Origin of the sequence: Niabella pedocola (assembly GCF_021044425.1) — a bacterium.
GTDB lineage: Bacteria > Bacteroidota > Bacteroidia > Chitinophagales > Chitinophagaceae > Niabella > Niabella pedocola.
In genome coordinates, this window is the sequence record NZ_JAJNEC010000004.1 from 57,672 (window position 1) to 115,342 (window position 57,671).

The window sequence follows — 57,671 nt, forward strand, 5'->3', positions numbered from 1 at the left end:
AGCCAGATCGCCGGAAAAGAATTTGTGTTCAGCAAAGCCTTCATAAAAAAGAAATTTATTTTCCAGGAGTGCAAGCTCCTGGGCAACCGCGATAACCGCCTGGTGATGCAGGTAAAATTTACCGGCACCAACGATGGCGTTTTTTATGTGACCGGCAAACCCTTGTATTACGCCGGAACAAAAACATTGCAGGTAACCGATGTGGACTTTGATATCCAATCCCGGAACGCGCTGTTAAAAACGGCAGACTGGCTGTTTTCCAAAAAAATCACCGGCGAAATTGAAAAAATGGCCAAATATGACCTGAGCGAACTGCTGTCAACCGCCCGGACCAATATGAACCAGCAACTGAACCGGCAGTTTATAAAAGGGATCACCGGCAGCGGAAGTGTTAAAGATATCAGTGTGGCGGGTATTTTTCCGCAATCCGGATGGCTGGCCGTAAGGGCTTATTGCAATGGAGACCTTTTGTTGAAAGTGGCCGGACTGGATCTGTAAGCAGTACAGCTTTTGTTTCTGGTTTAAAATTTAAGGTTCAATGTCAGCTTAATCATTTCTTGCTTGATATACGATCTCATTTTCAAATTTTCAAATTCCCATCTTGCGGCTCATCTTCCAAATAAGTAGGTTCCGGTATCCGTTTAAAACTAAAATGCCGTTGTGCCAGATAACTAACCAGTACCACCACTACCGTAGTGCCCATCTGCGCAAAAATGGGATAGATATCACATACTTCCACGAGGAACTTCAGCAGTACCAGATTGATTGTAAGATTAAACACACATACCAGCAGGTAACGGAACAGCTGCACCCGGCCGCGGATCTTACTGTCGTCGAAAACCACGTACTTCATCAGGAAAAAGCCTACCAGGAAACTTACCACGAAGGACACCACCAGGGCGGCCACGTGCGATTTTAACGCATAAAACCCAAAATGAAAGTCCTGGCCGCGGAAAATAAACTTATAGGCAATATAATAAGACAGCAGGCCAAGAAAGGTATTGGATGCCCCGGAAACAGCATACCGGAAGGTTTGCAGCGGCATGATCCGTTTAAATGGCGGGTAAAAAAAGTCGATCAATGGGAGCACACGGTCCCTTACGCTATATAAATGCTGCCTCATCGGCCGCGAAGATATTCCTTATTCGCATGATTTCTGCGCCCGTGTTCCTTATTTTTGCATCAAAATTGTTAAGAATGAGCATTGTAGATACGTTGAGACCGATTGTTGCGGATGCACTGAAAGAATTGTATCAAAAAGAACTGAGCCCTTCATCGATTGCCATCAACAGTACCAAACCTGAATTTGAAGGCGATTATACCATTGTGTTGTTTTCCTTTATTAAGGAACTGAAGAAAAAGCCCGAAGAACTGGGCGCGGAAATGGGTCAGTACCTGGTAAACCAGCATCCCGGCCTGATCCGCTCGTTCAATGTGATCAAAGGATTCCTGAACCTGTCCATTGCAGAAAATTTCTGGACGGCATTCCTTAATAAAAATTACGCAGACCCTTCATTTGGCAAAGAAGAACAGCAGGCGTCCAAAGTGATGGTGGAATATTCTTCTCCCAATACCAACAAGCCCCTGCACCTGGGGCATCTGCGGAATAATTTTTTAGGCTGGTCAATTGCCGAGATCCTCAAAGCAACGGGCAGTGAAATCCAAAAATGCTGTATTTCCAACGACCGGGGGATTCATATTTCCAAATCGATGGTGGCCTGGCAGCTCTATGGCAACGGCGCCACACCCGAGTCTACCGGCATCAAAGGCGATCACCTTGTTGGCGATTATTATGTAATGTTTGGCGTAAAGCATAAAGAACAAATGGCAGAGCTCATTGAAAAAGGGATGAGCAAGGAAGAAGCAGAGAAGCATGCCCCCATTATGAAGGCCGCACAGCAAATGCTGGTGGACTGGGAAAAAGGCAACCCTGAGGTAATTGCACTCTGGGAGCAAATGAATAGCTGGGTGTATGCCGGGTTTGATCAAACCTACAAACGCATCGGCACCGATTTTGACAAGGTGTATTATGAAAGTGATACCTATATACTGGGCAAACAATTTGTAGAGGAAGGATTGAATGAAGGTGTATTCTTTAAAAAGGAAGATGGCAGTGTATGGATCGATCTTACGGCAGAAGGACTGGATGAAAAGCTGGTATTACGGAAAGATGGTACGGCCGTTTACATTACACAGGACCTGGGACTTGCCGATGAAAAATACAAAGACTTTCCTTACGACCAAAGCATTTATGTAATTGCCGATGAGCAGAATTATCATATGAAGGTACTGCAGCTGATCCTGCAAAAACTCCATAAGCCTTATGCCGGTGGCATTTACCACATGAGCTATGGCATGGTGGAACTGCCCAGCGGACGGATGAAGACTCGTGAGGGTACGGTAGTAGATGCCGACGACCTGCTGGATGAGCTGGTAAAAGTGGCTGCGGCAAAAACCGAAGAACTGGGCAAGGTAAAAGACTTTTCAGAAGGCGAGCTTAAAGAGCTCTATGATACCATCGCACTGGGTGCATTAAAATTCTTTCTGCTCCGAGTTGACCCCAAAAAGAGAATGGTTTTTAACCCCGAAGAAAGTATCGATTTCCAGGGCTTTACAGGTCCGTTTATCCAGTATACCCATGCGCGGATCCGGTCGATCCTGCGGAATGAGCCGTTGGCCGAAGGTGTTGCCGACCCGGAGCAACTGGAGCCGCTGGAGAAAGAACTGATCATTTTGCTGGAACAGTTTCATACACAGGTAAAGCAGGCCGCCGGCGAACACAACCCTTCCCTCCTGGCCATTTATGCCTTTAGCGTAGCGAAACTGTTCAACAGTTTCTATACCGCACATTCCGTACGCAATGCCGAAACCCCGGAGAAGAAAAACCTGCGGTTGAAGATCTGCACACTTACGGCGGGAACCATTGCAGCTTCCATGGCATTACTGGGTATCCGCGTGCCGGAACGGATGTAGTCTGTCATAAATATTCTGAGACACGAAGAGTCACTTAAATTTAGTAGCTCTTCGTGTTTTTTATTACAAGCAATGATGCAGCGAAGCAAGATGCGCTATTGTATTTCTTATAAAACACTGCCTTATTTTTCCATGTGCTGCCAATCACCCTGTTTGCGGGTAAAACGGGTCAGGCGTTCGTCATACAGGCACCAACGTTCAACCGGACTTTGTGCCGTAGTCTTTGCATAGTTAACTGTTAAAAACATTTAACGCAACGCTGCAGCAATATTCTTTAGTAAACGGAGTCTTACAGGAAAATACATTCCCGTATGTGCAAATTCCTGTTCCTGGCTGCAATACCCGTATTCTTTTTTTTAGGCTCCTGCTCCGGCAGCAAAGTACTTCCGGCAGCATCCCTTCATATGGACGCTGCCACTACCCGGGACTATCCTTCCCGCTTTTATGATGATCATACCCAGATCCGTTACGATTTCCGGAACGATGACCAGTACTTATACGTGATCCTGGAAACCGATAACCCGGCTGCCCGGATGCGCATGCTCCGGGAGGGTGTAAAAATATACTTTTCGCCTTCAAGCGCTAAGTCTGAAACAAGATTGGTAGAATACCCTTTTCATCCGGATCATGAAAAAGCCCCTGTTGACCGGCATCGTACAACCGGAGCCGGTTCAACCGGGCAACCGGAGGCGGGAATTCAACGCACCGACGAGCGCGATTATACTTCCTTTTATAAACAGGCCCGGCTTACCGATAAGGGAAAGGTGGCACTGGTAGACGCTGCTGATACAGCGCCGGGGGTGCTCCACTTTAAAGCGGCGAATGAAGCAGACGGTTTTTTCCGGTATACGGTGTCCATTCCCAAAAGCCAGCTCATGATCCATAAAGGTCAAACCATCATTGGCATCCGGATCCCCGAGATGAAACAGGCCCGGGATACTTACTCCGGTCGCGGTACGCCTGCTACCCATATGAGTGCCGGTGGCGGACGCGGAGGAATGCATGGCGGCGGCGGTGGCGGCATGCGGGGGAAAGGTGGTATGTATGGCCGGGGTACGCACAATAGCGATGGCGAAAGCAATACGCTTAACCACGGTAAGGAAGATGTAAGCGGTAAGGTAGACTGGTGGTACAAGATCGGGCTCGTGTCCTGACGGATCCTCTGCTCCCGGATGGCGAATAAACTTATCACCTAAGCCAGAACCATAGCTCCCTGAATTGTTTTCAGGGTCTATTTCTGTTTGAACATCCATGTGAATCTTGTATAGATAACGGATAAAAGTTGAAATGCCTTCAACTCGTTGTTCGGTATGAGCGGCTTACGGGAATAATATACAGCTGCTGAAACAAGCTGCCAATGACAGCTATGTTATTGTTCTGGGCATCAATCTTTCTTTAGTCATGCCGTCCCGATCAATCGGGACAGGATGACCCTAATCCTATTTGTCATTATTACATTGATTTGCAACCCCAATCGATCACTCAGATAACGGCAGAAAATGCTCCCATTTATATTTTCAATAATCGGATCAGTTCTTCCACACCTGCTGTAGCCGGCTTTTCAATCGTATACAGGTTGGGAAGCTGCTGCAATGCAGGAATGGATCTATCGATAATATATTTCGGAACCCTGTCTGCCACATAATCAATCAGGCCCGCTGCAGGGTACACCAGCAAAGAGGTTCCGATCACAACAAAAATATCTGCTTCCGCGGCCAGCCGGGAGGCGGGCGCGATCATGGGCACCGCTTCACCAAACCAAACAATATCCGGTCGCAGCTGACTTCCGTCCGGCGCCATATCACCCAAACGGATATCTCCCCTAATCTCATAGGAGGGTTTATGCAGGCGCTCGCTGCGCATTTTAAAAATTTCGCCGTGCAGATGCAGCACCCGGGTAGACCCACCCCGCTCATGCAGATCGTCAATATTTTGGGTAATGATATGCACTTCGTACGTTGTTTCCAATGCGGCCAATCCATAATGGGCCGCATTGGGTTGTACATCCGCCACGTTTTTACGACGCATATTGTAAAAATCCAGTACCAGGCCCGGATTTTTTGTCCAACCTTCCGGAGACGCTACCTCCATTACATCATATCCCTCCCACAATCCGTCACTGTCGCGAAAAGTTTTAATGCCACTTTCGGCACTGATACCCGCACCGGTTAATACGACCAATTTCTTTTTCATTCTGTTCAAACTTTACAACACACAAAATAACATCTCTTTTGCAAGAATAAAAAGGGGTTGTATCAAAAGCTGCTAGCCTGTCATACCAGGAACCAATCGGATGCATACAAAACAACGAGGTAATGACCATTGCGCTGAGGTCAGTCACACTGAGAATGTCACCCAGCGCCGATATTAGGATTGCTCCGGAATCCATGTTGCTTTTCTGGGTTCATGCAAATGCTATACAAATACGGCAACCATGCGGCCATGGATTGACAACTTCTGTACGACATCCGATTTTGTAACTTTTGATACAACCGATTCAATAAACAACGTCCTTAATCATTCATGGCCGTTCCATCGTCAGGCAGGGCGGCGCTTTTCTTCACCAATGTTAAAAACTCCTGCCGGTAACCATTTGCATCCTGTCCCAGTGCACCCTCAGCCAGGTTAAGCACCTGTTTGTAACTGGCATTTTGTTTAAATGCTGAATTCCGCAGCAAGAGTCCGAATGATGCCACAGCTGCCGCAAAACGGAAATTGTTGGAGGTTTCCCCGATCGTCAGGGCTTTATCTGCAACCGGAACCGTGATCAGCTTACTGCGATCAGCATCCACGTCCTTATAACGCAGTTTTAATGTAAGCAGCTCTGCAGATGCCGGTGCCGCGCCGCGCCCGGTAGCAGACTGGTATTTGAGATCATCCACCGGTTTTTCAAATGTATTTTTTACACCCGGAGGAATGACTTCATACAGCGCGGTAACCGTATGACCACTCCCTATTTCACCAGCATCTTTTTCGTCATCGTTAAAATCCTCCTTACTCAGCATCCGGTTTTCATACCCGATTAACCGGTAAGCCTGTACCCTTCCGGGATTGAACTCCACCTGTATCTTTACATCCTTGGCGATGGTAAATAAGGTTCCTCCGAATTCTGCAACAAGCACTTTTTGCGCTTCATTGATATTATCGATATAAGAATGGTTGCCGTTCCCTTTATCTGCCAGTTGCTGCATCTTGCTATCCTGGTAGTTACCGGTACCAAATCCAAGCACCGAGAGAAAGACTCCGCTCTTGCGCTTTTCCTCAATCAAACGAACCAACGCATCCTCACTGCTTTCCCCTACATTAAAATCACCATCGGTAGCCAGCAGGATCCGGTTATTTCCTTTTTCAATAAAATGTTCCCGGGCTACCTGGTAGGCCAGTTGAATGCCGGCTCCTCCTGCCGTAGAGCCCCCTGCTTCCAGCTCGGCGATTGCTTCCCGTATCCGCGATTTATTTTCGCCGCTGGTAGACGGTAATACCAGACCTGCATTTCCGGCGTATGTAACAATCGCCACCCGGTCGTCCGGGCTCAGGTTGTCGGTAAGCAACAGCATTGACTTCTTCAGTAAGGGCAATTTATCTTCATCCTGCATGGAACCCGAAACATCGATCAGGAACACCAGGTTGGAGGGTGGCAGGGCAACCTGGGGTATTTCCTTACCCTTGATGCCGATATGCACCAGGCGGTGCTCCGTATTCCAGGGACATGCCGAAACTTCTGTAATCACATTGAACGGATCCCCGTTTTGAGGCGCTGTGTAATCGTAGTCGAAATAATTGACCATTTCCTCTACCCGCACCGCTCCTGCCGGCGGCCGTATGCCATCGTTAATAAACCGGCGCACATTACTATAGGCCGCTTTATCCACATCAATGGAGAAGGTTGACAGCGGATATTCTTTGACTGTTTGGAAGGTGTTTTCCGCGATAGGTGCATACCCCTCGGTGTCAAAGACCGTTTCAGCCTGGTCCCGTGTTGCGGTTTTCAGGTTTTCTATTTCCATTGCGGCAGGCTGCTCCATCCGTTGATGACGACCATCGTTACAGGCAAACAAGAGCCAGGGCAATAGAACTATTGCAAAAAAAAGGCGTTTCATAAAAAGTATTTAAAAATTAATAAATGATTGCAGTGTTCATTTTCATCGGTTGATATGAATTTATTGGGCGCTGTTTGAAACCGGTCTCCGGATAAAGGTCCTACCCTGTATAAACCCATCCTCCTTTATAAATTCGCCGAGTGCTTCCTTACTGGGGCTTACCCGCAATGGCCGGGTGGTATCGTCCTTTGTACCTGTAATAGCCTCCATCATTTCCACCTCATTCCTGGTACTGATCCTGCGGATATGCAATACGCCGTTCCTGTACGTAAGTTTTTGTACAGCCCAGCTGCTGTCGTCCCAAGGCCGGTTCAGGAAATATTGTTGCTGATATGCTTTTAGCACATTTTTTCTTTCCAGGTCAAAGATCGTATCCGTCAATACATAACCGGTAAATAAAGAATCGCCGGCCTTCCTGACAGGATATTGCTCACGGGTCCGGCCATTGAAAAGGGTATCGCCCCGGATCGTTTCGTAGGGCTGCAATATTTTATAACTAAACGTATCCTTCAGGGTATCACGGGTTATCAAATAAGAGCGGGACACGGTCAATACCGTTCCGTTATCATGATCGAAGAATGTTCCGGTCAAACTGTCCGGCAGCTGGCTTAGCTGGGGTTCTCCGGAGGGCTGCGCTTCAGAGAAGGTTACCGTAGTAGCATCGCATGCTGAAAGGCAGGCAATAAAAAGCCCTATTGTTAGTTTATTAACAATTTTCATCGGTGTTGCTTTTAATAGTTGTTTTGAAAATGGCGTAGCCAGAAATCAGTTAACATGGGACTCCGGATATCCCAGGCGTTCGCTTTTTGGATTACACTTGTTTATGGTTTCGTTTGCTGCAAGGCCTGTCAAAGCCGGTTATTGCTGCTTACAGGTTTGCTGTTTCATCGTTTAAGAATGCTGCAGCATCCTTTTCATCTCTTAATACAGTGCAACAAAAAAAGTAACCTCAACCGTATTGTTAATAAATATAAAAAAGGCTCCTGACATGCCAGAAGCCTTTAAACGTTCCGTTCATCATTGAACAGGAACCCCGCACATCCGGCGGTCATCAAGAGTCTGTTTTTAAACGGCTACAATTTTGCCGGTAGCCGTTTTCCGTTTATTAAAATAATGCCTGTATTTTTCGCTTGTTTCTTTCGATTGCCGTTCACCATTGATGTAAAGCTCCCCGTCCCTGAACTGGATCCGGTTGGCCGGACTCTTTTCAATCAATCCGTCCCGTTCCATTTCCTGGTATGCATCTTTAAGCCGTTGCAGCTGCCGGCGGGTTTCCTGCAGCTCGTTATTCATACCCGGTTTCATTTGTCGCATTTCTATTTCCAGTTGCTGCTGCTGCATCTTCAAATCTCTGCGGGTGGCTTCCAGTTGTCCTTTTAACTGATCGAGCCGGATATTTTTTAGTGTGGTATTGATTTCGCTTTTCAATTGCGCTGCATCGATATTTTTAACGGATTTCATTGCGCGGGATATGTCCCGTTCCAATGTTGCTTTATCAATACCGGCCATAGCTGTTTCGATATCTTTATTCAACTGCTCAAAATTGATCTTTTTTACAGCCGCCCTTGCCTCCGCCTGAATTTTTGCAAGATCAACAGCGGATAGTACATTATGGGCCTCTTGCTGAATATGATCCCTTTTTATATCCCATTGGGCATCGTGGGTACGGATCTGCTCCTCTACATAATTCAATGCCGCATCCAACCGGCCGGTTTCAAATTCTGTTATCGCCGGCAGGGTATCGCTGGTAAAGGGATACTCCGGTTTAAAAGCGGAGGCGGGCCCCGGCGGTGTAAAGGATAACGACGCAGCACAGGCAACGGGCAGCAATGCCCATACGGCTGTTCGCAAATTAGATCTCTTTTTCATTAGTTGGGTTTTAAGACAAGAAATTAACGAAATTCTTCGTAGCTAATGTACGAACAGATACGTAAAAACCGATGTTAATGAAATGATAATTAATTTCAGGGGATGAAATCGGCAACTTTGTCGGCGGCCATCGTGTTTCCGCCAACAGCCTCAGATTTTTGCCAGCCGGCTGCTGCGGCTCATATTGCTGAGTGCGCTTGCTTATTCCGGATGGCCTTTGTAAGTGGGTAGCAGCTGATCAGCGTGGATCTGCGGTGCCCGATGCTACCGAAGAATCAGCTCCGCGCCAGCAACACCTGCCAGGCCTTCAGTACAGCCCCTTCCCGGATCAATTGTTGTGCATACCGATGAATGGCCTGTACCCGTTCTTCACTGTTTTCCTGCTGCAGCAATGTAGATAATGTGGTATCCATAAATCCGGTGTCAATGCCAGGTATTGCCGTAGCATTGGCCAGCACCCCAAGATCATTTCCTGTAAGTACCGGGCTGTTACGAATGTCATCCGGCAAGGCGTCGATTCCCAATCCCAGCTGCGTATTGGGTTTTTCTACTTCAAAAAGATTATCCGGCGTTACTTTACAATACCAATTCCCTCCCAGTCGCGCCACATGCTGCAGTTTTTGCTGGTCTACCCGGTTGCTTCCGTCTAAAATGGTTTCATCTATATGCAGTAGCAGTACTTCACAAATGACCAGGTTACCGGCGCCGCCAACATTGCCCAACGGTTTTATTTCTACCACGCGGCACTCCATTTTAGCCTTGCTTTCCTTAACCAGCGGAGGACGGATCTGCCGTGATTGCTCCATAGTAAAGCCGGCTTTTATAAATTCATTGGTATCCTTCGGAAACTCACAGCTGGCCAGCGAAACCTGTTGCACCATCTCATAATCGACGATATTGATTGCTACTTCCGGCACCTCCAGCAGGTTCTGAAGCGTATGCTTGGTGGTATTATCGCGCACCCTGCGGGAGGGACTAAAGACTACCACCGGCGGATTGGTAGAGAACAGGTTGAAGAAACTAAAAGGGCTCAGGTTGATGTTACCGGCTTTATCCACCGTACTGGCAAAACAGATGGGCCTGGGCGCAATGATGTGCTGCAGGTAGTGCTGGACGTCCAGTGTCGTTAATGCTTTTAAGTCAAATATCATATTCAAAATCACTTTTCAACCGCAGAGAACAGTGGCCGCAGTGTTTCGCAAAGATTAGAATTTGTTTACAATTCTTCTGAATCCATCTTTCAATAAAGAAACATTAAAGTTGATAAGATATCCTAATTTTTTATCCGCCAGTTTTAGATACGTAATCAATTGTGCCGTAAAAACAGGCTCCATTGAATTAACGGCCTTGATTTCAAGAATGATCTCATTTTCGATCAACATATCTATTACATAAACCTTTCCTAAAAACATTCTTTGTATACCAATTCCACCGGCACCTGTATGCCCACCAAAACATTTCTCAGTTCCAGTTCCCGATTTAATGCATTATCATACGCCGATTCCAATAATCCAGGACCTAATTCTTTGTGTACAGTTATACAGGCGTCTAAAATAACTCCCCCTAACCGATTTAGTTCATTGTTAGTCATAATGGTGGTATTTATCCAAGGTTAAAAAGTTCCGCTGAAGAATGATCCTGCCTCTGCGCTACGGCAGCGTTCTCCCCTTCTCCGCGGTTAATTTCTTCTCTAAGATACTAAATTCCGCTCCGTCCTTTTCGATTTTGTTCTCCAGCCGCCCGAGTTCGTCGATCTCCAGTATGACCACATCACCCGGTTGCAGCCATTGCTCCTGGTAGCTGGGGTTCTGCAGTTTGCCGGTGCCATTCAGTTCCAGGAAACATCCGGTTCCTACCGTGCCGCTCCCGATCAGGTCTCCGGGGTAAAGATCGGTTCCATAGGAAGCCCGCTCAATCAGCTCCGCAAAGGTCCAGTCCATATCTGCCAGGTTGCCGGTACTTACCTGGATGCCATTTACAAAACAATGCATTTGCAGGTTCCAGCTTTTACCGGTATGCCCTGCCTTGGGTGTTACCTCCCGGGCCTTTAAGGCATCCGTGGTTACCAACCAGGGCCCAATTGCTGTGGCAAAGTCCTTTCCCTTTGCTGGTCCCAGGTTTAATATCATTTCCTCCATCTGCAAGGTACGGGCGCTGAAATCGTTCATAATCATAAGCCCTCCGATATACGCATCTGCAGCTGCTGCTTTAATATTTCTTCCTTTTTTACAAATGACAATGGATGCCTCCAGTTCAAAATCCAGTTTCTGAAAGTGATCCGGCATACAGGTTACCGTTCCGGGCCCGATGATACTATTGTGATTGGTAAAATAAAAAACCGGGTACTGATCAAACTCCGGGATCATAGGTACTTTACGGTTTCTGCGCGCCGCTGCCACATGTTGCCGGAACGCATAGCCATCTCTGCAGGACGTTGGCCGGGGCACAGGTGCCAGCAATGCCACACCGGACAATGCGATTCCTGTATCCGGAAACCGCCCGGCTTCGAGCTTTTCATTTTCCGCGACCAGCAATTGAAAGTACGCGTCCCAGTTCTCAAGCAGCCAATTCATGGTAACAGGCTCTTCGGGCCTCAAAAAGGGAACTGCGTATATGCGGTCGTTTACCAGTAACCCCAATTGCTCATTTCCGTTATTTAAATAAGATACCAGTTTCATTGGAAAAATTTAATGCATTACATAACAAGTGTATTTTACTTCCTGCCTTCTTTTTCATCTCCGCGTTTTGTTTGCGGTTGCTGCACAGCAGTCCTGTGGCGGTTGCATATGCGCTTCCAGTGCCCGTTGCAAACCGCGCAGCATCGGTGCAATATCCTCCATCCTGCAGGTACCTACGCTTAGCCGGTACCAATCAGGCGTATGTGCCGCACCAAACACCCTGAAAGGCAGCAGGGCAACGCCCGCTTCTTCCAGGAGCACCGTTGTCATATCCTGCGGCAATTCTATTTTAACGGAAAGATAAATAGAGGCTTCCGGAGCAATGGCATCGATGGGCAGTCCTTTCATTTTCATTTGCAGGATGCCCTTATAAATTTTTGTCAGCCGCTGCAGCAGCGCTTCCTTAAACCCGTTTAAATAAGTTACCACTGCATTATCATTATTTAGCAATACAGTTACCGCCTTCTGTTCCGCCATCGGCGCCCAGGCTCCTACATGGTTCAGCATGGTTTTGATCTTGCTGATCACGGGCTCCGGGCCATAGCACCATCCTACCCGCACGCCGGTTGCGGCGAAGGCCTTGCTGATAGCATCTATATAAATGGTATACGGTTGTACCTGCGGGCAAACAGTTACCGGACTGATATGCGGTTGCCGGCCATACTGAAGCAGGTAATAGATCTGGTCGTACAGGATGTACAGTTTTTTTTCATCCTTGTGTCGCCTTGCATTTTCTTCCACCACCATTTCACAGATCGCCTTTAATTGTGCTGTCTTGAAACAGGTGCCCGTCGGGTTCTGGGGTGAGCAAAGCGCCAGCAATACGGCGTCCTTTATAAACGGGCGTATTTCATCCGCCACAGGCATAAAGTTATTTTCGGGTTTTGTTTCAATAACCCGCGGTATTGCACCGGTAAGCTGTACATAAAAGTGATTGTTCCAGGAAGGCACAGGATAGATCACGGTGTCTCCCGGATCTACGATCATATGATACGTAGCAAACAATAAAGGTCGGCCACCACTTCCGATCATGATCTCTGACGGATTATAGCAAAGTTCCTGATGCTTTTTTACAAACGCTGCAATCGCCACCCTCAAATCTTCGTTTCCATCTGTAGCCGGGTAATTGGTTTGCCGGTTGCGATAGGCCTTTATAATTTCATCTTCCAGCAACCGCGGAATGGGGAACAACTGCGGGTTAAAATCACCCACCGTATAATTCAGCAACTGTTCGTCAGCACCCGCTCTTTTCTTTACCGCATTGCTGATGGCCAGTATGCCCGAAGGCGGCGTATTCTCGGCCAACCGTGATAATTTCATTGTTGTATTGATTTGAGAATTGAGATACGAGATTACAGATACCAGATACCAGATTCGAGATTTGAGATACGAGAATTGAGACACGAGATGGCAGAAACAAGAGCGTGAGTGATTGATGCTCCCTTACAAATTCCCCCGTGCTTCCTGCTCCCGTTCCAGTGCTTCAAACAGGGCTTTAAAATTGCCTTTACCAAAGCTTTTCGCACCCTTGCGCTGAATGATCTCAAAGAACAACGTAGGCCGGTCTTCCACCGGTTTGGAAAAGATCTGCAATAAATACCCTTCTTCATCACGATCGATCAGGATGCCCAGTTCCTTCAAAGGAAGCAGGTCTTCATCAATGGCACCTACCCGGTCCAGCACCGTATCATAATACGAGGCTGGAATCTTCAAAAATTCCACCCCGCGGCTTTGCAGCGCGCTTACCGTTTCAATGATATTGTTGGTAGCCAGCGCTACATGCTGTACGCCCTCGCCGTTGTAAAAATCCAGGTACTCTTCCACCTGTGATTTTTTCTTGCCCTCTGCCGGCTCATTAATAGGAAATTTTACATACCCGTTACCATTGCTCATTACCTTACTCATGAGGGCAGAATACTCCGTGGATATATCCGTATCATCAAAAGACAGGATATTCCGGAAACCCATTACCTCCTCATAAAAATGTACCCATTTATTCATTTGGTTCCATCCTACATTTCCTACGCAATGGTCTACATAAAGCAACCCGGTTTCCGGTGGATTGTATGCTGGTTTCCATGGCTGATAGCCGGGTAAAAAAGCACCATTATAATCTTTACGCTCAATAAAAAGATGTACCGTATCCCCATAGGTATGAATGCCGCTCATTACCACGGTTCCGTGTTCGTCTTCCAGCGTCACGGGTTTCATATAACTTTTGCCACCCCGTTTGGTGGTCTGCTCCCAGGCGTCGGAGGCATCGTTTACCCGGAGCGCCAACATGCTTACCCCATCTCCATGCCGGGCAATATGCGCTTCCACCTCCGCACAATTCCGGATGGGTGTGGTAAACACAAAAGTGAGCTTGTGCTGGCGTACCACATAGCTGGCTTTTTCTTTAACGCCGGTTTCCGGCCCGGCATAGGCCAATGATTGAAAACCAAATGTCGTTTTATAAAAATGAGCTGCCTGTTTGGCATTGCCCACATAAAACTCAATATAATCGGTACCCTGCAGGGGAAGAAAATCAGCTGTAGCAGGAATGGCTGCAGCCGCCTTACTTGTGTCAGGCATGATCCATTTTTTTAACAGTAAATAAAAATGTAAAAAAGAAGGGAACGGATTAGATGCCACTTCGGTCAGTGGCCAGCGCTTCGATCAGTAACACGTAGTTCACGCGCTTGTCTGAAAAAATCTTGTATGGATAATCGGGTCTCAATTGCTAAATAATAACAAATGTACGTTATTTTATCAAAAGCGGTAATTTTGCTATAGAAATTATTCTATGCCTTACCACAGGAATTTTATCTACTGGAAAGACAAACGGCGCTGGAAGTATTACTTCCTGCTGGCCACACTTGCAATGGGCGCGGTTTAGGTTTAAGGTGCCATGTTTCAAACTTCAGGTTACCTAACCTGCATGCAGCCTGCGCTGCAAATTCCAATCACCAATCAACAATTAAAAAATGTCGCACTATTATACGCTGGGAACTATTCCCCACAAACGTCATACCCAATTCCGCAAACCCGACGGCGGACTTTACAGTGAACAGCTTTTTTCTACCGAAGGATTCAGCAATGATTATGCGCTCTTATACCACTGCCACCCGCCTACCCAAATTATCCGGACAGAACCGCAGCAGGATGTAAGCCCGCATATAGCAGAAGAAAAAATGCTGCAACACCGCAGCTTTGAAGGATTCCGAATAAAGCCGGTCGCCGATTACCTGGCCAGCCGCGTGCCCATACTGGTAAACAACGACTGCCACCTGGTACTGGCTGCACCACAGCAAAGTATGGAAGATTACTTTTATAAAAACACCGACGGGGACGAACTTATTTTTGTACATGAAGGATCGGGCGTGGTAACAACCCAATACGGGCTGCTTCCGTTTAGCACAGGCGATTATATCGTATTACCACGAGGCACTATTTACCAGATCCGCTTCAACGATGCACACAACCGGCTTTTTATTGTAGAATCGTTTACCCCGATCCGGTTTCCCAAACGTTATCTTAGCAAAAACGGGCAATTGATGGAACATGCGCCGTATTGTGAACGTGATATCCGGCCGCCGCAGGACCTGGAGACCATTGACCAAAAAGGCGATTTTTTAATCAAAGCCAAAAAAAAAGGCGTGCTGTACGGGCTGCATTATGGTACACATCCCTTTGATGTCATTGGCTGGGATGGCTGCTGCTATCCTTTTATTTTTTCCATACACGACTTTGAACCCATCACCGGGCGGGTGCATCAGCCGCCACCGGTACATCAGACTTTTGAAACCAATGCCTTTGTAGTTTGCTCTTTTGTGCCGCGCCTGTTCGATTACCACCCACAATCCATACCGGCACCGTATAACCATAGCAATATCGACAGTGACGAAGTGATTTACTATGTAGACGGCGATTTTATGAGCCGTAAACAGGTGACCCGGGGGATGATCACCCTGCACCCGGCAGGTATTCCGCATGGGCCCCACCCCGGCGCCGTTGAAAAAAGTATTGGTGCAAAGGAAACAAAGGAACTGGCGGTAATGGTAGATACATTTCATCCGCTGATGCTTACAAGGGAAGCGCTCGAAATTGAAAACCCGGATTATATTATGAGCTGGGCAGAGTAGAAAGTGTGGGATTAGGCAATGTGCTATAGTGAATAGTCAATAGGCAATAGTGAAGCATTGTATTTCGTAAAATCGATAATGGTATTGGGCACTTGAAGACAAAGAAACCGATCAGACCTATTCACCATTCACTGTTCCGTATTCAACGTCGTTTCTTAAAGCCGCTGATGCGCAGATTGGATACATGCTTTAGAGAAGGGCCGCAGGCATCATCTGTGTATCTGTGGCAATTATAAAAACCTGCTTAAGGATCCGGCATTGACGGTCTGTTTAGCATTTAACATCGCTTCAGTAAAGCCGCTGATGCGCAGATTAGATGCATGCTTTAGAGAAGGTGCTGCAGGCATTATCTGCGTATCTGTGGCAATCATAAAAACCCGCTTAAGGATCCGGCATCGATTGTCTGTTCAGCATTCAACGTCGTTTCTTAAAGCCGCTAATGCGCAGATTGGATGCATGCTTTAGCATATCCCAAGATACCGCAGAGAAGGTGCCGCAGGCATTATCTGCGTATCTGTGGCAATTATAAAAAACTGCTTAAGGATGCCGCATTGATGGCCTATGCAATATTCAACGTCGTTTCCTTAAAGCCGCTGATGTGCCGATTGAATGCATGCTTTAGAGAAGGGCCGCAGGCATCATCTGTGTATCTGTGGCAATTATAAAAACCTGCTTAAGGATCCGGCATTGACGGTCTGTTTAGCATTTAACATCGCTTCAGTAAAGCCGCTGATGCGCAGATTAGATGCATGCTTTAGCATCTCCTAAAACACCGCAGCGAAGGTGCCGCAGGCATTATCTGCGTATCTGTGGCAATCATAAAAACCCGCTTAAGGATCCGGCATCGATTGTCTGTTCAGCATTCAACGTCGTTTCCTTAAAGCCGCTGATGCGCAGATTGGATGCACGCTTTAGCGATTTGCTTCTACTGTACACGTTACTTACCCGGTACACCCTTCACTATTGACCATTCACCACTAAAATCCACGACTGTCTGCCGAAGGCCCGTAGATGGAAGGAACCGCAATATCATTCAATCGCATATAAACAGTAAGCTGTCCCCGGTGATGCACCAGGTGATTGATGGTCGATTCCAGGCTTTCTCGTTTTGAAGATTGAAAAACGACCTGCCCGTTGCTCTTCAGATAAAAGGGCGCCTCCAGATCTCCATCCTTCACCGTAGCCAGCGCAGCTTTTGCAGCTGCAACATTTTGATCAAAATGTGCCACCAGTTCTTCCGTATTGGCCGGACTGATATGCGCAAAGGTGACAAAGTCGATCTCATTATCCCTGACCATCGTAGCAATCCATAAGGGGATTTCTGCAACCAGTACCGACAAATAACCGAGGCCCATTGACTTTTCATGCGGCCGCCACTCGGATAATGTAGTGGGTATGCGTTCGAGGCAGCTGCGGGTAGCGCGTGTTTCCATTTCCAGTTCCTGGATGAATGCTTTTGCAAAAGTTGAATCGTTCATTACAAGTGGTATTTTATAATTAAAAAATAGGATCAGGGTTGCCCTTCTGCTCCCGGCAGGATGGCAATCTGTGCTAAGGTATGCCATCCGTCGTCAATCAGTTTTTTAAGTTCCGGCTTCCGGTGTTGCAGGCGGGTAAGCGTTTGCACGATATGCTCCTGCAGCAGCGGCGCTTCATCGCGGTCTTTTAATATTTCAAGGATCTCCAGCAGGCAAAGCCAGTCGTCCGGATACTGAACCTCCAGTAATCCGGCAATGTTCTCCAGCGGTCCGGTATCTGCCCGGTGTTCCCGGATCTCCCGCACCTGCCGGTATAATGCGTGCAATACCTGGGTAGCCTCGCTGTATACCGAACGTGGCAATTCCCGGGGGGCACTGGTTACCTGTTCATACGCTTCTTTATCGGCAGCACCGGAAAAAACGGCCAGGATCTCCGCTCCAACGGCCATATCATAGATCCCCCATTCGGGCTGAAACAATTGCCGGGCAGTAACGCTGTCAATTACTGTACATCCCGAAAAGCGGATCAGGATGATCTTATTATTTCTGGTGAGTATGCCTTCCACGATCCCATGCACCTGTATGCCGTTCCGGAACAGCAGAGCTGCCAACCGGCCGGTTTCAATACCGGCGCTCTTCAGGTCATCTATGGTAAAATCTTCCAATGGCAGATCGTAGTCCCGCAATTTTCCAACAGGCGATCCAAAGCCCTGCGGGTAGGTTTGTTTACCATAGCCTTCCAGCTCCCGGTCATCAAACGCCAGTGCCGAAGGCCCTGCAGTTATAATATACATATCCGCTCCGATACCCTTTTCCACAAAAATGCCGGACACCTGTAGCCCCGAACTATAAACCGCAGTACATAATAAACCGCAATCGATGGCTTTCTGCAAGCCATAGATACCGCCCCGCCGGTAGGCAAGCGTATCTGCAAACCCGTCCAGCACCTGAACCAGGTTTTGAAAATCGGGGGTCACAAACAACTGCGGCTGGGGCTTGGTAATATCATACGGGTAATGTACGGCATCAATGGTATACAGCAGTTTCTTTACACCCGGCCCCATACAGGTAACACTTTCGCCGATAGACGACAGCAGGCCGGCACCATAGATCTTATAATTTTCGAGGCTCCCGATAAGGCCATATTCCACCGTCCACCAATGCAGGCGGGCCAGCAGCGCCATCTCGGAAGGTGCGCCCATATTTTGCTGGATGTCCGTCAGCGCCGCCTCTGCTTTGCGGATCTCCGTTTCCGGTGTACCGGCCAGTTCCTTCAGTATCGCAAGCGCACGGATGGCCTCAAACAATTCCTGGTCTTTTTGGGAACGCATGGCTTTTGTACCCACTTCTCCCGTAAACTGCAGGTACCTGGCATATTCCGGTTCTCCGATGATGGGCGCATGTCCGGCAGATTCATGAATAATATCAGGAGCCGGGGTGTATTCGATATGCTGTATCTGGCGGATATCTGCCGCAATGATCAGCACCCGGTAAGCCTGAAACTCCATAAACGCCTGCGAAGGGATAAATCCGTTTACGGTAACTGCTGCCCAGCCGATCTGCTTCAGATGATCGTTCATGGTTTGCAGATCGGGGATCCGTTCGATGGTAAGCCCTGCCTTTTTTAACCCCGGTATATAGGGATAATACGCCACATCCTTCAGATAGCTGTAGTTCTGCCGCATTACATACCGCCATACCGCATGATCTACAGCGGTATAATGTTCGTAATGCTGCGCCACAATATATTGCTTCAAGTGGCGGGGAAGCCGGTCGATGAGCGGGTTGTTATAATTGTTCATACAACAAAAACATGCAATTTAAAACAAACAAACGTAAGTTAATAAACAGCCGACGTTTTCGCTCATTTTTTTTGATACCGGATAAAGGAGCAGTGGTGATTCTCAGGCCGTTTCGCCGCTCATTTTCAGGATCAGCTCCCACTCTTCCGGTTTTACGGTTTGTACGGACAGACGTCCCAGCCGTACCAGGTCCATATCTTTTAGCTGGGGCACTTCTTTGATCTCGGATAAGGGCACCGGTTTCTTTAATTTCTTATATGGAGCCACCTCTACCGCTACCCAACGTTCATCTGTTGTAGTAGGGTCCTGGAAGGCTTCTTTTACAATTTTTGCAATCGCCACAATTTCCACTCCCTCATTGCTGTGATAAAAAAAAGCCAGATCGCCTTTCTTCATAGCACGCAGGTTTAGCCGGGCGGCATAATTTCGTACGCCATCCCATACCGTCTTCTTGTCTTTCACCAATTGATCGTAGCTGTATTTAAAGGGTTCTGATTTTATAAGCCAATAAGCCATAAGAAGTATAAAATTTAAAATATTGAATTTAGAATGATGCGTGGTTCCTGTTTGTAATCAGTATTTTTATAAAATATAAAAATAAAAAACAATCAGGAATCCGCAACATCAAATAAGCATCTGGGAGCAGGAGGCTTTTTATGCGCCGCAGGACATCGTCATCATTGGTGCCGGTTTTACAGGCCTTTGGACGGCCATCTACCTGCGGCAAAAGTTTCCGTCGAAACAGATCACCGTGGTAGAACGGGATGTAACGCCTGCCGGTGCTTCAGCACGCAACGCCGGCTTTGCCTGTTTTGGAAGTCCTACAGAAATTTTATCCGATGTAGCAGCAATGGGAAAAGAAAAAGCGCTGCAGTTGTTAAACATGCGCTTTGAAGGACTGCGGGCCATCCAAAAGATCTTTGCAAACGGACTGATCGATTTTTCGGTTTGTAAGGGATACGAATTACTGGATGATCCCCGAAGCGTTGAACGCCTTCCGATACTGAATGAATGGCTTTATGAGATTACCGGTGCTCCTGTAACTTTTTGCCAGCAGGACGAACTGATCCCTGTGTTTGGATTTGCCAACACAGCACACCTGGTTGAAAACCGTTTTGAGGGATGCCTGCACCCGGGCAAACTTTTAAATGCCTTACATCAGCTCGCCGTAAAGATGAACATCCGCTTTTTGTTTGCAACCGAAGTACGAATGGTGGAGGAACATCCGCAGGGAATAAAGCTGTTTATGGCAAAGGGGCCAGGCCTCTTAGCAGAACGGATCGTGTATTGTACAAATGCCTTTAGCAGCCGGCTCCTGCCGCGGATGGACCTTGTACCGGCCAGAGGCCAGGTGTTGCTTACCGAGCCGGTTCCCGGTTTAAAATTTAACGGTACCTTCCATTACCAGGAGGGATATTATTACTTCCGGAACCTGGACAACCGTATTTTACTGGGAGGAGCCCGTAATACTTCTTTTCAGACGGAATATACGCTGGAGCCGTTTACCACGTTGCCCATACAGGAGGCGCTGGAGGCATTTTTATCAACCGTCATTTTACCCGGACAGCGGCCACAGATCACGCACCGGTGGGCTGGTATCATGGCAATGGGCAAAGAAAAAACACCTATTCTGGAGCAGCTTACCGACCGTTCTTTCTGTGCACTCCGGATGAGTGGCATGGGCGTGGCACTGGCTCCTGCCGCAGGAAAAAAAATTGCGGAACTGATGACCTAGTATCATCAACAAGTGTATGTATATACCATGCAAGCATTTATTAATAAAAAAATAACGTTCTCCCAAAAATGAAGTTTGGACAAGTAAGCAATCCCGGAGCTGTTGATTTCACCCTGCCAAAGGATCATCCCGAAACCGCAAGGGTGCTTGGCGCTACAAAAAAACAACAGCCGTTTGAGGTATATATCGGCTGTGCCAAATGGAACCGTACAGACCTGAAAGGTTTTTACCCGCGGGGCGTTAAAGATGAATTGAAGTATTATGCCACACAGTTCAATGCCATTGAGCTGAATGCTACTTTTTATAAAATGCCGGACTGGAAGCAGGTAGAAACCTGGAAGAACAAGACTCCGGAGGGTTTCAAATTCTTTCCCAAGCTAACCAACACCATCAGTCATTACAAGCGACTGATCGATGTAAAGCAGGAGATCGAAGTGTTTTGTGATGCGGTCAGCAATTTTGAAGACCGGATGGGTATGGCATTTCTTCAACTGCATGATAATTTCAAACCCGAGCATTTCGACCGGTTACAAACCGTACTGGAGCAATTTCCGAAAGGTATTCCCCTGGGCGTGGAAGTGCGCAACGGTGAGTGGTTTTCTGATAACCGGATACACGACCGTTATTGCCGGCTGCTGGAAAAGCTGAAGATGGCCCATATTATTGTGGACACCGCCGGCCGCCGGGATATGCTGCACATGCGGCTTACAGCACCTACGGCCTTTGTGCGGTACGTGGGTGCCAACCATCCCACAGATGTGGAGCGGCTGGACGAATGGATTGAGCGGATCAAAAAATGGAGGAAAGAAGGATTGCAAAAACTGTATTTTTTTGTGCACCAGAATGTAGAACTGGAGTCGCCCTTACTTGCGGCACATTTTATCCGGGCAATGAATCAATCCTTTGGGCTTTCGTTAAAAGTGCCGGACAAGGCGGGAGAACAGGGCGCATTGTTTTAAAGGATGTTGGTTTTTAACTGCAAAGAATGCGAAGGGTTGCAAGGTTTGCAAAGCGATGGATATTAGGATTTTCATCGTAGCTGTTTACAATTTCAGCCGCTGAAAGTATAAGAATGTGGCAATGAAACCTATCCGCTTTGTGTTCCTCATGTCCTCGCTCCTTTCTGGCATGATTTTACCGCAGGGGTTTCGCTATGCGCGCAAAGAAGCGCCAGGATTTATCCATTAGCCCCGTAACCCTTGTCCCTATACCATCGCGATTCACATTTTAAACCGCAGGAATAGCTAAGAATCGCCCCGCGCTTGCGGTAAGTCTTAACCACGCGCATAAACCACCAACATTCTTTGTATCCCTGTTTTGCTTCAAGCGTCAGCTCATTGCGTGCAAAACCGCTGCGATGCGCCTGTAAATACGCTTTCAGGGCATTCTTATCATTTAACCGTTCCGTGCCCTGTTGGTTTGTGATCGTTACAGAATCAATATCCCTGATCAGGGTATCCAGGTCTGCATCGCTCCAGCCGCCTCTTTCAAAATAGAGCCTCCTGCTGGTTATATCCCCCTGCGGAACGCGGATCAGGATCTTTCCCGTATCGGCCGCAGCGGCAGTGCCGGTTAGCGACTTATTTCCATACAGAACTACCGAGGTGTTTTTTTTCCCCGTAGCCTGTATGTTCATGACCTGTACAGGATCACAACCTGTTAGAATGCATATTCCTCCAAGCACAATAGCTGTCTTCATTACGGAACCTGTTAATGAACTTCCTGTTTTCATTTTTAGCAGATTGAATCGTTCACAATAATGCTTAATACCGGAACAGACCTGCAGGTAACCGTTGTTTGCCCAATAGAACAAAAAAAGCCGGCTTCTGAAGCCGGCTCTTTCATCCATTTTTAAATCATTATTGCGGCTGCAATACCTCAATATCTTTAAGCGCTACGGTGAGCTCTTCATCCGTAAACGAATGATTGACCAGCTTGCCGTCAAAATAATCCTGGTAAGCAGCCATATCCACAAAGCCATGGCCGCACAGGTTAAACAGGATGTTTTTTTGCACGCCCTCTTCACGTGCGCGGTTTACCTCGCGGATCACCTGGGCTATACCGTGGTTTGCTTCCGGAGCCGGCACAATCCCTTCTGCCTTTGCAAATAATACACCGGCCTCAAAACATTCCAGCTGCTGAATGGCATTCGCTTCAATCAGTCCGTCTTTCAGCAACTGGCTGCATAGTACGCTTGCACCATGATACCGTAAACCGCCCGCATGGATCGCTGCGGGTGTAAAGGTATGTCCCAATGTAAACATCGGCAGCAATGGTGTATAGCCCTGCGTATCTCCAAAATCATACATAAACTTTCCCTTGGTCAGTTTAGGACAGGACGCCGGTTCCACGGCCACACAGCGAACACTTTTTCCTTCGATCTTATCCTTTATAAAGGGGAACGACAGCCCCGCAAAATTAGAACCTCCGCCCAGGGGTGCAATGATCACATCCGGATAGTCGCCGGTATATTCCAGTTGCTTTTTTGCTTCCTGGCCAATGATCGTCTGGTGCAGCAGTACGTGGTTCAGTACAGACCCCAGGGAGTACTTGGTATCCTCATCGCCGGCGGCAATTTCTATGGCTTCCGATATGGCCAGGCCCAGGCTGCCCGGTGTATCCGGATTTGCCTCCAGGGCGCTCCTTCCCGCCTGCGTGTTTGTACTTGGAGAAGCGTATACTTTAGCCCCAAACGTGTTCATCAATATTTTCCGGTACGGCTTCTGGTTAAAGCTGATGCGCACCATATACACCTCACAGTCGATCCCAAAATGCGAGCAGGCAAAACTTAAGGCTGTCCCCCACTGTCCTGCACCGGTTTCAGTAATGATCCGTTTTACCCCCGCCTTTTTATTATAATACGCCTGCGGAATGGCCGTATTGGGTTTATGCGAACCGCTGGGGCTGGTACCTTCATACTTATAATAGATCTTACAATCCGTCTTCAATGCCTTTTCCAGTTCCGTTGCACGGATCAGCGGCGTGGGGCGCCAGATCCGGTAGGCCTCCTGTACTTCTTCGGGTATGTCAATATACCGTTCTGCAGACACTTCCTGCTGGATCAGGTCCATGGGGAATAAAGGCGCCAGGTCTTCGCCCCCGATAGGCTGTTTGGTGCCCGGATGCAGTGGTGGCAACGGTTTATTGGGCATATCTGCCACAATATTGTACCATTGCGTAGGCATGTCTTTTTCATTCAGAAGGATTTTCTTTTCCATTAAAATATATTTATTTTTTGGTTGAATTAAGAAAGTCTAATATAAGTCAGTTCTGGTATATAAACAATTTGTTTTAACGGGGTTCTGCTACCGCGTGCCGCAGTTTTGATGGGTACGTTCCCGGGAAAACACGTATGCGTCATTTATTCAGCCGCTGCAGCATGGAGATACCGCCGGTAGTTTCATATAGTACCGGATATGTTTTGGGGGCCGGGTAACCCGGCGGCCAGGGGAAACAATTGTATATTCATATGGGTGCTGTCTGCTGCCGTTGCCTGCTCCGTAAAACAGGGATCGCAGCAATGAACCGGTTCCGGGCATTTCAACTACCCAACCAGCTGCGGCATTGCATTACATTGCCGTGCTACCAGCCACTGGCCAGTACATCGGCCAGGTGCATGGTTTTAATAGCATACTTTTTGTTGTCGATATAACCCTGCAAATGCATCAGGCAGGAAAGATCCGTGCTGATCAGGTAGTCTGCACCGGTGGCAATGGCGTTCTCTACCTTCTGCTCGCCCATATTAATGGATATGGAAGGAAATTTTACGGCAAAAGTGCCTCCGAAACCACAGCAGGTTTCCACATCCTTCAGCTCGTTTACGATTAACCCCCGCACATTGGAAAGCAGTTCCCGGGGTTCCGATTTGATCTTACATTCTCTTAAAGCAGCGCAGCTGTCGTGATAGGTGGCGTTCCCCTTCAGGACAGCTCCCGTATCCGTTACCTTCAGCACTTGCACCAGGAACTCTGAAAATTCGTAGATCCTTGCACCCAGGGCTTTTACTTCATTATGCACGGAAGAGTTATCAAAAAGGGTAGGATAATAATTGCGTACAAATCCTACACAACTGGCACTGGGGGCTACAATATAATCGCTGCCTTTAAAATCATTCAGAAATTTGGTGCAAACCGCCTTTGATTCCTCCCGGAAACCAGCATTAAAAGCCGGCTGTCCGCAACAGGTCTGGTTGCCATTGTAACGAACGGTACACCCGAATTTCTCCAACACTTTTACCATGTTAAAGCCGGTTTCGGGATAAAGCTGATCTACAAAACAGGGTATGAAAATCTGTACATTCATTTTATTGCTGTTGCGCTTTTTGATACTCGGCAATCGTCAGCTGATCGCCGTTAACCGGTTCCATCACTTTTATATCGAAGTTCTGCGGATTCACGGTAAAAAGATAATAGGTCTCAAAGCGAAGCTCGCCGTTATATCCGGCTCTAAAGTTAACTTCTTTATCAGAAATGGTGTCGATCAAAAATGCGATACCTTGTTTGTGGTGACTGAACGAATCAATATACCGGTGGCTTTCTGCAACAAAGGGAATTTTACGTAGGCTATCCATTACCGCTGCTTCGGTTGCATCCCCGGCAACCGGTACCGCCGTTGCCGTATCCGGAACAGGAAGCGCCGTACCAACAAGAGTATCTTTGACGTCGTTGTTTTTTATACCCGGTTCATTGCAGGCTGTAGCCAGCAACAGCACCAGTAAACAAGCAAAACAGAAGCGCCGCTGAATCATTATGAATGAATCATTTTCAATGCCGTAACAGCAGCCTCCTCACCTTTATGTCCATGTGCGCCACCGATCCGCTCCCTTGCCTGCTCCTCCGTATTTACAGTTAATACACCAAAAATAGTAGGTACCGGAAGCATCAGGTTCAGTTGCAATACGCCCTGTGTTACGGAATCACATACATACTCAAAATGCGGCGTATCGCCCTTTATCACACAGCCCAGGGCGATAAAAGCGTCCGGAGCAGCGCCATCCTTTGTACGCTCCCAATGCCGTTTTATTGCAAAAGGCAGTTCCACAGCGCCGGGTACCACAAGTGTTTCGTAACGGATCTTATATTGATCAAAGATGTTTTTGCATCCTTCTTCCAATGCATCCACGATGGCTGCATTCCACTCTGTTTTCACTAAAATAACACAGGCATTCTCTTTCAGAATGCCTGTGTCAATATGATATAAAGAACTGTTTCCTTGTGTTGCCATTTTTTAATTTACATTATAAACACCTAACTGGGCCAGATACTTATCAGCATCAAATCCCTGCTGGGTACGCGGATATTTTTCTTTTAATTCTTTGTAAAGACCAATCGCTTCGTCTTTTTGGTTCAATACATGCTGCGCCAGGTAGGCTGCACTGAACAATGCATCGGCACAGGCCATTTGATCTGCTTCAAATTCCTTTGCGGCTTTTTTATAGTTGTCCAGCGCCTCTGCCCCTTTGCCCATATCACCGTAAGCATCTCCCAGCAATTTATACGCCCGCTGCTGGATCTGCTTGGAATCCGTTTTAAAATCCTTCAGGAATGAAACGGCTTTATCGTTCTGATTCAGCTTTACATAACACACACCGGCATAAAAATTAGCCAGGTTGCCGGTAGCTGTACCGCTGTATTTTTTTGAAAGGGCAATAAATCCGGGGTTTACACCGTCGCCATTAAGCGCCAGGTTAAACGAATCTTTCTTAAAGTATTCTTCCGCCTTAAAGCTTTTGTCCAGCGCCTCTTCGATCTTGGGCTTTTGTACAAAGGTTTTATAAAGCATATACCCGCCTCCCAACACTACGATCAGGCCCAGGACAGCCGCAATCTTTTTACTGTTTTTCAGCCAGAACACTCTTAAATTATCAACAGCGTTTGAATCCGCAACATGCTCGTTTACAGTTTCATTATTTCGCTTATCTGCCATTTTGATATATATTATTTAGTTAGTTTTAATCTACAATGAACGGGTAGTTCTGATCCATGTATACATCCTTCAGCACTTCATCATCTGACGGGAACGGGCTTTCTTCCGCAAAAATGACAGAGGCAGCCACCACTTCATCACAACGGGTGTCGATCTCCTTTATCTGGGGTTCGGTTGCCAGCTTGGTATCCAGGATATTTTTCCGCAACAGGTTGATCGGGTCTTTTGATTTGTATTCATCCACCTCATCCTTGGTACGGTATTTCTGCGGGTCACTGATGGAGTGCCCTTTGTAGCGGTAGGTTTTAATTTCCAGCAAAGTAGGGCCGCCTTTCTCCCGCGCCCGTTTTACCGCCTTGGCTACTGCATCATGTACGGTTTCGGGGTTCATTCCATCTACGACCTCGGAAGGCATTTCATAAGCTGCTCCCAGCTTATAAATATCGTGGATATTGGAAGTCCGCTCAACGGAGGTACCCATCGCGTAATTGTTATTCTCACAAATATAAATTACGGGTAATTTCCATAACATGGCCAGGTTAAAGGACTCGTGCAAAATTCCCTGGCGGGCGGCACCGTCTCCGAAAAAGCAGAGCACTACGTTATCCGTACCCTTGTAATTTTCGGCAAAAGCCAGCCCGGTACCCGTACCGATCTGTGCCCCTACGATCCCGTGGCCTCCATAAAAATGCTGCTCTTTACCAAAAAAGTGCATGCTGCCTCCCTTACCTTTCGCACAACCGGTAGCCTTTCCGTATAATTCCGCCATACAACTGTCTACCGAAACACCCTTGGCAATGGCCAATCCGTGATCGCGGTAAGCAGTGATAAAAATATCTTCCGGCTTTGTGGCGGTCATGCAACCCGCAGCAATGGCTTCCTGCCCTACATAGGCATGAAAAAAACCACGGATCTTCCCTTCCATCTTATATTTCTCCTCTGCTGTAAGCTCAAATGTGCGAATCAGCTGCATCAATTCATACCAATACAGGTAGGTTTCTTTTGAAAATTTTGTTGCCACGGCTAAAAATTTGAGTAGCAAAAGTAAGGGAAAATTTCTGATTTATACCCTCTTGTAATGCACCCGAAGCCTTTTTTTATACCGGGTGCTTTGTTTTTTATTTTCCCGGCTGCGGTACAGGTGGCATCCGGCTTGCGTCGCACACTGGAACTGCAGTGCAGCGCCCCGCAGACACACCCGTAGCGGCCTGGTTTCCATGAAAATTATACGGTCAATAGAATGACAATTAGTAATTTAGCCCGCAGAGACCAGTATCATGTCGTTTCAGCTCAACTCCATATCATTACTCCAGTTTAAAAACTACACCAACCGGAGTTTCCTTTTTCCCAAAAAGGTGGTAGCCATCTGTGGAAAAAACGGCGTGGGTAAAACCAATATCCTGGATGCGATCTATTATCTCTGTTTTACCAAAAGTTATTTCAGTAATACAGACATGGTGAATGTACAGCAGGGAGCCCGGGGCTTCCGCATAGACGGCGTATTTGAACAAAACGGACACACGGAAAGCGCAGCCTGTATTCTCCGTGAAACCGGCAAGAAGGAGTTTTCGGTCAACGGCGAACTTTATGATAAGTTTTCAAAACATATCGGCCGGTACCCCTGCGTGATCATTGCCCCGGACGATGCCGTGCTCATTACCGGCAGCAGTGAGGAGCGGCGGGGTTTTATGGATGCACTGCTTTCCCAGCTGGACCCGGAATACCTGCGGCAGCTGATCCTTTATAACAAGCTGTTGCAGCAACGCAATAGTTTTTTGAAAGCGGCGGCCGAAAGCGGGTCACTGGACGAATCGCTGCTGGCGGTGCTGGACGAGCAACTGGTGCCGGCAGGCAATTTTATCTTTAACAAACGACGGGATGCGATGGTGGCGTTCCTGCCCCGGGTAAAGCGGATGTATACCGAAATCGCGCAGCGGGAAGAACACCTTTCCCTCCTGTATGAAAGCCGCCTGCTGGAAGCCGGTTTCGACGAACTGCTGAAAGCGGCCCGTCAAAAAGACCTGGTACTGCAACGCACTACCCTGGGCATTCACCGGGACGATATTACCCTGCAGCTCGGAAATCAGCCCTTTAAAAATATTGCATCCCAGGGGCAACGGAAAAGCCTCCTTTTTGCCTTAAAGCTAACCGAACTGGAACTGCTCGCCGCGGAAAAGAAATTCACCCCGCTCCTGTTACTGGACGATGTTTTTGAAAAACTGGACGAAGACCGTATCAGTAGCCTGCTGGCCCAGGTATGCACCGGAATGGATGGCCAGGTATTTATTACGGATACCAATAAAGAACGCGTACTGCAACATATGCAGGCCATTGATGTGGAGGTGCACCTGGTAGAACTTTAATTGGTACACATTTCATTTCGCGTTAATTTTAAAGCATTATCAGTTTCCATCAACCCGTTTTTTTATGAATCAGTCTGCGCCCGCGCGTTTTCTTGCCCTTGATGTTTTCCGGGGGCTTACCATCTGTTTTATGATCATTGTAAATACCGGCGGTCCCAATCCCTTTCATGAATTGCGGCATGCGCAATGGAACGGGTTTACATTAACCGACCTGGTGTTTCCTTCCTTTCTGTTTGCAGTAGGCAATGCTATCAGCTTTTCAACCTCAAAATGGGAACAGCAGGCCCGGCAAACGGTCATCCTGAAAATACTCAAGCGCACCCTGCTGCTGTTTTTGATCGGTTACCTGATGTACTGGCTGCCTTTTGTAAAAATAGATCCGCAGAATCAGGTACATCCCTTTCCGATTGGCCAAACCCGTATCTTCGGTGTACTGCAACGCATTGCCCTCTGCTATGGGATCGGTGCACTGATCATTTATTTTTCTTCACGCAAAACGATCCTCTTCACGGCCGCTGGCCTGTTACTGGGGTACTGGCTGCTGTCTGCTTTTTTTGGAGACTATACCCTTGCTGGTGCGGCTACCACCAAACTGGATATTCTTACACTAACGCCGCCGCACCTGTACAAAAAGGGGCCGGAAAATGCGTTTGACCCCGAGGGGCTGCTCAGCACCCTGCCTGCTATTGTAAATGTACTGGTGGGCTATCTGGCAGGAGCCCACATAAAAAAGAATCCCCGGAGTTTTGAGATGCTGGCGTTACTGGCCATTGCGGGGTTCCTGCTTTTATCTGCAGGGTATTTGTGGAACCTTGTTTTTCCCATTAATAAAAAACTCTGGACGAGCAGTTTTGTATGTGTTACCACCGGGCTCGATTGCCTGATACTCGCCACCATACTGTATTTTATCGATTTTAAAGGCAAACGGACAGGCGTTCGTTTTTTCGAGGTCTTTGGTAAAAATGCGCTGTTCATCTATTTATTCAGCGAAGTGATCCCGATACTGCTTTCCAATTACTATACGGCAACCCAGCAATCCCTCTTTAAAGCGCTTTATACGGTTACCTGGGGGCAGTTTGGAACAGGGCCCGTTCCTTCTTTACTCTGGTCTGTAAGTTTTATGTTGTGCTGCTGGCTGATGGGGTATGTGCTTTACAAACGAAAAATATTTATCCGGCTTTAAAACCATCGGGGTTCCTGACGCATCTGCGGGAATAATTGAACCGCAGAGAGCGCAGAGTACACGCGCAGCTTGCGAGGGGTTTTGAAATCTCTATCTGCAAGCCTGCCCCGCGCCCCTTGCGGATCCATTGCGTGCATTGCGGTAATAATTGAACCACAGAGAACACGGAGTTCATGCAGGGGTTTCGAAATACTTATCTGCAGCCTACCTGGCGCCCCTCGCGGATCCTTTGCGTGCATTGCGGTAATAATTAACCACAGAGAACACGGAGTTCACGGAGGGGTTTCGAAATACTTATCTGCAGCCTACCTGGTTCCTTACGGTTGAAAATGAACTGCAAAGTATCCGGTAATAAATGGTGATTCGTTCGTTGTTTTTTAACGCAAAGTGCGCCAAGAATCCGCAAAGCCCGCAATGAAGGGATGGCGCTATTGAATGCTTTTGCGAAGCCTTCGCGGAACCTGGTCCCTTGCAGATCCTTTGCGTGCATTGCGGTAACAATTGAACCACAAAGAGTGCGAAGAATCCGTATTGAATCCTTCCTTTAAAAAGCTACCTTTGCAAAAACAGATGAACCGTGGCACAATACTCTTTAGGCGAGGCATTAAATGAATTTTTGAATAAAAGCCGGATCAAAGGTGATATACAGGCCCTGCGCATTGACGGGGTTTGGGAAGAGATCATGGGCAAAACAGTAGCACGGTATACCGACAAATTGCAGATCATCGGCGATAAGCTCATTATTTCCACAACAGTTGCTCCGCTCAAAAACGAACTGATCTACCAACGCGAAAAAATCATTCAACGCGTAAACGAAGCGCTCGGCCAAAAGATCATTAAAGAGGTTATTGTTAAATAGGTTTTTAAGTTCTACGCCTTAAATCCTAAAGCTCAAATTCTAAATCCCAGGAATCGAATCTCAAGTCTGAAATCTCAAGTCTCGAATCTGGAATCTGGAATCTCGAATCTCCAATCTCCAATCTCACCCTCTAAAGATCAGGCCTGGACGGTGTTTGCCAGCTTTGAAACGCCCCCACTTCGTATTCAATAACTCCTGTTTTGGCGTTGTACGATGATTTGGACAGCAGCGGAAGCGGCATCGGAATTTTTGATTGCTCCGGGTGGTGTGTACGGTTATGAAAGGTTTGCACCTTCAGCGGATGGATCTGTTTCCCGTTCATTTGGATATTGCTGATGCTGAGGCACACAACCGGCAGCTCCTTGTAGTTGGTGATCCTTCCACCCATCGCCGGTTTCTGCGCTGCAAAATTTATTACCGTTCCGTATTGCTCCAGGAAAATACCCTCCCAGCTTCCAAACCGCAGGTTCTTGCCCGGAAAGGCCAGGGAGCCTATAACAAATTTTTCATGCCGGTCTAAATCTTCCACTTCCATGGTAACCCAGCTATGTTCATACTCACCCCAGGAAAAAATGATCTCCTTCGACGAAAATGAATCCGGTACCGGCTTCCCGGGTACATAACCCGATTTATACAGGGAGAGCCGGTAGTGGCCTTTGTCCCATTTTACCTTATTCCGCACACTGATGAAATCGCCTTCGGCATCACTGCTGGCATAGTACCCGTCTGTTTTTAGTGCGTTTCGGTTCCGTTCCATCCACCGGGAAAAGATGCCGCCCCGCCCAATACCCTGGCTGTTGCCGCCGCTGACCGGCTTTCCGTCAGACGCCGTCTGTATGCCTCCGTAAAACTGCATCCGGTTCAGGGTGCCGTTAAATGGCGAAATGTAAAACCGGTAGTCATCTGGTATGGGGGTTTTGATATGCACGTCCATAGAAAAACGCTCAAACATTACGGCAGGCGTATCCATGGTAATAGTGGTATTGATAAAATGCAGCGGCGCCAATATAATGCTGTCCGGATAACTGCGGTCCGTAGCCATTTTTTTCTTCAACTCTTTATGAATATCTGAATTTTCATACTTCTTCCGGAGCGCCGTTTTGGAAGTATCTTCCTGGGCGGAAGCTTTTCCGCAAAAAAGGGCCGTTACAAGCAGTAGTAAAATGTATTGTTTCATTTCAATTTTTAAACTCCTATACAATTCATGCGCAGTCCTTAACTAGATCCGCACCCTTGGATCAAATACACCATACAGGATATCTGCAACAATGTTCATGATTACAAAGAAGGCGGCTGAAATCAGTACCGAGCCCATCACAACCGGGTAATCCAGTTTTTCCAATGCATCTACGGTTACTTTTCCAATTCCCTGCCAGCCAAAGATATATTCCACAAAAAACGCTCCGGCCAACAGTTCTGCAAACCATCCCGTAACTGCGGTAATCACAGGGTTCAGGGCATTTTTCAGGCCATGCTTCCATATCACCGTTCGCTTACGCAATCCTTTTGCATAGGCCGTACGGATATAATCCTGGTCCAGCACGTCCAGCATCGCGCTTCTTGTAAGCTGGGTGATAATGGCCAGCGGACGGATCCCCAGCGTGATGGCCGGCAGGATCAGGTTCTTTAGCGTAAGCACCCGCCTGCCGGTTACCGGGTCAATGTCGAACCAATTACCGGTAATGTGCAGGCCCGTATATTTTGTAAGGATAAAACCAAAGACATAGGCGATGATGATCCCCATAAAAAAGGAAGGCGCCGAAATACCTACAATACTTGAAAAAATAGCGCTGGTATCCAGCCACGAATTTTGCCGTACGGCTGCCACCACTCCTAAAGGGATCCCCACCACAACCGCCAGCGCCATTGCGGCCAGCGTAAGCATTAGCGTTCCGGGGAGTGCTTCCATCAGGATGCCGGTTACCGCTCTTTTGGTTTGGTACGACCGGCGCAGATAGGGCACTTTGATGGCCAGTTTTGTTTCTCCGCCAATGAAAAAACCTTTTAATTTCTTTGCCGCGATCTCTTCCCGGCTGTGTATGGCCAGCGGTGATACATCATTTACATACAGCAGGAACTGTTTCCATTTAGGCTGATCGAGGTATAATTCCCTGCGGATGTTTTCCTGGGTTTTCTGATCGCCGCTCTGCCCCATCACCAACCGCGACGGATCACCGAATCCCTGGAATAAAAAAAACACCAGCAGCACTACACCAGCCATTACCAGTATCCCATATATTGCTTTTCTGATGATATATCCTAACATAAAAGGAATCTGTATTCCACCGGTGATTTAAGTTTGATAACAGCAGTACTAGCGGGTAGTCTTTAAAGCCGTCAGTTCTTTTAATGCTTCATTAAAATTTTTATAACTCCATTTTCCAGCAACCGTTCCTTTTTTCAGGAGGTACAGCGTAGGATTGGTCCTTGCCGCCATGCGGATCATTACCCGGTCGCCTGCCAGTACATCCAGGTCTTTAAACGGCGTACCGGCTATGGCCTGCTTTACCGGTATCGCAGTACTGCTGATAATGTATACCGGTATTCCCTGCGCACGGGCATTTTGATAGACGGGCTCAAACCCTTTCTTCCAGTCGCTTACAGGGTGCGACATATCCTCGTTGAACAATAACAGGATATGACCCGCTTCCAGGAGCTGTTGTGTAATATTGTTACCGGCTGTATCTGTAAAATCAAAGCCCCGGATCTCGGGGATATTATTGGCCCCCGCTTTGATCAGTTTATCGTAACGATCAATAAATTTGTACGTGCTGTCATTAAAATCGGCCGGGAATTGTTCTGCATTAAACTCGATCTTTTTGCCGGCCTTTTCATATACGAATATGATCTCCGTGCTGTCCGGAACCGCATTCGCCGGTATTTTCAGTTTATCGGGAATAAAGCTTCCTTCTTTAAAGGGCAAGCAATCCAGTACCGGCAGGTACTTTAACGTATACCATTGCCCCAGGAAAGAAAACAGCGTAACCAGCACCATTAACACGGCTGTTGTTTTTTCCGAAAAGACCGGTTTGATATACCGGAGATTTATAAACAGGAACAGGATCAGCACCAGCAATATCAGATCTTTGATAAATGAGGTTTTGGAGCTGATGGGAATGCAATCACCAAAACAGCCGCAGTTGCTGAACTTGCCCGAAAGGTAGGCATAGCCGGTCAGGAAGGTAAAGAACACGATCAGCAGCAGCAATAACCAGGCGATCCATTTCTTTTTCCATCCCAGCAGTAGTGCAGCTCCTGCAATGATCTCAAAAGCGATCATAAGGATGGATAAGGTAAGGGTGATGCCGTTCAGCGAACTCAGCTTCCAGAGTTCAAAAAACTCCTGCATTTTATAGCTGAGCCCGATAGGATCGTTGGCTTTAATAAGCCCCGAAAAAATGAACAGAACTCCTACAATGACCCGGACGATTGCAACCAGTATCTTCATGCTGTTTCCTGTTTTTTGCCGCTCGCTTCGTTTTGTAAAATCAAGGCAAATACAGCATAGTTAATAATGTCGTTATAGTTGGCATCCACCCCTTCACTGATCAGTGTTTTATGATCGTTATCGAGGATCTGCCGTATGCGTTGCAATTTCATCAGGATCAGATCCACAAAGCTCTCCTGGCTCATCCCTCTCCAGGCCTCGCCATAATCGTGATTTTTATCCTGCATCAGTCTTTGGGCCGCACCGGTGTATTGATCATAATAGGTACGTACGGTTTCTTCCGGCAGGTCTGCCGGGGCATCCTTTGGCAGCTCCAGCTGTATCAGACCGATTACTCCATAATTAATAATCCCCTTGAACTCACCGGCAATATCATCGGCCACTTTTTGCTGTTTCAGATCCTGTATAGTACGGATACGCTGGGCTTTGATATAGATCTGGTCCACAATGGAAATGGTTCGCAGCACTCTCCAGGCCGTTCCATAGTCCTTGTTTTTCTTTAAAAACACATCCCTGCATTCGCTGATCACATTTTCGTATTGTGTATTTGTTTTATTCATAACGGTATTCTCTCAAACTTTAAATCGCACAATTGTTCCGGTATCAAACCAGCCAACATCTTATCTTTACGCTCAAAAATAACAAACAAATCGGGATGTTTACGCTTAATTGCCGGGGAAAGTTGCTTTCGCTTCAAAAGCCAGTTGTAATGGGCATTTTAAATATGACCCGGGATTCTTTTTATGCGCCGAGCCGGCATCAGGCAAGCGATGCTTTACTAAGTACCGCAGAAAGGATGCTGCAGGCCGGCGCCGCCATCCTCGATATCGGTGGTCAAAGCACCCGGCCGGGAAGCCATACCCTGTCTGCCGAGGAAGAGGCGGCGGCCGTGATCCCTGCAGTAGCAGCCCTGCACGAGGCGTTTCCCGATGCCATTCTTTCCATTGATACCTTCTATGGCAGCGTGGCCACCGCCGCTGTTGCCGCAGGCGCTTCATTGGTCAACGATATCAGCGCCGGAACCATCGACCCGCAGATGTTTCCAGCAGTTGCCGCACTCAATGTGCCCTATGTGCTGATGCATATGCAGGGCCGCCCGGATACCATGCAGCAGCACCCCTATTATGATAATGTTACCCAGGAAGTACTGGACTTTTTTATTGAGAAGCTTGCCTTGTTAAAAAAAGCAGGAGTAACGGATGTGGTACTCGACCCGGGGTTTGGCTTTGGGAAAACCCATGCACATAACTTTACGCTTTTAAAAGACCTGCGGCAATTTTCGATCCTGAACTGCCCGCTCTTATTGGGTGTGAGCCGCAAGGGCACTATTTACAGAACACTGGGAACAACAGCAGAAGGTGCGCTGAACGGCACAACGGTATTGAATACGATCGGGCTTATGAATGGGGCGCATATACTCCGGGTGCACGATGTAAAGGAAGCAATGGAAGCGATCCTGCTGCTGCAGCATTACCCGGAAACCATTCCTTCCTGTTTATAGCTCCAGGCGCCGGTACTGCATCCGCATACAAAATGAAGCCGGCATTTGCAAGCGGATGATTTAACTGCCATCTGTGGCAGGTATCCGGTTTTTTGCGGTTACATATTGGATTCAAGAACAGCGGTCAGCTGCCCTGCCGGCAATACACCGCTTTGCCGCCATACTACCTGCCCCTTTTTAAACAGGATCAAGGTAGGCACGCTCTGCACCTGATAAAAGGATGCTGCCTGCGGACTTTGGTCAATGTCTACCTTAATAATGGTTACATTTTCGCCTACTTTGGCCTTTACTTCTTCCAAAACCGGCTTCATCATTTTACAGGGGCCACACCAGGTTGCCGTAAAATCGACGAGTACCGGCTTTTCGCCATTGATCAATGTTTGAAATGTAGCTGCCATCTTTTTGTTTTTACAAAAGTATCAACAATCGCACCATTTCACATAGAAAACGGCCATCCTTTTGGGATGACCGTTCAAATATCAAAACGCTGACTGACTTATTTTTTATCGCCTGCCTTTGGAGACTCCGCCTTTGGTGCTTCCTGCGGAACAGGCATTACCGGTTGTTGTTGCTGCGGAGGTGCATCTCCCACATGGGTGATTTCCACTTCAAAATACAACGCATCGTATGCCTTAAATGGCGCGCCCTGAGGTGCTCCCTGTGTATAGGCCAGGAAACCCGGAATATAGATCACACCTTTTCCACCTTCTTTAAACTGTTTTAAACCATCTTCAAAACCGGGGATGGTTCCACCGGAACCTACCTGGGCCGTCATGGTATTGGCATCGAAAGGCTTGTCGCCCTCTACTGTTTTACCAGCATACTTCAGGGTTACGAATTTACCATCAGCTACCTGTGCGCCGGTACCGGGATTGTCTATTTTTACAAAAGTACCCAGTGCTGATTTCACAGCCGTAATGTTTTTCTTTTTCAGATACGCTTCCATGTCCTTGATCTGCTTGTCTTTTCCACCCGCTTTTTCAAACGCATCTACTACTGCTTTTTGCTTGGCTTCCTCTCTTTTCTGATAAGCTTCTCCTTCTTTCTGACGGTCGGCCATAGCCAGGCTATCCTTTTTAAATACTTCCAGTACTTTAAATGTAAAGGTGATTTTATCGCCTTTTTTCAGGAACGGAGGCATTTGAGCTTCCTGTATCTGTCCTTTCTTGATGAGGGAGTCTACAAAAAGAATCGCAATAAGGCTATCTCCTTTTTTCAATTTAGGCAGCACTTCCAGCGGGCTGTAGTTGGTTTGCTCCGGCATCAGCTGCTGAATGGGCATATACTCCGGCATGGTGTTGTAGGAATTATACATCACCGTGTCTTTTGCACCCGAAACGGTCTGGATCACATGAAATTTCAGTACGTCGCCGGTTTTTGTAGAGTCCTTGCTTCCGCCTTCGATGATTTTATATTTCAGGCCGGTTGCCGTCGTTTTAAAATCCGCGTTCTTACAGGCTGTAAAAGCTACTGCCGTAAACAGGCACAACCCGATTGTTTGTAATTGTTTCATTTTTGTTTTTGTGTTATTGTTTATTCAGATGTTACGTTGCTTGATTTGTGAAAACCGTTACATGTAAACTGGCTGCCTTATTGAACAAAGACAGCCAGTTCGCTTGTTTTTTCTTAATTATTTCTTTTTCCCTTTTCCTGCAGGAGCCTGAGGCTGCGTGATGATCTTCGTTTGAGGCATGGTATCACCCACTTCTGTAACTTCTACCTCAAAATACAAGGGTTCAAATTCTTTAAACGGAGCTCCCGGAGGCGGAGTTTTTCCGTAAGCCAGGAATCCGGGGATATAAATCACTCCTCTTCCGCCTTGTTTAAATTGACGCAGCCCGTCTTCAAACCCACGTATCGCCCCGTTTACACCAATCTGTGTAGTGAAGGAGTTCGGGCCTTCAAAGGTACTGTCGTTCAATACTTTTTTTCCGGTATATTTTACGGAAACAAATTTCTTGTCTGCCACAGGAGCACCGGTACCCGGATCGTCAACTTTTACAAAAGCACCCAGCGGTGTTTTTACCGTGCTGATATTTTTATTCTTCAGATAGTTTTCTACTTCTGCAATCTGTTTTGCTTTTTCACCGGATTTTTCCAGGGCCAGTTCCTCGTTCTTTTGCAGTTTTTCTATTTCTGCCTGGTAGTCTTTACGTGCCACGCTATCGGCGCTGAATACATCCAGTACTTTATAGGTATAAATGATCTGGTCGCCTTTTTTGAAATAAGGAGGCATTTGTGCTTCGGGTAACATACCTTTCTTGATCGCTGAATCGATGTAAACGATGGCTACAAGGCTATCGCCCTTTTTCAGGAACTTGAATACTTCAGCCGGATCATATATCGGCTGATCCGGAGGGTAAGGACGTGCACCTGTAAAAAAGGGAAGCTTTCCATAAGTATCTGCCAGTACGGTATCCTTATGCCCGCTAACCTTTACGGTCATGTTCATTTTCAAAACAGACCCTTCGCTTAAACTATCTTTACCTCCGCTTCCGAAGATCTTATATTTAAGTCCACTATGCGTGGTTTTAAACTCCGTATTATTCTTGCAAGCTGTAAAAGCAACTGCTGTAAACAGGAACAGCCCTACAGTTCTTAATCGTTTCATTTTTGTTTTGTATTAAATTATTGTAATAAATGCTCGTTCTCTTTCAATGCTTGTTTAAACCGGTTCACCGTTTCCTGCAGACTGTCTTTTGATCCGCCGCCAGAGGCATTAAAATGTCCGCCGCCGTTAAAATAGGTGCGGGCAAACGTGTTGCAATCAAAATGATCCTTGCTGCGGAAGCTCCATTTCCGCTCTTCCTCCCGGTCAATAACCAGGGCGGCCAGTTTGATGCCCTGTACAGACAACGGAAAGTTTACCAGCCCTTCTGTATCCCCGGTCTTTATTTCATACTTTAAGATGTCATATTTGGGGATTGCAATAAGCGCCGTATTGTATTCATAAAAGAATTCAAGGCGATGCGAAAACACATGTCCCATAAAACGCAGCCGGTTCTCCAGGAAATTATCAAACAGTAAACTGTGAATTTCTGTATGCCGGATTCCCTGCTCCATCAAACGGGCGGCCATATAATGTACCGCAGGTGTGGTGGCATCGAACCGGAATGAACCGGTATCTGCAATAAGCCCGGCATACAAACAGGCGCTGATCTCTTTATCCAGCATCTGTTCATCGCCTGCTGCCACAATCAGATCAAAGATCATTTCGCAGGTAGAACTTTTAGCCTGATTGCTGATACCATAATCAAAAGCATCCACATCCGGCTCCCGGTGATGATCGATCAGCACCTTCAAACATTGCGCCTTATACAGATCCTGCTCAAAATGCTTGGTGCGGTGAAAAATATTAAAATCCAGGCAAAACAGCCAGGTTGCCTCAGAAAGTGCCGCCTGTGCCTTCTCCCGTTCCTTGTCGTAGTTGAGTACATTACCGGCACCCGGCATCCAATTGAGCCAGGGCGCCCAGTTGGTAGGTGATACCACAGTAACCGTGTGGCCCAGCTTTCGAAGATAGTGCGCAAAACCCAGGGAAGAACCCATAGCATCCGCATCCGGCTTTTGGTGCATGGTAATCACCACTTTAGCCGGCTGTCTTAAAATAGGAAATATATCTGTTATTGGTTTCAATGAGGCGCAAAAATAGGTAAATCTATGATTTAGAGTGGAGGATTTTTCCTAAATTTGCCGGCCAAATTAAATTAAATCTTAAAATGAGTAATCGTACTTTTACTATGATCAAGCCGGATGCTATGAAAAACGGGCATGCAGGCGTTATTATTGATCGTTTTATTAAAGAAGGCTATAAAATCGTTGCATTAAAAGTAACCCAGTTATCAGCCGACAAAGCCGGTGAGTTTTATGCCGTGCATAAGGAACGTCCTTTTTACGGAGAACTGGTAGCATTTATGAGCAGCGGCCCCATTGTAGCCGCTATCCTTGAAAAAGAAAACGCAGTTGCTGCATTCCGTGAGCTGATCGGCGCCACCGATCCTGCAAAGGCCGCAGAAGGTACGATCCGTAAACTGTATGCTACCTCATTGGGTGAAAATGCCGTGCATGGCAGCGACAGCGACGAGAATGCTAAAATTGAAGGTGATTTCTTCTTTAGCGGACTGGAGCGCGTACATTAAAATTTAGCAGACTCTATAATTGAAAAAGCCGGCTCTTGTAAGAGGCCGGCTTTTTAATGCTCTTTGCCACATCCCTATCGCACTTCCGGTACGGAAATGATATTTGAGGATAAAACCACATTCTGCGACAATCCTCTTTGATGAACGGGATGGTACGTTGCCATTTTTTCTTCTTCCTGCATACGGTGATTGGCAATGAATAAAAGAGAGGGCACTGATGTAAGAAAAATCAGTAAAAGAATAGATAGTAAGCGTTTCATAAAACCGGTTTTTAATATAGTTAACTATGGAGTAAAAGGCTGGCGGCAAGGTAGTAAAAAAACCGCTGCCACGCCGTTTCTGCCATTATTATTTTATTAAGTCTTTCAGCCGCGACCTGGATTTGTTGAATACATTCCGGCCGAGATCGATCCCTTTTCGCATTTCCTTTTGTTGCTCCTCCGGCAGATGTATAAACTCCTGACAGGCGGTACTGCAACAGTTGTCGTATTTTGTTCTGCATTCCTCACATTGAATAAACAACAGGTGACAGGCGTCATTTACACAATTTACATGTGTATCTGAAGGTTTGCCGCACTGGTGGCAACGGGCAATGACTTCTTCGGTTACCCGCTCCCCTAACCGCTGATCAAAAACAAAATTCTTGCCATGAAATTTGTTGGCCAGTTTTTTTTCCTTGATCTGGTTCACATAATTGATAATTCCGCCTTCCAGATGGTACACATTCTTAAAACCCCTGTGCAGCATATAAGCGGAGGCCTTTTCACAACGGATACCTCCCGTGCAGTACATAATAATATTTTTATCCATATGTTCCTGCATCATATCCACTGCCATCGGTAGCTGGTCACGGAAGGTGTCGCTGGGGATCTCTATCGCATTTTCAAAATGCCCCACCTCAAACTCATAGTGATTCCTCATGTCGATCACGATTGTTTCAGGGTCATTTGTTAAATTATTAAATGCCCCGGCATCCACATACTTCCCTTTTTTGGCCATATCAAATTCCGGATCGGTGATGCCATCTGCAACGATCTTCTCACGTACTTTTATATCCAGCACATAAAACGATTTTCCGTCATCATCTACTGCAATATTCAAACGGAGTTCGTTTAATGCCGGCGTTTGGCTTAAGACGGACCGGAGCCGCTCCAGGTTGTCTGAGGGTACACTTATTTGTGCATTAATGCCCTCAGCAGCAATATAAATACGCCCCAACACGCCAATAGCGGAAAAAGACTTATAGAGTGTGTTGCGGTAAGCAACCGGGTCCTCTATTTTGAAATAACAATAAAAAGAGATGGTGGTACGCGGTGTGGTATCCTTTAAAATGCGCTCTTTTAGCTCCCTCCGTGATATGCGGTTGTGCAATGCCATAGTCTGTTGAAATTTGAACCGCGGGTATCGCGATAATTAAAATTTTAATTGGGCAGTTACAGGCTGCACCAAATTTCACCGCAAAAGTACTGGTTTTTGGCCAGCCAGACAAATTCAAAACGCCTGTTGCTCATAGGCTTTACGCAAAAACCCACTAAAGCGGAAAATAAAACTAAAAAAATAGTTGTTAAACTAATAATTTAGTTTTAACTTGCTGTAAATACGATTTCATGAAACAACTTACAAAAGCCGAAGAACAGATCATGCAGGCATTATGGCAGCAGGGTCCTATGTTTTTAAGAGAGATCCTGGAACTCCTCCCTCCTCCCAAACCGCACCAGAATACCGTTGCTACCATTCTCAAGATACTGGTGGAAAAAGAATTTGTAACGGTAAATGTGTTTGGGCGGCAGCACCAGTACGTACCGGCTGTAAGTAAAGAGGATTATTCAAAAAAAACCATGCGGCAGATTGTAAAAGGATATTTTGAGGGGTCCTTCAGCAACGTTGTATCTTTTATGGTGAAGGAAAACAATCTGAGCATCGAAGAGCTTGAACAGTTACTGGAGCAGATCAAACGTCAGCAATCAAAAAAATAAAAGCCATGTTCCCCTATCTGGTAAAGATGGTTGCCTGTTCAGCCATTTTGTTTGGATACTACTATTGCTTCCTGAGAAATGAGCGGTTTCACCAATACAACCGTTTTTTTCTCCTTGGCATCGTTTTACTCAGTTTTTGTTTGCCGCTGCTGAAGCTGCCACTGCTCACCCCAGGTAGCATGGATGCGGTATTGCAAACATGGCAGCGCCTTAGCCCGGCCCCTGTTACCCTTGACGAAGTAGTGGTTTCCAGCAACACCCGCACGGTTTTTCATCCACAAAACGGGCTTACCTGGTGCTACGCCGGTGTGTCCCTTTTACTCAGCATCAGACTCTTTATGGCCTGCCGGAATGTATTGAAATTAAAAAAAGGGCAACCCGGTAAACGCATTGGCCGGATACGGTTATTCTGGTCGGATCACCCGAAGACACCGTTTTCGTTTTTCAACTGGATGTTCTGGAATCCCAGGCTCTCCATGCATTCCCCGCAGGGAAAACAGATCTTCCGGCACGAATGGTATCACATACGGCAAAAGCATAGCTGGGACCTGTTCTTTATTGAACTGGTATGCGTTTGCTGCTGGTTGAACCCGTTTTTCTTTCTTATAAGGAAAGAGCTTCATACGCTGCATGAATTCCTGGCCGACCGGCATGTGACCCGGTCCACGGACCGGTTTGATTATGCGCAACTATTAGTACGTCATTCCCTGGGCGCGGCCCATCATCCGCTCATGACGCCCTTTTTCAATACCGATCTGAAGCGAAGAATTGCAATGCTTACCCAAAACCGGCAACCCGTTTTGCAGTACCTGAGGAAAGCAATGGCATTGCCTGTCATTGCCACGGCGCTGTTCCTGGTTTCCTTTGCACCTGTAAAAAAGGCGCTTTTGGCGGTCTCCTTTGCATTACCGGGTCCTGAAATACATGCGGAAGCATTCTCTGGCATGCCGGCCAACACCGGAGGCCTGCAAACAACATCAAGGGAAGAGCTCCGGCAGCTGGGCCCGGCACGGCAGCCGATCAGCATGGCTGTGCCCATATCAAATGGAGTTAGTGCAGCAACCATTCCATCGATCGAGCTGCCACCGGCCGAGCAACCGGTAGTGGTTTTTCCAACTGCCGATACCCTTCCCCGTTACCAGGAACGCGGACCGGAGATCTTTACCAAAGTGGAACGCGACGCTAGCTTTCCCGGCGGACCCGACGCATGGAAACAATTCCTGCAGGCAAACCTCCGGTTCCCCGAAAAAAATAATGCCCCTGCAGGAACCTACACCGCCATTGTACAATTTATCGTAGACCGGGAGGGTGCCATCAGCGATATAAAAGTTATTGCAGACCCCGGTTATAACTTTGGTGCCGAGGCAAAGCGCGTCATTCAGCTTTCCGGAAAATGGAATCCGGCCCTTCAAAACAAACGGGTTGTTAAAGCCTACCGGAAACAACCGATCACATTTAATGTATCCTAACTAAAACCTGATGCAGTATGAAAACAATTGCCATTTATTTTCTACAGCTTTTTTTATGCTCCGGCCTGCTTTACGCCTACTACCTGCTTTTTCTCAAGAACAGGAGGCTGCACCGGTTTAACCGTTTCTTTTTACTCGGCAGCTTTGTGCTCAGCATGGCGGTGCCGTTTATTAAAGTGCCATTCTATGTTTCCTTAACAAAGGATAGCAATATCAGTATTCAAACGCTGGTAAAATACAATGAACTCCTGTTGCCGGAAGTAATCGTATCGTCGCGGCAATCATCCGGGCCGGAAGGCGTCCAGCTCTGGTACCTGCTTTATATAAGCGTGGCGCTTTTCTTTTTTGTAAAAATCGCGGCCGGTATTCTTGCGCTTGTAAAAAAACGGGTGAACAGTAATGTACAGCGGTGGCATTCAATCCGCATTATCGAAACAAAGGATCCGTCTGCCCCCTATTCTTTTTTTAACTGGCTGTTCTGGACGCGCAGTGTGGATGAATATTCCGAAGCCGGTCAAAAAATACTCCGGCATGAATGCCATCATATCCGCCAATGGCATAGCGCAGACGTGCTATTTACAGAAATCCTTACTGCTATGGCGTGGATGAACCCGTTTTTCTGGCTGATGAAAAATGAGCTGAAAGCCGTTCATGAATTTTCGGCTGATGCATTTGCGGCCCGCGATGCAGATGAATTTGAATACGCGGCACTGCTGGTTACCGAGGCCCTTCACATCAAACAAAAACTGCTGGTACACCCATTTTATAATAACCAACTAAAAAGAAGAATTACAATGTTAACAAACGCAGCGCACCACCGCTATTATGCATTAAGGCAATGGATGGCATTACCCCTGTTCCTGATTGCAGCCACTCTGTTTATGGTCAGCTGTCAGTCGGCCGATCAGCAAACCAAACAAACGAAGGACTCCCAGGCACCTGTTCCGGCCGTTGTTGTCCATGACAGTACCGAAAAGGCATTATCACCGGCCGTTCCTGAAACTACGGCAACTGCTGCACCTGCCACCGATTCAGTTAAGGTATCCGTAAAAAAATTCACCCCACCCAAAATCGTGAAAGACGCCGGAACGAAAGAAGCAAAACGTTTGGATCCACCCGTTGTGATAAGGGATGAACCAGAAGTGTTTACTAAAGTAGATCAGGATGCCCGGTATTCGGGTGATTGGTCCAGGTACTTAACGCAAAACCTCCGGGGCGAGGTTCCCGTGGAAAACGGAGCAAACCCGGGTAATTACCAGACGATTATTCAGTTTGTTGTAGATGTTGAGGGCAATGTCAGTGATGTGAAAGTTATCAAGGATCCTGGTTATGGAATGGGTGCAGAAGCCGTACGGGCAATTAAACAATCCGGGAAATGGAAACCGGCAATGATGAATGGCAAAAATGTAAAAGCCTACCGGAAACAGCCAATCACATTCCAGGTTACAGAGGGATAAGGAATCTCTGTTCAATAAAAACCAACAGGGATGCCTCAAATCTGGGGCATCCTTTTTTAGTGGGAATCCCCGCAATTTTTAGCATCCCAGGAATAAAGAAACGGAGTATGTTTAACGGCTATGTTTGGAAAATCATTGCTTGCTGCGCGCGTGCAGATAGGATCCGCTGAGTGATGCCAGCCCGGTTACCAATCCGCCAATAATACCGGTGATAACAGCCAGCAGCATCGGTTTTTTTCCAATGCCCAGCAACAGCCCGATGCGACCCGCCAGAATGCCATCGTTAGCTGCATTGATGCGCCAGGCCAGGAAGAGCCAAAGCAGGAATACAGCGATAAACCCCGACCAAAAAGAAGGCGCCGGCTTTTGCCGCAGCAACACGGCTACCACAAACCCGGCCACCGCAATCCCCCACCAGGGGAAGTACATACCGGAGATATAAGACAGTACACCAATGGCAACGATGCTTACAAAAAACTTCATGTTCATATCTATTAAAACGGTAACCGGCGATGTATCCGGCGTTTATTATTGTTTTACAAAATTCATCCGCCATTTCACCCGGGCATCTCCCTGCTCATTGCTGCCCATCATCCATAACCGGTAATAGTTGCCGGTTACCCAGGTATCAATTGCATTATCATAAAAACGGCTTCCCGGATTTCCGCTCTGCCCTCCAGGATAAACACCGTAGGCTTCCGTGGGTGTTCCCAGCTGCACCACCATGCGCCAGCTGGGACCATGACTTTTTTTAACGGCGTTGATGATATTGCCCCACCCGCCTACATTGAGTCCCGTATGCGCAAAAGGCAGTAACGCATCCTTTAACAAATGATATACACTTACATCTTTAAACCTTGCCCATGCTGCACGGCCGTCTTTTTCAATACCGGCCATCATTTTCGCCGTTTTATTGAGGGCATCGGTAACCTGCAGTTGTATCGTTTCCTGTTCGGGTGTATTGATATTATCTACATACCCCATAACCGTAGGATCCTTCTTCAGTAATTCCATCAGTGTTTCTTCCGCCGGCAATTCCACCTTAAAACCAGCCCGGGCCATTTCGTCCTGCCAGATATTGATGGAAAGCGAATCCATCCATGTCTGATAGACGGTTTGTGCCACCGAAAGCGGGCCGGCAAACAGGTCCCAGTTCTTTACCTGGTCATAATATTTTTTTGCACCGGGGCTCAGTTGATCGGTATCCGTATAGGTTAATAGCAAGGGTACCATATCGCGAGCCATGATGTTGAAATAATTGTTCTGCAGCTTCATCATATCCTCCGCGGTAATATGACTCATGGAGCGCAGATACAGATCTATGGCGCTGGCCCGGGGTGTGATATAGGCCCCCGGAATATAATACGGATATGTACTGTCTGCCGGCCGCTGGTTGGCACTGAACAAATAGCCGCGCGCCGGGTTTACAGCATGCGGATTCTCCTCCTGCGGAATAGCTGTCTGCCAGTCATAACGCCTGTCCGTTCCGGGCATTACATATTGTCCCTGGTTATTCCATCGTGCCGGAAACCGCCCCTGCTGCCACAGCGCAATGGTACCGGACTTGGATGCAAAAACAAAATTCTGGCCGGGACATTCAAAGAATTTGATGGCATTTACATAATCATCGTAATTCTTTGCCCGGTTCAACAGGTAGAACGCATTTCCGTCGTCACCGGTATGATGCGCCATCCACTTAACCGCCAGCCCGTTCTGTTTTGTCAATGTATCCCTGAAACTTTCATCATACATTACCGGACCAAAAACGGTATAGGCTACCGTATCATAAACCGTAGCACCGCCTTTTACCTTAATAGCCTCGATCCGCTGCTGTGCCGGCTTCCACTGGTCTTCGAACCAGTAGGCATTCCGCCGGCTGTCTTTAAACCGGATCGCATAATAATCTTTTACATCCCGCTGGGCATTGGTAACGCCCCAGGCAATACTATCGTTAAAACCGATGATCACGTACGGACTACCCGGCAACGTGGCACCATAGGTTTTGGTTTGCGGGGTACTAAGCTGCATTTCATACCAGATGGAAGGAAGGGATAATTCCAGGTGCGGATCATTTGCCAGGATGGGTGCATTGTTTGCCGTTTTGCTGCCGGCCACCACCCAATTATTACTCCCGTTATCCCGGTCGGGCGTATATTGTTCAAAGGCTGTTACCGGGGGCTGTTCTTTAAAATAAGCCGAATCTGCACCGGCAGGCGTCACCGGCGTAACAGCGGGTTTGGCAAATGCAGTGCCCGGCGGCACGATCGGCTTCAGCGAATCCGGTACCTGCGGATACAGCAAATTGATCTGACTCGTAGAAAAAACCTGGTGCAACCTGGAATAGGCCAGGTCTTTTTCAGTTCCCGAAGCCAGCATTTTGGCCATCATTTTCAGCAGTAATGCGGTTCTTAAGGTGGTCCACTCTTCCGGTTCAACGTTCAGGATCTTGTATTCGAGTGGAAGATCGCTTTTCCTAAGCGAATGAATATACGCATTGATACCGGCCGTATACGCCGTGTAAACGGCATGCGCCTTCGGATCTTTCTCCATAGCCTGCAGCGAATTTTCCGCCGCAAATTTCATTCCCAGCCGCCGCTGTTCGCGGTCATAACTGATCGCCTTCGGCCCGGCAATTTCGCTCACCCGGCCCTCCGCAGCCTTTGTTTGCAGATCCATTTGAAACAGCCGGAACTTTGCATGCAGGTAGCCCTGTACAAAATAAAGATCTTCATCATTCTCTGCAAATACATGAGGCACGAGGCGTTCATCAAAACAGACCGCCACCTTTCCTTTTAATTGCGGAAATGCCAGATCGGCGTCAAAACGGGCGGCCGTGTCTTCGGCATTTTGCCAGAAGCCCGTTTGTGGACTTAAGAAGTTACCAACAGGCATGGGTACTTTATCGCCCAGGGGTCTGTTTAGCAGGTATACCAGCAGCAGGGTAATGGCCGCAGTGAACAGAAAAGGAAAAACTCTCATAAATAGACCTTGTATCAGCAAGTTAAGGATTAAAAATCAATCCGGAAAGCCGGCTAAAAAAAAGCAATGCGGTCCTCTTTTCAAAAGATACGCCATCACCGGCCTCATCCTGTTTTTTTAAAGGAAATACCCGGTTGTAGTTAAGGTGCAGGGCCAAAGAGCCGGGCAAGGACAAACATATGGATATTCATCTTTAAAATGTTATGCCGAATAGAAGCTGAAACAAGTTCAGCTTGACAGACTCCTGGGTCACGCAGGACCCTTCCGGGATCTGTTCCTGTTCCAGCAACTGACGGCACAGGCGCTGAAATAATCCCGATTGCTCGGGACAACAAAACGAAAAAAATAATCCGTCGTCTGAAGATGTGATCCAAGGCTTCTTCCCGGGCTCACCAAATATAAGCTGAAACAAGTTCAGCTTGAAAAAGGAAGATTTTCGCTTGCCGTCACCCTGAACTTGTTTCAGGGTCCATGTGCATTAAAAAGATGCCGGAGAAACTTCAACTTGACAAAAAGAATAATGACGAAAGCATCATTCAGGTCAAATCTCACAACAGAACGTCCATGAAAATAATCGCCCGTGCCATTTCGGTTACTTTTTCTTTACCGGCGACGCTTCCTCCTTTGCTTTTTTCCTGCCCGATTCGATCAGCGCCCGCTGTAACAGGTATTCGATCTGCCCGTTCACACTCCTGAATTCATCGGCAGCCCATTTTTCCAGCAATTGGTAAGCCGCCTGATCGATGCGCAATACAAAGCTCTTCTTATCTTTCAAGGTGCCGTTTTTATTGATACAATGTTCCGGCGTTTAATACCGGCGTTGCAGCTTTTTCACCGCAGAGTACTACCATCAGGTTGCTTACCATGGCCGCCTTGCGCTCATCATCCAGCTCCACAATATTGTCTGCCGACAACTTTTTTAAGGCCAGGTCTACCATTCCAACTGCTCCCTCCACAATTTTTATCCGGGCTGCCACAATGGCTGTTGCCTGTTGCCGCTGCAACATTGCTCCCGCAATTTCCGGCGCATAAGCCAGATGACTGATCCGCGCTTCCTGTATCAGGATCCCTGCCGGCTCCAGGCGTTCGGCCAGTTCCTGCTCGAGGATCTTGTTCACCCGTTCGCCGCCATCCCGCAAGGTAATTTCGGCCTGTTCATCCTCCATCGTGTCGTAAGGAAAGCTCACAGCCAGGTGCCGGACAGCCGCTTCACTTTGGGTACGTACATAATCGATATAATTGGCTACCTGGTAGGCGGCTTTGTAGGTGTCGCCTACCCGCCAAACGATCACGGCCCCAATCTCGATGGGATTGCCCATCTTGTCATTTACCTTTAAAGTTTGTCCCTGAAAGTTCTGGTACCGCAAACTGAGCTTATAACTACCATACAGGGGATTTACAAAAAACAATCCGTTCTCCTTAACAGACCCTACATACTTTCCAAAAAAGTTTAATACCCTTGAATGATTGGGCTGTATGATCATCAGCCCCTTTAAAAAGAAAAGGCTGAGCAGTACCAGCAAAATACCGGCAACGATCCAGGGAGCCTGATGTTCCGCGTTTACAAGCAGATAGATACCAACTCCGGTAAGCGCAATTGCAATAAACAGCGCCAGATAGCCGGACATGGGTTTTAATGACTTCTCCATAGCTTTAATTTAATATTAAAATGATATCATAAAGATATAAAAAAGCCCTACCGGTTCAAAATTTATTTTTGTGCATTATTTATTGCTGCCGGGACAAAAGGGATGCAATGCGGTCGGCAATGACGCGGTTCCCTTTATCTGAGGGATGCAGGCCATCATACGTGAGGCCTATAGCCGCTTCGGGGTACGGGTAAACATCCGTTTCCGGATGAAACGGAATTGTTTGAAAATACGGATAGGCATAGCTGCGGTATTTACCGGTTGCAGGATCTTTTAACCACTTAAACCGCACCAGGTCTTTTTCCTTTAGCCCGCGATCGTTGTACAGATCGATACATTCCAATCCTTCCATCGCTGCTATATTTTTTATAGCCGCAGCTACCTGTTGTAACGACTGTCCGTCTTTATCCTTATACGACCCCCAGGCATTGTTCTTCATATTAAACAGGTATACAAAATCGGTTCTCCGCATGGGTGTTATCAAAATGATGCGGGCATGCGTATTAAGCTTGCGCAGCCGGCTTACAATGATCCTGAATGCTCCATAGATCGTACGATCGCCGGATGCGTTTTTATAATCATCTACCGATCCTACAGGCCTTCCCTGCCACCAGTCGTTCGTTCCCAGCAATACCGTATATACATCAGCATAAGGGATATACAGTGAATCAAAATTTGCAGCAATGCGTCCCGCCGTCCAGCCATTATAGCCCTTATTTACATAGTGTACAAAGGGCAGTTGTTCCGCCACCATCGTCAGATACCCTTTCGTAATACGGTTACCGGTTTCGTCCAGGTGCTCATTCAGATAAGTGATGCTATCGCCAATGGCCACCCACTTTATTTCCTTCTTTTGAAACCCGCTTGCCAGGAGTAAAAAGAGCAACAGTGCAATCGTTCGTTTTTTCATTTATGGAATGATTTCAAACAGGAACACCTGTGTTTTTTGTTCCCTGCTAAAATTGTTATCGGAAATCAGTAATAATGAATAATGCCCGTTCGCCAGTTTCGGGCCCAGGGTAATGCCTTCCACGTTGTCGATATAGCGCCCCAGATCGTTCATATTCAATAACAGCCTTTTTGATGCAGGCCGGTACGTTTTATCAATATGCAACCCGTTTTTTCCCGATACGTCTGTTGAGCCATCAAGATCTGCTTCATATATTTTTATGGTGCAATACGAATTCCCAATCGAAAACGAGCGTTCCATTACCAGCAGGCGATGGGCATCAATGGCCATGATCTCTGAAATACCATTCACCCGGAATGCGGTGGCCGGATCGGGTTTACGGGCCACGGCGTCCAGCAGGTAAGCATATTGCGTCACGGGCTTCCGGGATACAGCATCGTATTTCAGGATTCGTACCGGTGCACCGGCGTAATCGACATCGGCCTTGGGCCCATCCTCAAACAGCGGCTCCTCCACACTTACAAAAAGATGCCGGTAATCGCCGGTAAAAGCCAGCCCTTCAAATACCCCGTTTACCCGCGGCCCTTTTTCCGTTGTATGCACATGCATATTTGAGGGCAGTGCAAAGCTATCCCTGTAATGTCCCTGCAGATCCATTTCCCATATCCAGGGATCTTTGATATTGATGATGCCGTTCCGTTCTGCACGGTCACCCTCGCTGGACCATATCAACCGATTGGTTGTTGGGTTAAAACGGATGGATTCGGGATCCGCGGCTTCCTGGGCCCCCTCTTTTAAAGAAGGGAACGTTTTACCATTGGCCATTTTAAGGGTTTGCACCCCGGTAAAGAACAGGGTATCGATCTTATTACCGGAGATTTTGATACGCGCTGTATAAAAACGCGAAGGACTGGTGGCCGACCGTTCATCGCTAATGATAAAATACTGATCGCCGCTGCGATCGTAATCAATACCCGATAAGCCGCCCACCCAGGTGCTTTTATATTGCAACTCAAAAGGGAGCTCATACACATCCAGGAATTTCAATTGCTCGATGGACAGGGGTGCAGCCGGATGCGGTAAAGAAGCAGAGGTGTTCCGCTGTACAGCACATCCGGTTACGAGGAAAATAAAAACAGCTAAAATTGAAGATTTCATACCTTTAAAACAGGTACAAAACTAAAGTTTTTTTTACCAAGTGCGCGGTATTCGGAACCTGTTGAATGATGCCTTTAAATGCAGTAACAAGTTTGGCAAAACACTCGGCGAAAAACAACGCCGCACGTATTCCTGCAACACTACTAAAACTGAATTGTACCTTAACTAAAGCAGGATAGCGATTTCTTATAAAGCTCCGAAAGCGTCTGGCAAGCCTGCCAATGCACCGGGATAGGAGAAAAAAAATGTTACAAGCCTGTAAGCCGGATTCTGTATCCCGCCCGGGGCGGGATGGTTATCATTTATCTGTTCAGAGAGTTGCCTCAATGAATCCATCTACCTACCCTTCCTGCCATCCCGCCGTAGCGAAATTGTAAACGAGCAACTCACATTTTAAAACGGAACGTTTTAAAAAGCAGGATTTACATGGTATTTCAGCATACAAGGTTTACCCGTATTCAACATTACTGCTAAACACCGTGAGCTCTTACCTCACATTTTCACCCTCATCCCGCCCAAAAGCAGGACAGTTATTTTCTGTGGCACTGTCTGTTGTTCCGCCTGAGGCGAAACACCCGGCTATTCACCGGTGTATTGCTCTGTGCTGTCCAGACTTTCCTCCCATTCGCAATGCGAAAGGCGATAACCCGGCTTGTAACCCTGCAAAGTTAGAATCTAAAATTCAGAATGCAAAACCGGGGCATTACCGGGATGCCAGCAATTGCTGCTCCTAATATTTAAAATGGATCTCCGTTGCGCCGTAACCGTAAGAAGGGTGATACTGGTTTACAAAATAGCGCACCTCTTTTTTCCGCCGCAACGCATCATGGATCTCATCCCTGAGCCGCCCGGTTCCTACCCCATGAATAATGGTGAGCATGGGCTGCATATGGGCTACAGCCAGGTTGTAAAATTTTTCAAACGTATCCAGCTGAAGCGTCAGCATTTCAAAGTTATCCATGCGTGCCGCATTGTCCGTTAACTTCTCAATGTGCAAGTCCACCACGCTTCTTGCCGGCTCCAGGTGTTTACGTGCTTCTTTAGCGTTATACACTTTAAATTTTTCGCCCAGTTTGCTGAGCGACGCTTCCATAGGATCCGCTTCCGGTGCCTTATCCGGATAAGTGTCAAACAATTTATAGGAGAAGGTTGCCAGGTTCTTCTGCCGCAGCTCTTCGATCTTTGCAAAGAGCTGTTTGGGTTTTATTTTAACGGAGGTTTCAAAATGCGTTGCCTTCTGTTTATTTGGCTGTGCCAGCGAAAACTCAAACTCAAAAGAAGGGCTATCGCTCATGTCTGCAAAAGGCACATCATGAATGTAGAAGTTTTGAAAGGGTTCTACCGTATTCTTCAATTCAAATTCCGGATCGCCAAAAAAGCCCAGGGCATATTTAAACTGGTAAGTAGTGCGTGTATTGTTAACAAGGTGCACCTTCAGCAGCTCCACTACTTCATCCCCAAACTCGTCGGTATCTGAAACCGGCAAAAAATTCAGCCAAACGCCGTCTTCTTCTCTTTCAGGAGCCTTCTTTTCCTTTTTAAGATCGTCTACAAATTTCCGGGGCGGTGCCTGCGGTTGCTTTTTCTTTTGGGTAAAATTCTTAAAATACGGGAAATCAATCTGGTCCAGGTATACCGGAAACTTTACACCGCGTACATCAACCATTACCATCTTATCGTTAATAAAATCAACGATGACACCTTCTTCGTCGGAATGAAGGATTAAAACTTTATCGCCTATCTGATATTTCACACGCAAATATACGTAGCGTACCGTTATCAATACAGCTGCCGCCGTGAAATGAAGGTTTATTACAGGGGCTGCCGCTTATGCAACGCGAGCCTTGTTTCTTGCCCTGACACCTTGTTATGGTTACATTAGATAAAACGCAGCTATCAGCCTGCTTTTTTTGCCAGCTTGCTGTTGCGGTATCCGTACAAGAAATAGATCGCCAATCCGATCGCCATCCATACAAAAAACCATAGCCAGCTGATCGCCGGAATTTCGGTAAGCAGATATAAACAGGATAAAACCCCCATTACCGGAACGAATGAGTATTTCCGGATGACTGTTTTAATGGTAATTACCGTGGCCATAACCAGGAACAATAAAAACAGGATCTCCTGGTACCCCTCATTACCGATATTGCGGAACGACTGAACCGTTCGCTCCCTGAACAGGTAAATAAATATCAGCAGCAATACGGGAATAATATAACGTCCGTTGATATAGGGAATTCTAAACTTACCCACTTCCTTGCTTACCGGCGGCAGGATCAGCAGGCCGCCGCAAACCAGTATAAATGCAAATAAGGTTCCGATACTTGTCAGGTCGGTCATGAGGCTGCTTTCAAGGAACAAAGCGCCAAATCCCACAATGACACCCGTTAACAGCGTAGAGAAGGACGGGGTCTTATACCGGGGATGAATTTTCTGAAAGATCCGGGGCAGCAGCCCATCCCGGCTCATGCTCATCCAGATCCTCGGCTGACCGATCTGGAAAACCAGCAATACCGATGTGGTTGCCACAACCGCACTGACGGAAACGATTTTTTCTACCCAGGGTGCTCTTTTTTCAAAGACAAAGGCCAGTGGGTCCGATACATTTTTAAACGATGCATAGTTTTCGATACCTGTAAGTATAAGCGCAACCGCAATATACAATACCGTACAGATCACCAATGAATAGATCATACTCCGCGGCAGATCGCGCTGCGGATTCCGGCATTCTTCCGCCGTTGTGGATATGGCATCGAACCCGATATATGCATAAAAGACCGCCGAAACACCTTTCAATACGCCCTCAAAACGGTTGGGCAAAAAGGGCGTCCAGTTATTGGTATCTACAAAAAATGCGCCCACAACAATAATAAAGATGATCACCGCGATCTTGAACATCACCATAAAATTGGCCGATTGCTTACTTTCCTTTATACCGATATAGGCCAGCCAGGTAATGAGTGCCGTAATAATAAAGGCCGGAAGATTCAGGAATACAGGCATGGTGCCGATCTTTGGCGCAGCGTTATACGCCTGGATCGCAAACTGATGATTTTTCAGCTCTTCCGGCGTAAGGCCGGCGGTATTACCCGCCAGGGCCTTTACGGCTCCCTGGTATGCGTTGACGGCCGTTTCCGGATCCACCAGCAACCAATCGGGCAAATGGATATGAAATACATGCACCAACAGGTTATTAAAGTAGCCGCTCCAGGAAATAGCCACTACGATGTTACCGATTGCATATTCCAAAATAAGCGCCCACCCAATTACCCAGGCAACAATTTCACCAAAACTTACATAGGAATACGTATAGGCGCTGCCTGATACCGGAACCCGGCTGGCAAACTCGGCATAGCATAAGGCCGAAAACCCACAGGTAACAGCGGTAATAACAAATAACAACGATACCCCCGGCCCGCCATGATAGGCAGCACTGCCGATGGTTGAAAAAATACCGGCGCCTACGACTGCGGCAATTCCCAGAAACGTAAGATCTTTTACAGTTAGTATTTTATTAAGGCCGTGCAGCTGCTCTTCTGGTTCAGCAATAATATTTTCTATCTTTTTTTTCCGAAAGATCGAGCCCCCCATCTATGATGAATTTTAGTGAAAATATTATAAAATGATGAGTTTTTTTAATTTATCCGTCTAATTTTCTCTTTTTACCAGTTGTTGCGCCAGTCCTTTAAGGGGTGTTTTTCGTTTTGAAACCACCGCCATATCGTCAAAATGCTGCAACGCCTCATTTAAAAAGCGGTGTTTAAGCTCAATAGCCCAGTTATCAATATTGCAATCCTTGTAAATTTTCAACACGCGGTTTACCTTATCCGGATCATTGCCTGCCAGCAATCCGTTCAGTTCCTCCTTTTGTGTGCCCTTCACTTCACCAAGGGCTTTTATGAGCAGGAAGGTCTTTTTGTTAGCCAGAATATCGCCCCCGGCCTGTTTTCCAAACTTTTCCGGATCTCCGAAGGCATCCAGGTAGTCGTCCTGAACCTGGAACGCCAGACCGATCTTTTTTCCTGCCTGGTATAAAAGATCCAGATTGCCAAAACTTCCGCCTCCCAGGATACCGCCCATCTGCAAACTGGCGGCCAGTAAAACGGAGGTCTTTTGGGTGATCATCCCCAGGTACTCCTCCATCGTTACATCATTGCGCTGCTCAAAATCCATATCCAGCTGCTGTCCTTCACAAACCGCAACAGCCGTATGATTAAACAGTTCCAGTATCCGCTGTATCAGCGAAACATCGATCCGGGAAATATATTCATAAGCCCGTATCATCATTACATCGCCGGCAAGAATGGCGGTGCTTTCATTATATTTCGTATGTACAGTTTGCTTTCCCCTGCGCAACGGTGCTTTATCCATGATATCATCATGGATCAATGTAAAATTGTGGAATAATTCAACGGCAGTAGCTACATTCCAGGCATCGGGGTGTATATCTCCGAATAATTCGTTCGCCATCAGGCAAAGTATAGGCCGCAGCCGTTTTCCTCCGAGCGATAAAAAATAATTATTGGGCTGGTACAGCGTATGTGGCTCCTGCGGGAAATGTGTTTTTTCAAATGTTTCCGAAAATAAAGCGGATAATTCTTCGAATGTATGCATGGCTCAAAAATAACGGTTCTTGCTCAAAAAAGAAGTTTCGAAAACCCCTGGTCCCGAATTCATCCGTCATCCCCGGACCGGTACCCTTCCTGCCGGCCTCATTTTCCCATACAAACCGCCGGCCGCTTAAACCGGTACTGCCCGCGCAGGATGTTCAACGGCATATGAACGGCCATTTTTTACATACCCTTTGTTTTCCTGCTGCCCGCGGATCAAACAACATGGCGGTGCAAAAACAGTTTTTAAACCCGGCCCCTTGTCCGTCTTTTGTTACCGCGATTACTGCCCGGCCTTCCCTCAGTTTTTTCTTTGATCGATCCGGGGCTTCTTTTTGATATGCCCGAGCCTCTTGCCTTTGCAGAAGCCTCCATTTCATGGGTTATAGATGCGGCAAACACAAGATCCCACTCTGTTCCTGTCGCACAACGATATCGTTATATTTCATTTGCAATTGAATTGAATATTTACTAATTCCCCGGGCTGCTCAGCGGTGGATATAATATCCATTCGCTGCATATATGCAGGGGCCGGGAGCTGTTCCATCTGCTGCCACTCAGATTCCCGGCTTATATAATTGCTGTATATACACGGAATATAAGATAATGGGTATTTTAGTACTCAGCAGCCTCCACTCTGCCATACTGCACTTTTTTTGCAAGCCGGAGAAAGACAGGATAAAAACATTTTCAATTGCATTTTTCACGATGTGGTCTCCCTTTTCATAGATCGCGTCTACCATGCGCATGCATTTTATCACAACGGGCAGATTGTGCGCAGTGAGCATTCTTTTTACAAAACGCACCAGTACCTGCATTATTTGGAGGGCATTTCCAAATTGCCGGGTAGTTTCCAGTTCATGCACTATGGCGGGTAACTCATCTTCGATCATCGCCGGAATTTCATATTGATTCATATTTTCTGATTTATGCATCCTTGTACCCAAATTCATTCCAGCAGTAAGGCGCAATCATAAAATCCATTAGCATTCAACACATTAACAGGTTAGCGCCGTTAATGCTCCAAATTGGCAGCCTATCAAAATGAAAAAACCATTTCAAAATGAAATGGCTGTAGTGTCATAGAATATTATGTACTCTGCATCCGGGGCGGTGTGGCATTATTGCTTTTTCTTTCTGCCCCTGCCACCTTTTGCGGGTGTGTCTAACGTCGCCGGCTTTACCCAATGATAGTCGAGATAACGTTTCTCCAGATTGGCCGCCACCACCTGGATGCGGACCTTATCCCCCATGGTAAACTTAATGCCGGTGCGCATACCCACTAT

General features: G+C 47.1%; 54 protein-coding genes, 1 other RNA gene and 1 pseudogene (2 of these 56 cut by a window edge). 14 read left to right on the top strand and 42 right to left on the bottom strand.

Features of this window, described 5'->3' with window-relative positions; genetic code table 11:
* On the top strand, window positions 1–498 hold the final stretch of the coding sequence (locus tag LQ567_RS04040) for a DUF4403 family protein (protein ID WP_231002824.1). The gene continues 924 nt to the left of window position 1, outside the view; only the last 498 of its 1,422 coding nucleotides appear in the window; its start codon lies beyond the left edge, outside the window; its stop codon occupies window positions 496–498.
* An 82-nt stretch (window positions 499–580) separates the two neighbouring features.
* On the opposite strand, the gene LQ567_RS04045 is transcribed toward LQ567_RS04040, so the two are convergent.
* Window positions 581–1,123 (bottom strand): GtrA family protein, encoded by a 543-nt coding sequence (locus tag LQ567_RS04045; RefSeq protein ID WP_231002825.1) that lies wholly within the window; start codon window positions 1,121–1,123, stop codon window positions 581–583.
* A 74-nt stretch (window positions 1,124–1,197) separates the two neighbouring features.
* On the opposite strand from LQ567_RS04045, the gene argS reads away from it, so the two are divergent.
* On the top strand, window positions 1,198–2,973 hold the full coding sequence (gene argS, locus LQ567_RS04050; protein ID WP_231002826.1) for an arginine--tRNA ligase: 1,776 nt from the start codon (window positions 1,198–1,200) through the stop codon (window positions 2,971–2,973).
* A 311-nt stretch (window positions 2,974–3,284) separates the two neighbouring features.
* Entirely contained in the window at window positions 3,285–4,127 is an 843-nt protein-coding gene (locus tag LQ567_RS04055) for a hypothetical protein (protein WP_231002827.1), read from the top strand.
* Window positions 4,128–4,482: 355 nt separating this feature from the next.
* On the opposite strand, the gene LQ567_RS04060 is transcribed toward LQ567_RS04055, so the two are convergent.
* The 9 genes and pseudogenes from LQ567_RS04060 to hppD form a co-directional block, all read right to left on the bottom strand.
* Entirely contained in the window at window positions 4,483–5,166 is a 684-nt protein-coding gene (locus LQ567_RS04060; RefSeq protein WP_231002828.1) for an SIR2 family NAD-dependent protein deacylase, read from the bottom strand.
* Window positions 5,167–5,486: 320 nt separating this feature from the next.
* Window positions 5,487–7,073: a vWA domain-containing protein gene (locus tag LQ567_RS04065; protein ID WP_231002829.1), complete on the bottom strand. Its 1,587-nt coding sequence runs from the start codon at window positions 7,071–7,073 to the stop codon at window positions 5,487–5,489.
* A 60-nt stretch (window positions 7,074–7,133) separates the two neighbouring features.
* Entirely contained in the window at window positions 7,134–7,793 is a 660-nt protein-coding gene (locus LQ567_RS04070; protein WP_231002830.1) for a hypothetical protein, read from the bottom strand.
* A gap of 345 nt (window positions 7,794–8,138) precedes the next feature.
* Window positions 8,139–8,942 (bottom strand): hypothetical protein, encoded by an 804-nt coding sequence (locus LQ567_RS04075; RefSeq protein ID WP_231002831.1) that lies wholly within the window; start codon window positions 8,940–8,942, stop codon window positions 8,139–8,141.
* Between the two features lie 275 nt (window positions 8,943–9,217).
* Window positions 9,218–10,093 (bottom strand): flavin reductase family protein, encoded by an 876-nt coding sequence (locus LQ567_RS04080; RefSeq protein WP_231002832.1) that lies wholly within the window; start codon window positions 10,091–10,093, stop codon window positions 9,218–9,220.
* Between the two features lie 54 nt (window positions 10,094–10,147).
* Window positions 10,148–10,533 (bottom strand): annotated as a pseudogene (locus tag LQ567_RS04085) (GxxExxY protein).
* A gap of 58 nt (window positions 10,534–10,591) precedes the next feature.
* The gene (locus LQ567_RS04090) at window positions 10,592–11,620 is read right to left on the bottom strand and encodes a fumarylacetoacetate hydrolase family protein (RefSeq protein WP_231002833.1); all 1,029 of its coding nucleotides are present in this window, start codon (window positions 11,618–11,620) and stop codon (window positions 10,592–10,594) included.
* 54 nt (window positions 11,621–11,674) lie between these two features.
* Window positions 11,675–12,940 (bottom strand): pyridoxal phosphate-dependent aminotransferase, encoded by a 1,266-nt coding sequence (locus tag LQ567_RS04095; protein ID WP_231002834.1) that lies wholly within the window; start codon window positions 12,938–12,940, stop codon window positions 11,675–11,677.
* Between the two features lie 123 nt (window positions 12,941–13,063).
* Complete coding sequence (gene hppD / locus LQ567_RS04100; RefSeq protein WP_231002835.1) at window positions 13,064–14,194, bottom strand: 4-hydroxyphenylpyruvate dioxygenase; 1,131 nt, start codon at window positions 14,192–14,194, stop codon at window positions 13,064–13,066.
* A 392-nt stretch (window positions 14,195–14,586) separates the two neighbouring features.
* Between hppD and LQ567_RS04105 the strand changes: the two genes are divergently transcribed.
* Entirely contained in the window at window positions 14,587–15,744 is a 1,158-nt protein-coding gene (locus tag LQ567_RS04105) for a homogentisate 1,2-dioxygenase (protein WP_231002836.1), read from the top strand.
* 977 nt (window positions 15,745–16,721) lie between these two features.
* Here LQ567_RS04105 and LQ567_RS04110 read toward each other — a convergent pair.
* The 3 genes from LQ567_RS04110 to LQ567_RS04120 form a co-directional block, all read right to left on the bottom strand.
* Window positions 16,722–17,222 (bottom strand): DinB family protein, encoded by a 501-nt coding sequence (locus tag LQ567_RS04110; RefSeq protein WP_231002837.1) that lies wholly within the window; start codon window positions 17,220–17,222, stop codon window positions 16,722–16,724.
* A 32-nt stretch (window positions 17,223–17,254) separates the two neighbouring features.
* Entirely contained in the window at window positions 17,255–19,024 is a 1,770-nt protein-coding gene (locus LQ567_RS04115) for an aromatic amino acid hydroxylase (protein ID WP_231002838.1), read from the bottom strand.
* Window positions 19,025–19,126: 102 nt separating this feature from the next.
* Window positions 19,127–19,540, bottom strand: coding sequence for an EVE domain-containing protein (locus LQ567_RS04120; RefSeq protein ID WP_231002839.1), 414 nt, complete (start codon window positions 19,538–19,540; stop codon window positions 19,127–19,129).
* A gap of 163 nt (window positions 19,541–19,703) precedes the next feature.
* Here LQ567_RS04120 and LQ567_RS04125 point away from each other — a divergent pair, with 163 nt between their 5' ends.
* Window positions 19,704–20,759: an NAD(P)/FAD-dependent oxidoreductase gene (locus LQ567_RS04125; protein ID WP_317206835.1), complete on the top strand. Its 1,056-nt coding sequence runs from the start codon at window positions 19,704–19,706 to the stop codon at window positions 20,757–20,759.
* Between the two features lie 68 nt (window positions 20,760–20,827).
* Complete coding sequence (locus tag LQ567_RS04130) at window positions 20,828–21,718, top strand: DUF72 domain-containing protein (RefSeq protein WP_231002840.1); 891 nt, start codon at window positions 20,828–20,830, stop codon at window positions 21,716–21,718.
* Between the two features lie 218 nt (window positions 21,719–21,936).
* Here the strand turns inward: LQ567_RS04130 and LQ567_RS04135 are convergent, their stop codons facing one another.
* The 7 genes from LQ567_RS04135 to pdhA form a co-directional block, all read right to left on the bottom strand.
* A complete protein-coding gene (locus tag LQ567_RS04135) occupies window positions 21,937–22,458 on the bottom strand; it encodes a hypothetical protein (RefSeq protein ID WP_231002841.1) in 522 nt (173 codons plus the stop codon).
* A 160-nt stretch (window positions 22,459–22,618) separates the two neighbouring features.
* Complete coding sequence (locus LQ567_RS04140) at window positions 22,619–23,977, bottom strand: TrpB-like pyridoxal phosphate-dependent enzyme (protein WP_231002842.1); 1,359 nt, start codon at window positions 23,975–23,977, stop codon at window positions 22,619–22,621.
* Between the two features lie 364 nt (window positions 23,978–24,341).
* Complete coding sequence (locus LQ567_RS04145) at window positions 24,342–25,061, bottom strand: (Fe-S)-binding protein (RefSeq protein WP_231002843.1); 720 nt, start codon at window positions 25,059–25,061, stop codon at window positions 24,342–24,344.
* Between the two features lies 1 nt (window position 25,062).
* Entirely contained in the window at window positions 25,063–25,506 is a 444-nt protein-coding gene (locus tag LQ567_RS04150) for a hypothetical protein (RefSeq protein WP_231002844.1), read from the bottom strand.
* Entirely contained in the window at window positions 25,506–25,982 is a 477-nt protein-coding gene (gene ribH / locus LQ567_RS04155) for a 6,7-dimethyl-8-ribityllumazine synthase (protein WP_231002845.1), read from the bottom strand. The genes LQ567_RS04150 and ribH overlap by 1 nt, the downstream gene beginning before the upstream one ends.
* 3 nt (window positions 25,983–25,985) lie before the next feature.
* Window positions 25,986–26,684 carry a tetratricopeptide repeat protein gene (locus LQ567_RS04160; RefSeq protein WP_231002846.1) on the bottom strand — a complete coding sequence of 233 codons (699 nt, stop codon included), beginning with the start codon at window positions 26,682–26,684 and terminating at the stop codon, window positions 25,986–25,988.
* Between the two features lie 25 nt (window positions 26,685–26,709).
* A complete protein-coding gene (pdhA, locus tag LQ567_RS04165) occupies window positions 26,710–27,705 on the bottom strand; it encodes a pyruvate dehydrogenase (acetyl-transferring) E1 component subunit alpha (protein ID WP_231002847.1) in 996 nt (331 codons plus the stop codon).
* Between the two features lie 256 nt (window positions 27,706–27,961).
* On the opposite strand from pdhA, the gene recF reads away from it, so the two are divergent.
* The 3 genes from recF to LQ567_RS04180 all read left to right on the top strand — a co-directional run bounded on the left by recF (window position 27,962) and on the right by LQ567_RS04180 (window position 31,089).
* Window positions 27,962–29,047: a DNA replication/repair protein RecF gene (gene recF, locus LQ567_RS04170; RefSeq protein WP_231002848.1), complete on the top strand. Its 1,086-nt coding sequence runs from the start codon at window positions 27,962–27,964 to the stop codon at window positions 29,045–29,047.
* A gap of 64 nt (window positions 29,048–29,111) precedes the next feature.
* The gene (locus tag LQ567_RS04175; protein ID WP_231002849.1) at window positions 29,112–30,230 is read left to right on the top strand and encodes an acyltransferase family protein; all 1,119 of its coding nucleotides are present in this window, start codon (window positions 29,112–29,114) and stop codon (window positions 30,228–30,230) included.
* A gap of 577 nt (window positions 30,231–30,807) precedes the next feature.
* Complete coding sequence (locus tag LQ567_RS04180; RefSeq protein WP_231002850.1) at window positions 30,808–31,089, top strand: DUF721 domain-containing protein; 282 nt, start codon at window positions 30,808–30,810, stop codon at window positions 31,087–31,089.
* A 130-nt stretch (window positions 31,090–31,219) separates the two neighbouring features.
* Here LQ567_RS04180 and LQ567_RS04185 read toward each other — a convergent pair whose 3' ends face one another.
* From LQ567_RS04185 to LQ567_RS04200, 4 genes are read right to left on the bottom strand one after another with little or no spacing between them, the layout of a single operon-like run.
* The gene (locus LQ567_RS04185; RefSeq protein ID WP_231002851.1) at window positions 31,220–32,266 is read right to left on the bottom strand and encodes a hypothetical protein; all 1,047 of its coding nucleotides are present in this window, start codon (window positions 32,264–32,266) and stop codon (window positions 31,220–31,222) included.
* 42 nt (window positions 32,267–32,308) lie between these two features.
* The gene (locus LQ567_RS04190) at window positions 32,309–33,355 is read right to left on the bottom strand and encodes an ABC transporter permease (RefSeq protein WP_231002852.1); all 1,047 of its coding nucleotides are present in this window, start codon (window positions 33,353–33,355) and stop codon (window positions 32,309–32,311) included.
* 48 nt (window positions 33,356–33,403) lie between these two features.
* A complete protein-coding gene (locus LQ567_RS04195) occupies window positions 33,404–34,537 on the bottom strand; it encodes a BT_3928 family protein (RefSeq protein ID WP_231002853.1) in 1,134 nt (377 codons plus the stop codon).
* A complete protein-coding gene (locus LQ567_RS04200; RefSeq protein ID WP_231002854.1) occupies window positions 34,534–35,097 on the bottom strand; it encodes a DUF1599 domain-containing protein in 564 nt (187 codons plus the stop codon). Before LQ567_RS04200 ends, LQ567_RS04195 begins: the two co-directional genes overlap by 4 nt.
* Window positions 35,098–35,246: 149 nt before the next feature.
* Here LQ567_RS04200 and folP point away from each other — a divergent pair, with 149 nt between their 5' ends.
* The gene (folP, locus tag LQ567_RS04205; RefSeq protein ID WP_231002855.1) at window positions 35,247–36,038 is read left to right on the top strand and encodes a dihydropteroate synthase; all 792 of its coding nucleotides are present in this window, start codon (window positions 35,247–35,249) and stop codon (window positions 36,036–36,038) included.
* Between the two features lie 98 nt (window positions 36,039–36,136).
* On the opposite strand, the gene trxA is transcribed toward folP, so the two are convergent.
* The 4 genes from trxA to LQ567_RS04225 all read right to left on the bottom strand — a co-directional run bounded on the left by trxA (window position 36,137) and on the right by LQ567_RS04225 (window position 39,674).
* Window positions 36,137–36,436, bottom strand: coding sequence for a thioredoxin (trxA, locus tag LQ567_RS04210; protein ID WP_231002856.1), 300 nt, complete (start codon window positions 36,434–36,436; stop codon window positions 36,137–36,139).
* Window positions 36,437–36,534: 98 nt separating this feature from the next.
* Window positions 36,535–37,551 carry an FKBP-type peptidyl-prolyl cis-trans isomerase gene (locus LQ567_RS04215; RefSeq protein WP_231002857.1) on the bottom strand — a complete coding sequence of 339 codons (1,017 nt, stop codon included), beginning with the start codon at window positions 37,549–37,551 and terminating at the stop codon, window positions 36,535–36,537.
* Window positions 37,552–37,668: 117 nt separating this feature from the next.
* Entirely contained in the window at window positions 37,669–38,649 is a 981-nt protein-coding gene (locus LQ567_RS04220; RefSeq protein WP_231002858.1) for an FKBP-type peptidyl-prolyl cis-trans isomerase, read from the bottom strand.
* Window positions 38,650–38,666: 17 nt separating this feature from the next.
* Window positions 38,667–39,674 carry a DHH family phosphoesterase gene (locus tag LQ567_RS04225; protein ID WP_231002859.1) on the bottom strand — a complete coding sequence of 336 codons (1,008 nt, stop codon included), beginning with the start codon at window positions 39,672–39,674 and terminating at the stop codon, window positions 38,667–38,669.
* A gap of 83 nt (window positions 39,675–39,757) precedes the next feature.
* On the opposite strand from LQ567_RS04225, the gene LQ567_RS04230 reads away from it, so the two are divergent.
* Window positions 39,758–40,177, top strand: coding sequence for a nucleoside-diphosphate kinase (locus tag LQ567_RS04230; RefSeq protein ID WP_231002860.1), 420 nt, complete (start codon window positions 39,758–39,760; stop codon window positions 40,175–40,177).
* Window positions 40,178–40,251: 74 nt separating this feature from the next.
* Here LQ567_RS04230 and LQ567_RS04235 read toward each other — a convergent pair whose 3' ends face one another.
* Both LQ567_RS04235 and trhO read right to left on the bottom strand, forming a co-directional pair.
* The gene (locus tag LQ567_RS04235) at window positions 40,252–40,437 is read right to left on the bottom strand and encodes a hypothetical protein (RefSeq protein ID WP_231002861.1); all 186 of its coding nucleotides are present in this window, start codon (window positions 40,435–40,437) and stop codon (window positions 40,252–40,254) included.
* Between the two features lie 88 nt (window positions 40,438–40,525).
* Window positions 40,526–41,554: an oxygen-dependent tRNA uridine(34) hydroxylase TrhO gene (gene trhO / locus LQ567_RS04240; protein ID WP_231002862.1), complete on the bottom strand. Its 1,029-nt coding sequence runs from the start codon at window positions 41,552–41,554 to the stop codon at window positions 40,526–40,528.
* A gap of 230 nt (window positions 41,555–41,784) precedes the next feature.
* On the opposite strand from trhO, the gene LQ567_RS04245 reads away from it, so the two are divergent.
* From LQ567_RS04245 to LQ567_RS04255, 3 genes are read left to right on the top strand one after another with little or no spacing between them, the layout of a single operon-like run.
* The gene (locus LQ567_RS04245) at window positions 41,785–42,153 is read left to right on the top strand and encodes a BlaI/MecI/CopY family transcriptional regulator (RefSeq protein WP_231002863.1); all 369 of its coding nucleotides are present in this window, start codon (window positions 41,785–41,787) and stop codon (window positions 42,151–42,153) included.
* Between the two features lie 5 nt (window positions 42,154–42,158).
* Entirely contained in the window at window positions 42,159–43,622 is a 1,464-nt protein-coding gene (locus LQ567_RS04250; protein WP_231002864.1) for a M56 family metallopeptidase, read from the top strand.
* Window positions 43,623–43,639: 17 nt separating this feature from the next.
* Entirely contained in the window at window positions 43,640–45,079 is a 1,440-nt protein-coding gene (locus LQ567_RS04255; RefSeq protein ID WP_231002865.1) for an energy transducer TonB, read from the top strand.
* A 132-nt stretch (window positions 45,080–45,211) separates the two neighbouring features.
* On the opposite strand, the gene LQ567_RS04260 is transcribed toward LQ567_RS04255, so the two are convergent.
* The 12 genes from LQ567_RS04260 to rnr form a co-directional block, all read right to left on the bottom strand.
* Window positions 45,212–45,562 carry a hypothetical protein gene (locus LQ567_RS04260; protein WP_231002866.1) on the bottom strand — a complete coding sequence of 117 codons (351 nt, stop codon included), beginning with the start codon at window positions 45,560–45,562 and terminating at the stop codon, window positions 45,212–45,214.
* Between the two features lie 45 nt (window positions 45,563–45,607).
* Window positions 45,608–48,058, bottom strand: coding sequence for a penicillin acylase family protein (locus LQ567_RS04265; RefSeq protein WP_231002867.1), 2,451 nt, complete (start codon window positions 48,056–48,058; stop codon window positions 45,608–45,610).
* Window positions 48,059–48,650: 592 nt separating this feature from the next.
* Window positions 48,651–48,833 (bottom strand): Arc family DNA binding domain-containing protein, encoded by a 183-nt coding sequence (locus LQ567_RS04270; RefSeq protein ID WP_231002868.1) that lies wholly within the window; start codon window positions 48,831–48,833, stop codon window positions 48,651–48,653.
* 10 nt (window positions 48,834–48,843) lie between these two features.
* Complete coding sequence (locus LQ567_RS04275; protein WP_231002869.1) at window positions 48,844–49,707, bottom strand: SPFH domain-containing protein; 864 nt, start codon at window positions 49,705–49,707, stop codon at window positions 48,844–48,846.
* Between the two features lie 79 nt (window positions 49,708–49,786).
* A complete protein-coding gene (locus LQ567_RS04280) occupies window positions 49,787–50,617 on the bottom strand; it encodes an SGNH/GDSL hydrolase family protein (protein ID WP_231002870.1) in 831 nt (276 codons plus the stop codon).
* Window positions 50,618–51,775 (bottom strand): esterase-like activity of phytase family protein, encoded by a 1,158-nt coding sequence (locus LQ567_RS04285; protein ID WP_231002871.1) that lies wholly within the window; start codon window positions 51,773–51,775, stop codon window positions 50,618–50,620. It lies immediately after the preceding gene.
* Window positions 51,776–52,018: 243 nt separating this feature from the next.
* Window positions 52,019–52,434: RNase P RNA component class A (rnpB, locus tag LQ567_RS04290), an RNA gene on the bottom strand.
* Between the two features lie 71 nt (window positions 52,435–52,505).
* Window positions 52,506–53,528 (bottom strand): Smr/MutS family protein, encoded by a 1,023-nt coding sequence (locus tag LQ567_RS04295; RefSeq protein ID WP_231002872.1) that lies wholly within the window; start codon window positions 53,526–53,528, stop codon window positions 52,506–52,508.
* Between the two features lie 143 nt (window positions 53,529–53,671).
* Complete coding sequence (locus tag LQ567_RS04300; RefSeq protein WP_231002873.1) at window positions 53,672–55,366, bottom strand: amino acid permease; 1,695 nt, start codon at window positions 55,364–55,366, stop codon at window positions 53,672–53,674.
* 57 nt (window positions 55,367–55,423) lie between these two features.
* Entirely contained in the window at window positions 55,424–56,389 is a 966-nt protein-coding gene (locus LQ567_RS04305) for a polyprenyl synthetase family protein (RefSeq protein ID WP_231002874.1), read from the bottom strand.
* Window positions 56,390–56,942: 553 nt separating this feature from the next.
* Window positions 56,943–57,302 carry a DUF7674 family protein gene (locus LQ567_RS04310; protein ID WP_231002875.1) on the bottom strand — a complete coding sequence of 120 codons (360 nt, stop codon included), beginning with the start codon at window positions 57,300–57,302 and terminating at the stop codon, window positions 56,943–56,945.
* A gap of 204 nt (window positions 57,303–57,506) precedes the next feature.
* On the bottom strand, window positions 57,507–57,671 hold the 3' end of the coding sequence (rnr, locus tag LQ567_RS04315) for a ribonuclease R (RefSeq protein WP_231002876.1). Its footprint extends 1,836 nt past the window's final position; 165 of the gene's 2,001 nt are visible here — the last part of the coding sequence; its start codon lies beyond the right edge, outside the window; its stop codon occupies window positions 57,507–57,509.

Bases quoted from the DNA above. Each gene is read 5' to 3' on its own strand.
- hppD (WP_231002835.1), bottom strand. From the start codon at position 14,194: ATGCCTGACACAAGTAAGGCGGCTGCAGCCATTCCTGCTACAGCTGAT.
- LQ567_RS04305 (WP_231002874.1), bottom strand. From the start codon at position 56,389: ATGCATACATTCGAAGAATTATCCGCTTTATTTTCGGAAACATTTGAA.
- LQ567_RS04150 (WP_231002844.1), bottom strand. From the start codon at position 25,506: ATGATTCAGCGGCGCTTCTGTTTTGCTTGTTTACTGGTGCTGTTGCTG.
- LQ567_RS04120 (WP_231002839.1), bottom strand. From the start codon at position 19,540: ATGGCTTATTGGCTTATAAAATCAGAACCCTTTAAATACAGCTACGAT.
- LQ567_RS04110 (WP_231002837.1), bottom strand. From the start codon at position 17,222: ATGAACGATTCAACTTTTGCAAAAGCATTCATCCAGGAACTGGAAATG.
- trxA (WP_231002856.1), bottom strand. From the start codon at position 36,436: ATGGCAGCTACATTTCAAACATTGATCAATGGCGAAAAGCCGGTACTC.
- LQ567_RS04045 (WP_231002825.1), bottom strand. From the start codon at position 1,123: ATGAGGCAGCATTTATATAGCGTAAGGGACCGTGTGCTCCCATTGATC.
- LQ567_RS04140 (WP_231002842.1), bottom strand. From the start codon at position 23,977: ATGGAAAAGAAAATCCTTCTGAATGAAAAAGACATGCCTACGCAATGG.
- LQ567_RS04095 (WP_231002834.1), bottom strand. From the start codon at position 12,940: ATGAAATTATCACGGTTGGCCGAGAATACGCCGCCTTCGGGCATACTG.
- LQ567_RS04200 (WP_231002854.1), bottom strand. From the start codon at position 35,097: ATGAATAAAACAAATACACAATACGAAAATGTGATCAGCGAATGCAGG.
- LQ567_RS04055 (WP_231002827.1), top strand. From the start codon at position 3,285: ATGTGCAAATTCCTGTTCCTGGCTGCAATACCCGTATTCTTTTTTTTA.
- LQ567_RS04080 (WP_231002832.1), bottom strand. From the start codon at position 10,093: ATGATATTTGACTTAAAAGCATTAACGACACTGGACGTCCAGCACTAC.
- LQ567_RS04115 (WP_231002838.1), bottom strand. From the start codon at position 19,024: ATGAACAATTATAACAACCCGCTCATCGACCGGCTTCCCCGCCACTTG.
- LQ567_RS04245 (WP_231002863.1), top strand. From the start codon at position 41,785: ATGAAACAACTTACAAAAGCCGAAGAACAGATCATGCAGGCATTATGG.
- LQ567_RS04065 (WP_231002829.1), bottom strand. From the start codon at position 7,073: ATGAAACGCCTTTTTTTTGCAATAGTTCTATTGCCCTGGCTCTTGTTT.
- LQ567_RS04285 (WP_231002871.1), bottom strand. From the start codon at position 51,775: ATGAAATCTTCAATTTTAGCTGTTTTTATTTTCCTCGTAACCGGATGT.
- LQ567_RS04265 (WP_231002867.1), bottom strand. From the start codon at position 48,058: ATGAGAGTTTTTCCTTTTCTGTTCACTGCGGCCATTACCCTGCTGCTG.
- LQ567_RS04105 (WP_231002836.1), top strand. From the start codon at position 14,587: ATGTCGCACTATTATACGCTGGGAACTATTCCCCACAAACGTCATACC.
- LQ567_RS04215 (WP_231002857.1), bottom strand. From the start codon at position 37,551: ATGAAACAATTACAAACAATCGGGTTGTGCCTGTTTACGGCAGTAGCT.
- LQ567_RS04175 (WP_231002849.1), top strand. From the start codon at position 29,112: ATGAATCAGTCTGCGCCCGCGCGTTTTCTTGCCCTTGATGTTTTCCGG.
- LQ567_RS04135 (WP_231002841.1), bottom strand. From the start codon at position 22,458: ATGAAGACAGCTATTGTGCTTGGAGGAATATGCATTCTAACAGGTTGT.
- LQ567_RS04255 (WP_231002865.1), top strand. From the start codon at position 43,640: ATGAAAACAATTGCCATTTATTTTCTACAGCTTTTTTTATGCTCCGGC.
- LQ567_RS04230 (WP_231002860.1), top strand. From the start codon at position 39,758: ATGAGTAATCGTACTTTTACTATGATCAAGCCGGATGCTATGAAAAAC.
- folP (WP_231002855.1), top strand. From the start codon at position 35,247: ATGGGCATTTTAAATATGACCCGGGATTCTTTTTATGCGCCGAGCCGG.
- LQ567_RS04310 (WP_231002875.1), bottom strand. From the start codon at position 57,302: ATGAATCAATATGAAATTCCGGCGATGATCGAAGATGAGTTACCCGCC.
- LQ567_RS04280 (WP_231002870.1), bottom strand. From the start codon at position 50,617: ATGAAAAAACGAACGATTGCACTGTTGCTCTTTTTACTCCTGGCAAGC.
- LQ567_RS04060 (WP_231002828.1), bottom strand. From the start codon at position 5,166: ATGAAAAAGAAATTGGTCGTATTAACCGGTGCGGGTATCAGTGCCGAA.
- LQ567_RS04145 (WP_231002843.1), bottom strand. From the start codon at position 25,061: ATGAATGTACAGATTTTCATACCCTGTTTTGTAGATCAGCTTTATCCC.
- LQ567_RS04220 (WP_231002858.1), bottom strand. From the start codon at position 38,649: ATGAAACGATTAAGAACTGTAGGGCTGTTCCTGTTTACAGCAGTTGCT.
- LQ567_RS04090 (WP_231002833.1), bottom strand. From the start codon at position 11,620: ATGAAACTGGTATCTTATTTAAATAACGGAAATGAGCAATTGGGGTTA.
- LQ567_RS04195 (WP_231002853.1), bottom strand. From the start codon at position 34,537: ATGAAGATACTGGTTGCAATCGTCCGGGTCATTGTAGGAGTTCTGTTC.
- argS (WP_231002826.1), top strand. From the start codon at position 1,198: ATGAGCATTGTAGATACGTTGAGACCGATTGTTGCGGATGCACTGAAA.
- LQ567_RS04250 (WP_231002864.1), top strand. From the start codon at position 42,159: ATGTTCCCCTATCTGGTAAAGATGGTTGCCTGTTCAGCCATTTTGTTT.
- LQ567_RS04260 (WP_231002866.1), bottom strand. From the start codon at position 45,562: ATGAAGTTTTTTGTAAGCATCGTTGCCATTGGTGTACTGTCTTATATC.
- LQ567_RS04160 (WP_231002846.1), bottom strand. From the start codon at position 26,684: ATGGCAGATAAGCGAAATAATGAAACTGTAAACGAGCATGTTGCGGAT.
- LQ567_RS04185 (WP_231002851.1), bottom strand. From the start codon at position 32,266: ATGAAACAATACATTTTACTACTGCTTGTAACGGCCCTTTTTTGCGGA.
- LQ567_RS04300 (WP_231002873.1), bottom strand. From the start codon at position 55,366: ATGGGGGGCTCGATCTTTCGGAAAAAAAAGATAGAAAATATTATTGCT.
- LQ567_RS04075 (WP_231002831.1), bottom strand. From the start codon at position 8,942: ATGAAAAAGAGATCTAATTTGCGAACAGCCGTATGGGCATTGCTGCCC.
- LQ567_RS04275 (WP_231002869.1), bottom strand. From the start codon at position 49,707: ATGGAGAAGTCATTAAAACCCATGTCCGGCTATCTGGCGCTGTTTATT.
- trhO (WP_231002862.1), bottom strand. From the start codon at position 41,554: ATGGCATTGCACAACCGCATATCACGGAGGGAGCTAAAAGAGCGCATT.
- LQ567_RS04235 (WP_231002861.1), bottom strand. From the start codon at position 40,437: ATGAAACGCTTACTATCTATTCTTTTACTGATTTTTCTTACATCAGTG.
- LQ567_RS04070 (WP_231002830.1), bottom strand. From the start codon at position 7,793: ATGAAAATTGTTAATAAACTAACAATAGGGCTTTTTATTGCCTGCCTT.
- LQ567_RS04130 (WP_231002840.1), top strand. From the start codon at position 20,828: ATGAAGTTTGGACAAGTAAGCAATCCCGGAGCTGTTGATTTCACCCTG.
- ribH (WP_231002845.1), bottom strand. From the start codon at position 25,982: ATGGCAACACAAGGAAACAGTTCTTTATATCATATTGACACAGGCATT.
- LQ567_RS04190 (WP_231002852.1), bottom strand. From the start codon at position 33,355: ATGTTAGGATATATCATCAGAAAAGCAATATATGGGATACTGGTAATG.
- recF (WP_231002848.1), top strand. From the start codon at position 27,962: ATGTCGTTTCAGCTCAACTCCATATCATTACTCCAGTTTAAAAACTAC.